The sequence below is a fragment of the Pseudomonas bohemica genome (assembly GCF_002934685.1).
In the GTDB taxonomy this organism is placed as follows: Bacteria; Pseudomonadota; Gammaproteobacteria; order Pseudomonadales; family Pseudomonadaceae; genus Aquipseudomonas; species Aquipseudomonas bohemica.
The window spans coordinates 163,630-221,300 of sequence record NZ_NKHL01000117.1 but is presented as its reverse complement, the minus strand read 5'-3'; the positions used below and the strand labels follow the sequence as shown (position 1 = coordinate 221,300).

Genomic DNA, 57,671 nt, shown 5'->3' with positions numbered 1-57,671 from the left:
CTGGCATGCCGGACAGCTGGATGGCCGCATGGCCCAAGCGCATATAGCGCGGGATCGACAGCCGCGCCCCGGCTTCACCCAGGCGTGCGGCGTCCAGGCCGTATTGATCGAGCAGCGGTTGTGGATCGTGGCCAGCGCAGCGCACGGCGTCGGCGAGGCTATGAACGAAACCCACGGACAGATCGCCCAGCCGTACCCGAGACGCGTTCATCGGTCACAACCAAAGATTGATCAGGCGCGCCCCGTGACCGGGTTTGGCACCTTTGGGGGCCGCGCTGATGGACTGTTCGGCAACGCTTTGTCCGCCACGGCTGGCAAAACTGTGACCGGCGCTGCCCTGATCCCAGAACTGGCCGCGCATGAACACGCTGATGCCTGCCTTGGCCGTGCTGATCGGTGCCAGGGCCAGGCGTCGCCAGGCTTCGCCTTCGGTAAGTGGTTTGGGGCCCAGGTCCAGATGGCTGGACAGCGCCTGATGTTTGTCGCCGCGCCAAGGGCGCGACCAGCTGCCGTTGCCCGCCACGAACGCGGGCACGGCGATCAGCTCCGCGCCCGTCGCGTTCAGTCGCACATAGTTGTCCGGGTACCAACTGTCACTGCCAATCAGCGTGGCGAGCCGGCCGGCAGGGGTTTGGACGACATTCAACGGCGCGTCTTTGCCGGAGCGGATATAACCGCGCTGGTACCAGGACGGGAACAACTGGCGTTGCGGCTGGCCGATGGGCAGCCCGTCGCGACCGAACACCACGCTGCTGTTGTACAGCGCACCTTTGCCGACTTGCATTTGACCGTCCCGCACTTCGGGGGCAGGCAACACGATCGAACCGGCCACCAGCGTCACCCCGAATTCCTTGGCCAGGCCGCCGAACACGTTCTGATAATCCTGCGCCATGCTGCGTGCTTTCATGCGCAGGTGTGCATCGTCCAGCCGGCTTTCGCCTCGGGCATGAAACATCGCATCGACAAACAGCAGCGGGTTGCTGAACGCCAGCCAGTTCATTGCTTCTTCAATGGTCGCTGCCTGATAGAACTGCGATTTTTCGTCCACCGCAAACAGCCAGGTGCCGATGTGTTCAGGCAGGACAACGATGGTCTTGTCGTTGATCAGGCCACGATCGCGAGCCTGTTGCAGATACGCCGCAAGCTTGCGGTGCAGGCGCTTGACGCTTGAGTAATCGGACGGAAACAGCTCCGGTTGAATTCCCAGCAAATTGCCGTGATCACCCGGTTCGCCATCGTTGATAACCAGTTGAATGCGCAGGTCGGTGAGGTAATGACCTACATGGCGCTTGCTTGTCCATAGCCCATAGCTGACGAGAAGAATCGCCAGCACGACCGCGGTGAGTGAGCCAAGAACTTTGCGCATGAGGGGCGACGAGCGAACCTTGATAAGCATGTAGTAGTGCGTGGGTGGATGGCCTCCAAGGCTACGGGAAAACAGCGACTTACCGAAGTGATTTAACTGCGGCGCGAGTATTTTCACGGTCCTCAAGCGGCACGCATTACGGTGCCGATGGCTCTGGCTCGGGTCATATAGCCAGACATATTCCATAACGGTATTTAAAAAAATTCAAGGTGCGCTATTAGAGTATATGACCGGGCAGCTGGACCATTCTAATCAAGGTTGATGACCGCCACCGTCTGCCAAGCGGATCGCTCGTCCGAATCATGGTTCGTGCCATGGATTCAACGTTAAGGAAGCGTTATGGGGAATTACAAAAGGGATCTTCTTTCCAGAGCAATCATCGTGGCCAACGTTACAGGTTTCGCTCTTTGCAGCAGTGGGGCCTTCGCTGAAGAATCGGCCGAGGGTGGCGACTCGCAACTGGATACCGTCATTGTCACCGGCACGCGCGCTCAGGAACGCACGGCCAGTGCTTCACTCTCGCCCATCGATGTCATCTCCGGCGACAGCCTGCGCAGCAGTGGTTCGGATGAACTGGGAACCGTGCTCGCGCGGCTGATTCCGTCGATCAACTTTCCGCGGCCTAGTTTGGTGGATGGGGCCGAACTGACACGTCCGGCACAATTGCGTGGTCTCTCGCCCGATCAGGTGCTGGTGTTGGTCAACGGCAAACGCCGCCACACCTCGGCGTTCGTCAACCTGGGCGGCGCGGTGGGCCGCGGCTCCGCACCTGCCGACCTCAACGCGATTCCGCTGTCGGCGATCGATCACATCGAGGTGCTGCGTGACGGTGCATCGGCGCGTTACGGCTCCGATGCGATTGCGGGGGTGATCAATATCCTCCTCAAGACCGCTGATCACGGCGGGTCGATTTCGACCAAATGGGGTGAGTACAAAAAGGGCGACGGTATTCAACGCCAGGTGTCAGGCAATACCGGCTTCGCGTTGGGTTCCAATGGCTTCATCAACCTGTCGGGCGAGGGCGCCAACAACGATTACACCGACAGGGCAGGGGATGATTACCGCGCATCGAGCATCGGCTCTACCACCTACGGCCAGCACGTGTTTCGCCAAGGCGAGCCAGCCACCGATGAAGGCAAGGTGCAATTCAACTCCGAATACAGCTTCAACGATGCAGCGGAGTTCTACGCCTTCGGCGGCTACAGCAAGCGGCGCGGCGAAACGGCGGCGTTCTACCGGCCGAGCAATGCCTCCAACAACATCGCGGCAATCTACCCCAACGGTTATTTGCCGCTGATTCGCGGCACCCTGGAAGACACCTCGTTCGTCGCCGGGCTTCGCGGGGAGCTGAGCAATGACTGGCACTACGATGTGTCGGCCAACTACGGCAAGAACTCCTACGAGATCCACACTCGCACGCTGAACACCTCGCTGGGCCTGAACACGCCGCTGTCGTTCGACAACGGCACCTTGACCAACGATCAGCGCCAACTCTCGCTGGACCTTTCCCGTGAGTTCAATATCGGCATCCTGCCGTACCCGGTTTCGGTCGCGTTCGGGGCCGAGTATCTGCGTCAGGGGTACCAGATCGAGGCCGGCCAACCGGAGTCCTATTACCAGACTGGCAGCTCCGGGCTGGGCGGCTTCCGCGACTCGGACGCAGGCAGCAGCTCGCGGCACAACTTCGCCCAGTATCTGGACCTGGAAACCAACCTGACCGAAAAGCTCGGCGTATCGGCGGCGGTGCGTCACGAGGACTACAGCGATTTCGGCTCCAATGTGAGTGGCTCGCTGTCGGCCCGTTATGACTTCACGCCGCAAGTAGCATTGCGCGGCAGTGTCTCCACCGGTTTCCGCGCGCCGTCGCTGGCCCAACAGAACTTTGCCTTTACCTCCTCGCAATTGATCGGTAACACGATTCAGGAATCCGGCACCTTCCCGGCCAACAGCAAGGTCGCCAAGCTGCTGGGCGCGGATGATCTGAAAGCCGAGAAGTCGCGCAACTACAGCCTCGGCCTGGTGCTCAAGCCACTGGACCACCTGACGGTCACCGCCGATGTCTATCGCATCGACATTCGGGACCGAGTGTCGCTGTCCTCCAACCTGGTGCTGAACAACGCGGCCATCGACTACCTCAAGGCCAATGGCGTCGGCGATATCAATTACACCAGCGCGCGGTATTTCACCAACGCGACCGATACCAGCACCGACGGCATCGATCTGGTGACCAACTATCGGTATGCGTTCGATAACGGCGTGCACTGGAACAGCACGGTCGGCTACAACTACAACCACACCAAAGTGACTGACGTGAAAGCCAACCCGGCGATTCTCGATCAATTGGGGGTAGACCTGGTGCGGGTGGACCGCCGCGAGCGCATCGGGCTGTTGGGCGATACCACCCCGCAGCACAAACTCAGCCTGGCCAACGACTTCGAATACGGCAACTGGGCGCTGCATTCCAATCTGGTGCGCTATGGCGAATTCACCAGTTACCAGGCCGACAAAATCAACGACCAGACCTTCAGTGCCGCGTGGCTGCTGGACCTGGCTGTCGATTACAAGCTCAAGAACTGGGTCTTTACCCTCGGCGGCGACAACGTGACTGACAAATACCCTGAAAAGCTCAACGCCTACGCCTCCAGCGGCGGCAACCTGGCCTACAGCACGTTCTCGCCTTACGGCTATAGCGGCGCGTTTTACTACGGCAAGGTCACGTACAACTTCTGACAGGGAAACATCATCGGCGTCATTAGCGGCGGCGCCCCTGCAAACGATCCCCTGTAGCCGCGCGGCTTCAGGGGAATTGCTCGCAAATCCTCCTTCACATCGGCGCCCCATCCTGGCGCTGCGCATTGCGATCATTAATTTGTCATATCCGGTCATTGAGCGTGACTGCGAGGCTGTTTACTGTCTGCACCCTGAACAGGGATTAAGCTGTATGTCCTGAATAAATCGACGAGCACCCATAGAGTGCCCGCGCCTACGTGATGATGCTTGATGGAGTTTCATATGGACGCCGCCCACTACCCGCATTTGCTGTCTCCCCTTGACCTGGGTTTCACCACCCTGCGCAATCGCACCCTGATGGGCTCCATGCACACCGGCCTTGAAGAAAAGCCCGGCGGGTTCGAGCGCATGGCGGTCTATTTTGCCGAGCGTGCGCGTGGTGGGGTCGGCCTGATGGTCACCGGCGGCATTGCGCCCAACGTCGAGGGTGGCGTTTATTCCGGCGCGGCCAAGCTGAACACTGCCGAAGAAGCTGACAACCATCGGGTGGTTACCAGGGCTGTGCACGAGGCGGGGGGCAAGATCTGCATGCAGATTCTCCACGCCGGTCGCTATGCCTACAGCCCCAAACAGGTCGCGCCCAGCGCGATTCAGGCGCCGATCAACCCGTTCAAGCCCAGGGAGCTGGACGAGGAGGGCATCGAGAAACAGATTCAGGATTTCGTCACGTGCGCGACCCTGGCCCGGACCGCCGAGTACGACGGCGTGGAAATCATGGGTTCGGAAGGCTATTTCATTAACCAGTTCCTGGTCGCTCACACCAATCACCGCACTGATCGTTGGGGCGGCAGCTACGAAAACCGCATGCGTTTGCCGGTGGAAATCGTGCGCCGGGTGCGTGAAGCGGTGGGCCCGAACTTCATCATCATTTATCGCCTGTCGATGCTCGACCTGATCGAAGGCGGCAGCACCTGGGAAGAAGTGGTGCAACTGGCCAAGGCCATCGAGCAGGCGGGGGCGACGCTGATCAACACCGGTATCGGCTGGCATGAAGCGCGGATTCCGACCATCGCCACCAAGGTGCCGCGCGCGGCGTTCGCCAAGGTCACCGCGAAAATGCGCGGCTCGGTGTCGATTCCGCTGATCACCACCAACCGCATCAACACCCCGGGAGTTGCCGAGCAGGTCTTGGCCGAAGGCGATGCGGACATGGTGTCGATGGCGCGTCCTTTCCTCGCCGACCCTGATTTCGTCAACAAGGCCGCTGCCGGTCGTGGCGACGAGATCAATACCTGCATCGCCTGCAATCAGGCGTGCCTTGACCACACTTTCGGCGGCAAGCTCACCAGCTGTCTGGTCAACCCGCGCGCCTGCCACGAGACCGAACTCAATTATCTGCCGGTCACCCAAGTCAAGAAGGTCGCGGTGATCGGCGCAGGTCCAGCGGGTCTGGCCGCCGCCACCGTTGCCGCCGAGCGCGGCCATGAGGTGACGCTGTTCGATTCGGCCAGCGAGATCGGCGGACAGTTCAACATCGCCAAGCGCATTCCGGGCAAGGAAGAGTTCTTTGAAACGCTGCGCTATTTCGGCCGCAAGTTGCAGACCACGGGCGTGGATGTGCGCCTGAATACCCGTGTCGCGGTGGATGATCTGGTGGGCAAGGGCTATGACGAAGTGATTCTGGCCACCGGCATCGCGCCGCGGATTCCGGCGATTCCGGGCGTCGACAATGCCAAGGTGCTGAGTTATCTGGACGTGATTCTCGAGCGCAAACCGGTTGGCAGGTCAGTCGCCGTGATCGGCGCGGGCGGTATTGGCTTCGATGTTTCTGAGTTTCTGGTGCATCAGGGCGTGGCCACCAGCCTTGATCGGGACGCGTTCTGGGACGAGTGGGGCATCGATGGCGCGCTACAGGCCCGTGGCGGTGTGGCCGGGGTCAAACCGCACCCTCACGCTCCGGCGCGCCAGGTCTTTCTGTTGCAGCGCAAGACCTCCAAGGTCGGCGATGGACTGGGCAAGACCACCGGCTGGATTCACCGCACTGGGCTCAAGAACAAACAGGTGCAGATGCTCAACAGCGTCGAGTACCTGAAGATCGACGACGCGGGGCTGCATATCCGCATTGGCGCGGACGGTGAGGAAAAACTGCTGCCTGTGGACAACGTGGTGATCTGCGCCGGGCAGGACCCGCTGCGCGAACTCTACGACGGCCTGCAAGCGGCGGGGCAGAGCGTGCATCTGATCGGTGGCGCGGACGTGGCGGCGGAGCTGGACGCCAAGCGGGCGATCGACCAAGGGTCGCGGTTGGCGGCGCAGATGTAAGCGCGGATCTCACGGATTGACGAAATACCTGTGGGAGTGACCTTGCTCACGAATACTGAGGTTCATCCACCAGATGCAGTAAATACACTGGCCCTTTCGTGAGCAAGCTCACTCCCACAGGTATCGTGTGAATCATTGAAGCGGCGGTTAGATGCCATATGGTGTGGGGGCCTGCGACGGCGCCGCTGGCGACCGAAGTCGATGCGCTGATCAAGGCAGATGGATTGAACCTGTGGGAGTGAGCTTGCTCACGAAAGCGGTGTTCCAGCTCCTGAAGATGTAATGGCTGCACCTGCCTGTTTCTGAGCAAGCTCACTCCCACAGGGTAAAACGTCGTGATCGGGTACGCGTTAGACTTCAAATCTTTTGTCTCGTACTCGAAATGATGCTCCCCCAAGCCCCCCTGCAACCCCTCAACCTGCACTGGCTCGCCGCTGCGGGCATCGACGTCGCGATTCTGCGTCTGGACCTGATCGACCCGGTGATCAGCGGCAACAAGTGGTTCAAGCTCACCCACCATCTCGCTGCCGCCAAAAACGCAGGCGCGCAGGGCGTGATCAGCCTGGGCGGCGCGCATTCCAATCACCTGCATGCGCTGGCGGCGGCGGGCAAGCGCTTCGGTTTTCCCACCGTCGGGCTGCTGCGTGGCCATCCTGTGCAGACCCCAACGGTGCTCGACCTTGAGGCATTCGGCATGCCGCTGCACTGGCTGGGTTACGCCGGCTATCGCGCTCGGCATGAACCGGGATTCTGGCAGCCATGGCGCGAGCGTTATCCACAGCTGTACCCGATTCCCGAGGGCGGGGGTGGATTGGATGGCGCGTTGGGCTGTGCGGATATCGTGAGTCAAGCCCACGCTCAACTCGCCGATCTGGGTTGGGACGATTTTGACGGCTGGTGGCTGGCGTGTGGCACCGGCACCACATTGGCCGGGCTGGTATTGGCCGAAGCGAGGCAGCGCAAGGTCTATGGTGCGATGGCGGTGCCGGGTGATCATGGGGTTGCGGAGAACGTTACCGATATTGTCGGGCCGGACGCCAGCGCCGGATACGAATTGCTCGACGCCAGCCGTGGCGGTTTCGCCAAAATCGACGCCCAGTTACTGGATTTCATCGCGATGGCTGAAAACGAAAGCGGGGTCCCTCTTGAGCCCCTTTACACCGGCAAGGCGCTGCTGGCGCTGCGACAGGCAGTCGAGGCTGGCCGGATTTCCCAAGGCTCGCGACTGATCTTCGTCCATACCGGGGGCCTGCAGGGCCTGCGGTCTCGCTGCGCAATGGCCGGATGCTGATGGCAGGCGATCAACGTCCTGTGGGAGTGAGCTTGCTCACGAACAGGCAGGTACAGGCGGGACATCTCCTTGGGCTGAAACATTGCTTTGGTGATCAAGCTCACTCCCACTCGGCTCGTTACAAAGCGAAAGTCTGAGGTGGGCTGCCTGATCGCCCATTCTCTGGCATGAATCCTGCGCAGCAGACACCCCGACAGGTCGGTTCTGAGTATGTCGACGACACTTCTGGAGTAAGACGGCTCAGGCGCTGTACCGATAATCGGATCTTTCCTATGCGCGCCGAGGTGCAACATGACCACTCCAGCCATTGAGCAGGTCGATCCTGCCACTTTGAGAAAAGTCATCGTCGCGGCCGGCATCGGCAATTTCGTCGAATGGTTCGATTTCGCGGTCTATGGATTTCTCGCCACGACCATCGCGCAGCAATTCTTCCCCAGCGGCGATGCCAGCGTAGCGTTGCTCAAGACCTTCGCTGTGTTCGCCGTGGCCTTCGCCTTCCGTCCTCTGGGCGGATTGTTCTTCGGCATGCTGGGCGACAGGATCGGACGCAAGCGCACGCTGGCCTTCACCATCCTGTTGATGGCCGGGGCGACCACGATCATTGGTCTGTTGCCCACCTACGCGGCCATCGGCGTGACCGCGCCGATCCTGCTGACCGTCATCCGCTGTGCCCAGGGCTTTTCCGCCGGGGGCGAATACGCCGGAGCCTGCGCTTATCTGATGGAGCACGCGCCACGCGGCAAACGCGCCTGGTATGGCAACTTCGTGCCGGTCTCGACCTTCGCGGCCTTCGCCTCGGCGGCGATTTTCGCCTATGCCCTGGAGGCTTCGCTTTCGGCTGAAGCCATGAGCCGCTGGGGCTGGCGCCTGCCGTTTCTGGTCGCAGCGCCGCTTGGATTGGTCGGCCTGTACCTGCGCTGGAAACTGGACGAAACGCCGGCGTTCCAGGCCGTCGCTGAAGAGCACGCGGTCGCCCACTCGCCACTCAAGGAAACCCTGCGCAATCATGGCGGAGCCATCTGCGCATTGGGGGCGTTCATTTCGCTGACGGCGCTGTCGTTCTACATGTTCACCACCTATTTCGCGACGTACCTGCAGGTGGCGGGCGGCCTGAGTCGTGCAACCGCCTTGCTGGTGTCGCTGGTCGCGCTGTTGTTCGCTTCGGCGCTGTGTCCGGTGGCTGGGGCGTTTTCCGACAAGGTCGGGCGTCGGGCGACCGTGATCACGGCCTGTGTCCTGTTGGCGGTGATGGTGTATCCGTCGTTCCTGATGGCCAGTTCCGGCTCGTTCGTCGGCTCCATTGTCGGCGTGATGCTGCTGGCGACCGGCGCGGTATTGTGCCACGTGGTCACTGCGGCCTTATTGTCCGAGACCTTTCCCACGCGTACCCGTTACACCGCGTCGGCGATTACCTACAACATCGCTTACACGGTCTTCGGCGGTACCGCACCGCTGATGGCGACCTGGCTGATCGGCATGACCGGCAGTAACCTGTCGCCTGCGTTCTATCTGATTGTGGTAGCGGTGCTGGGGCTGGTGGGCGGGTTGGCGCTGCCGGAGACGTCGAAGGTGTCGCTGCATGAGGTGGATGGGTCGTTGGGGCAGCGCACGGTGGCGCAATCGATGGCCTGACGCGATACGCCTGGTGGAGCGCGATTGCCCGCGAAACGGTAGCGCATGCGACCAAAACTGTTCGGATGTACCGACCTCTCACGGGCAAGCACGCGCCTGCACGCTCCTGCGGCGCGGCGCAAATCTGCAACAAAACATGGCACCACCGCCCCAAAAAATGGCACATTGGCGACCCTATTGTGCCGCGGACATTTTTCGCAATGAATTTGCAGGCGGCACATCAATCGTTCGATGGATGAACTCAGATGGCCGTTACCAGCCCTTCGCCCGCGGCTTCCGCGACCCCGCAAGCCAGCCCTTTGGTCATGCGCATTATCGGGGCTGTGGCCCTGGCACATCTGATCAATGACCTGATCCAGTCGGTATTACCGTCGATCTACCCGATGCTCAAGGCCAATTACGGCCTGACGTTCACTCAGGTCGGCCTGATTACCCTGACGTTCCAGATCACCGCTTCGCTTTTGCAGCCCTGGGTCGGCTATTACACCGACCGCCATCCCAATCCGCTGGTGCTGCCGGTGGGCTCGATCTGTACGCTGATCGGCATCCTGATGCTGTCCACAGTGGGCAGCTTTCCGATGATTCTGCTGGCGTCCGCGTTGATCGGCGTCGGTTCCTCGACCTTTCACCCTGAAGCCTCGCGCATCGCACGGCTGGCTTCGGGCGGACGTTTCGGGCTGGCGCAGTCGACGTTTCAGGTGGGTGGCAACACGGGGTCGGCATTCGGGCCGTTGCTCGCGGCGGCGATCATCATTCCGTTCGGCCAGGGCCATGTCGCGTATTTCGGGCTGTTCGCGCTGTTTTCCGTCGGCCTGCTCTACGCCATCAGCCGTTGGTACAAATCGCACTTGAGCCTGTTCAAGCTCAAGGCCGGCCAAGCCGCGACCCACGGCCTGTCCAGGACCCGCGTCACCGCGGCGCTGTCGGTGCTGGCGTTTCTGGTGTTTTCCAAGTTTTTCTACATGACCAGCATCACCAGCTATTTCACCTTTTACCTGATCGAGCGCTTCGACATTTCGGTCGCCAGCTCGCAACTGCACCTGTTCCTGTTCCTTGGCGCAGTCGCGGCGGGGACGTTCTTCGGCGGTCCGATCGGCGATAAGATCGGGCGCAAGGCGGTGATCTGGTTCTCGATCCTCGGCGCAGCGCCATTCACCCTGGCGTTGCCCTACGCGGATCTGTTCTGGACCAGCGTGCTCAGCGTGATCATCGGTTTCATTCTAGCGTCGGCGTTTTCCGCGATCGTGGTCTACGCCCAGGAGCTGGTGCCGGGTAATGTCGGCATGATCGCCGGGATCTTCTTCGGCCTGATGTTCGGCTTCGGTGGCATCGGCGCGGCATTACTGGGCCACCTCGCCGACCTTCATGGCATCGTCTACGTCTACACGCTGTGCTCGTTCCTGCCGCTGTTGGGCATCCTCGCCATTCTGCTCCCGAGAACCCGCCGTTAAATGCTGACAGCCGCGCTGATTTTCCTGCTCACCATCACCCTGGTGATCTGGCAGCCAAAGGGGCTGGGCGTCGGTTGGAGCGCAACACTGGGCGCGGTGCTGGCATTGTTTTTCGGGGTGGTGCACCTGACGGACATCCCGCAGGTCTGGCACATCATCTGGAACGCCACCGGCACCTTCATCGCGTTGATCATCATCAGCCTGCTGCTCGACGAAGCGGGGTTCTTCAACTGGGCGGCGCTGCATGTGGCGCGCTGGGGCAAAGGTCGCGGGCGCAGGTTGTTCGCGTTTATCGTGCTGCTCGGCGCACTGGTGTCGGCGTTGTTCGCCAACGACGGCGCGGCGCTGATTCTCACGCCAATCGTCATGTCTATGCTGCTGGCGCTGCGTTTCTCACCCGCGACCACGCTGGCATTCGTCATGGCCGCCGGCTTCATCGCCGACACCGCGAGCCTGCCGCTGGTGGTGTCGAATCTGGTCAATATCGTATCGGCGGATTATTTCGGCATCGGCTTCAATCGCTACGCCTCGGTGATGATCCCGGTGAGCCTGGTCAGCGTGGCCGCGAGCCTCGCGGTATTGATGCTGTTTTTTTGCCGCGACATCCCGCAGACCTTCGACGCCTCGCAGCTGGATGAGCCGGCCTCGGCCATTCACGACCGCCCGACCTTCATCGCCGGCTGGTGGGTGTTGGGAATTTTGCTGGTCGGCTGCTTCGCCCTCGAGCCACTGGGCATTCCGATCAGCGCGATCTCGGCGGTGTGTGCCGCGATCCTGCTGGGCATCGCTGCCACGGGCCACAAGATTTCCACCCGCAAGGTGATGAAGGGCGCGCCGTGGCAGATCGTGATTTTCTCGCTGGGCATGTACCTGGTGGTCTACGGGCTGCGCAATGAAGGGTTGACCACGTATCTGGCAGGCTGGCTGGATCACTTTGCCGAACATGGGCTGTGGGGCGCGGCGATGGGTACAGGCTTGCTGACGGCGTTGTTGTCGTCGGTGATGAACAATCTGCCGACGGTGCTGATCGGGCTGCTGTCGATCGATGCCAGTCAGGGCCAAGGCCATTTGCAGGAAGCGATGATTTACGCCAACGTCATCGGCAGTGATCTGGGACCCAAAATCACTCCCATCGGCAGCCTTGCGACCTTGCTTTGGCTGCATGTGCTGGCGTGCAAAGGTGTCAGCATCGGCTGGGGGTATTACTTGCGCGTCGGGATCGTGCTGACGCTGCCGGTGCTGTTGATCACGCTGGCGGCGCTGGTGTTGCGATTGAGTGTTTGACCTCGCCGGTTCCCGCGACTGCCGGCCACAGGTCCGATACCAGAAACACGCGTTCGGCTTCCTGCCAATGCCCTTCGGCGCTTGAGGTCAGGCGCACCAGCAACTGCGCCTGTGCCTTGGGGTCGAGCTGCTGCAGCCACGCTTGAAACTCGTCGTTGCTCAACGGCTGCTCATAACGGGCTGGCCCGAGCCAGGCATGGCGCGGCAGGACTTGCCAGCGACCGTCGGGGTGCCGCGCGGCGAAGGCTGGCCACTCTTTCTGATGCAGCCATTGTCCGCGCAGATGATCGTGATGCACGCCTTGCGGGGATGCAGAGGGGGCGGGCCAGGGATAGAGCAGATAGCCGCCCAGCCATAATTCGGCGCTGAACGAGGCGATGCCCAATGCCGCCAGCGCCTGCCGGCTTTCTTCCCGCGCCGAGATCGGCAACTGATGCTGATCGAGGTGGGCCAGTTTCAGGCCCAGCCGGTCGTGGCTGCCGGGGCCCAGCCAGTTTGCCGGGTCCTGGCCGTCAGCCTCCCGCGGGCCAAGATAAAACTTGATTGCCAGTTCCACGTGATGGACGCCGTCCCTGTCACGCAACAGCATATCCAGTTCGCCCAATGTCTGGCCTTCGATGCGGATCGGCAGATTGGCAGCGATCATCTCCACCCCGGGCGCATGCTGGATCGCGAACTGCCAAAGGCGCTCGTAATACAGGCCCAGACGGCGAATCGAGCTGCGGGATAGCCATTGGTCCAGGGCGCTACTGTCCAGGTCCAGCTTGCGTAGAAAGTCTTCCAGCGCCTGGGGATGCCGCACCCAGTCGCTGCCGCTCAAGGGATGGCGTTGCGGCCATGGAGTCACTGCCAGCATCGGCGGCGAAAGGATCGCCCATGCCAAGTCGCGCACCGCAGGCGTGCGCAGTTGACGGGGCAGGGCGGTGAGGGTCGGGAATGGGCTCATTGGGGAAGAATAGCAGGGCGATTTTGCAGGCGCGCACGTGCACGCGATAACGGGATGCCAGGTTCATGGGGGGCGAGTGACCTCGCAATCGCGGGCAAGCGCGCTCCTGCGGATAAACCCTCATTTGCCGCTACCGACCCCTTCGCCCATAATCGCGTTCTTTACATGCATGAACCCTGCGGGAGCCCCATGGAGCAATTTCGTAATATCGGCATCATCGGTCGCCTTGGCAGTTCACAAGTGCTCGAGACCGTTCGCCGACTCAAGAAATTCCTGATGTCGCGGCATTTGCATGTGATCCTCGAAGACACCATCGCCGAAGTGCTGCCTGGCCACGGCATGCAGACCTCTTCGCGCAAGATGCTGGGCGAGGTCTGCGACATGGTGATTGTCGTCGGTGGCGACGGCAGCCTGTTGGGCGCGGCCCGTGCGCTGGCCAAGCACAACGTGCCGGTGCTGGGCATCAACCGTGGCAGCCTGGGCTTTCTGACCGACATCCGCCCCGATGAGTTGGAAGTGAAGGTCGCCGAGGTCCTGGACGGCCACTACCTGGTGGAAAACCGCTTCCTGCTGCAGGCCGAAGTCCGTCGTCACGGCGAAGCCATCGGCCAGGGCGACGCGCTCAACGACGTGGTGCTGCACCCCGGCAAATCCACGCGGATGATCGAATTCGAAATCTACATCGATGGCCAGTTCGTCTGCAGCCAGAAGGCCGACGGACTCATTGTCGCCACACCTACCGGTTCCACAGCCTATGCGCTGTCGGCGGGCGGCCCGATCATGCACCCCAAGCTGGACGCCATCGTTATCGTGCCGATGTACCCGCACACCCTTTCCGGTCGGCCAATTGTCGTCGACGGCAACAGTGAGCTGAAAATCGTTGTCTCAAAGGACATGACGATTTATCCACAGGTCTCCTGCGATGGACAGAACCACTTCACTTGCGCGCCCGGTGACACCGTGACCGTGAAAAAGAAACCGCAAAAGCTGCGTCTGATTCACCCGCTCGATCACAACTATTACGAAGTCTGCCGGACCAAGCTCGGTTGGGGCAGTCGGCTTGGCGGCGGGGGCGACTGATGCTAGATCCCGCGCGTAGCTACGATCTGATCGGTGACGTGCATGGATGTGCCCGCACCCTTGAGCACTTGCTCGACACCCTTGGTTATCGCTTTCAGGCTGGCGTATGGCGCCATCCGGAACGTATTGCCCTGTTCCTGGGCGATATCATCGACCGCGGTCCGCGCATTCGCGAGGCCCTGCATATCGTTCATGACATGGTCGTTGCCGGCCAGGCGTTCTGCATCATGGGCAACCATGAATTCAACGCGCTGGGCTGGAGCACGCCGGCGCCGCCGGAAAGCGGCAAGCAGTTCGTGCGCGAACACACCCCGCGCCATGCCAGGCTGTTGGGCGAAACCCTGGCGCAGTTCGAGCAGCATCCCGGCGACTGGAACGACTTCATCAAGTGGTTCTATGAATTGCCGCTGTTCATCGACGCCGAGCGCTTCCGCCTGGTTCACGCCTGTTGGGACGCCAGCCTGATCGAAGCCCTGCGCAGCGCCCATGGCGATGGCCGGATCGATCAGCATTTTGTCCAGGCTTCGGCGGTGCAGGGTAGTTTCGCCAGCGCCGTGTTCGACAGGCTGCTGCGTGGCACTGACATGCGCCTGCCCCATGGCATGACCCTGACCGGCGGCGACGGCCTGACGCGCGCCTCATTTCGCACCAAGTTCTGGGAAGACGACCCGCAGACCTACGGCGACGTGGTCTTTCAGCCGGACGCCTTGCCGGAGCCGGTGGCCAAGCGGCCGCTGTCGGACAGCGAGAAAAACGCCTTGCTGCGCTACGGCGCCGATGAGCCGCTGTTGTTCGTCGGGCATTACTGGCGCAGCGGTATTCCCGCGGCGATCCGGCCCAACCTGGCGTGCCTGGACTACAGCGCCGTGCTGTACGGCAAGCTGGTGGCGTACCGGCTCGATCAGGAAACCCGAATAGATCCGAACAAGTTCGTCTGGGTCGATGTCACGCGGCCGGAGACAGCCCAATGAACCCGGTTGCCGTATTGCGTCTGCCGTTGAACACCGACCTCAGTGGTTTCGTTGAATTGTTGCGACGCCTCAACGTGCCGCACCGGGTCAGCGAAGAAGCGGGCGAGCAGGTGCTGTGGGTGCCGGATGCCCCGCAGCTGGCCGACGACATTCGCCAGCTTTATCAGCAATACCCCGAAGGCGATCCCACCGTGCAATTGCCCCCGGGCCGTGAGGTGGTGGCCCTGACTCGCCCCAGCCCGTTGGTCCAGGTGCGCAGCAGTCCGGTGACCAGCATCGTCCTGCTGCTGTGTCTGATCGTCGCCGGTGTGACCCTGCTGGGGGACAATTTCGCCGCGTTGAGTTGGCTGACCTTCAACGATTTCCGCGTCAACGGCGATTACGTCACCTTCACCCCGGTCGAGGCGACACTGGCGGCCGGGCAATGGTGGCGGGTAGTCTCGCCGATGCTGATCCACTTTGGGGTGCTGCACCTGGTGATGAACGCCCTGTGGTTCTGGGAGCTGGGGCGACGTATCGAGATGCGCCAGGGCAGTTGGCAGTTGCTGGGGCTGACGCTGGCATTCAGCGCGTTTTCCAACTACGGCCAGTATTTCTGGAGTGGCCCGACCCTGTTCGGCGGCCTGTCCGGAGTGCTGTACGGCTTGCTCGGTCACTGCTGGATCTTCCAGTTGCTGGCGCCCAACCCCATCTATCGCCTGCCTCGCGGCGTACTGGTGATGATGCTGGCCTGGCTGGTGCTGTGCATGTCCGGGCTGATCAGCCTGCTGGGGTTCGGCGAGATCGCCAATGGCGCCCACGTCGGTGGTCTGATCATCGGTTGTGCAACAGGTCTTGTGGGCGGTGCATTAGCGCGCCGTAAACATTAAAATCGCCCGCTCAATTCTGGGAGAACCCAATGTCCTCTTTTGTCGAAATGATCGAAAACATCACGCCGGACATCTACGACAGCCTGAAACTGGCCGTGGAAATCGGCAAGTGGTCCGACGGCCGCAAGCTGACCCAGGAACAACGCGAACTGTCGCTGCAGGCGCTGATCGCCTGGGAAGTGCGCAACGTGCCCGAAGAACAACGCATCGGCTACATGGGCCCGCAGGAGTGCGCCTCCAAGTCGGCGCCGGTGCCTAACATCCTGTTCAAATCGGATGCCATCCATTGATCGAAATTGGTCGAGGCTCCGTCAACAAGATGTCCGCGCGGCTCGATGCAACGCGGGTCGAATATGCGTTTCGTCTGGGTGAGTCGCAAATTCCGGCCAACCCGCTGATCGGCAAGACCGTGCGCCTGGAATACCTGGGCGCGATTCACTGCAGCCATTGCGGCCGCCGTACCAAGACCAGCTTCAGCCAGGGCTATTGCTACCCCTGCATGCAGAAGCTTGCGCAGTGTGATGTCTGCATCATGAGTCCGGAAAAATGCCACCACGAGCATGGCACCTGCCGCGATCCGTCGTGGGGCGAGCAATTCTGCATGACCGACCATGTGGTCTATCTGGCCAATTCGTCGGGCGTGAAGGTTGGCATCACCCGCTCTACGCAGCTACCGACGCGCTGGCTGGATCAGGGTGCAAGCCAGGCGCTGCCGATCGTGCGTGTGGCGACCCGTCAGCAGTCGGGCTTCGTCGAAGACCTGTTCCGCAGCCAGGTTGCGGACCGTACCAATTGGCGGGCGCTGCTCAAGGGTGACGCACCGGCGGTTGACCTGGCGGCGATTCGTCAGCAATTGTTCGAGTCCTGCGCCGAGGGTCTGGCCGCGTTGCAAGCGCGTTTCGGCCTGCAAGCCATTCAGCTGCTTAACGATGTCGAACCGATCGAGATCAAGTATCCGGTCGAGGCCTATCCGACCAAGATCGTCAGCTTCAACCTGGACAAGGACCCTGTCGCCGAAGGCACGTTGCTGGGCATCAAGGGTCAATACCTGATCTTCGACACGGGCGTGATCAACATCCGCAAATACACGGCGTATCAGCTCGCCGTGCATCAGTAGCTCAAAAGCATAAGGACAGAATCATGCGCACCGAACAGCCGAAAATGATCTACCTGAAGGATTATCAGGCGCCTGAGTACCTCATTGACGAGACGCACCTGACCTTCGAATTGTTCGACGATCACACACTGGTCCATGCGCAGCTGGTCATGCGTCGCAATCCTGAACGGGGCGCCGGCTTGCCTGCGCTGGTGCTGGACGGCCAGTTACTGGAACTGCTGTCAGTCAAGCTGGCTGACGTCGATCTGGCGCCCGGCGATTACGAATTGACCCCGGACAACCTGACCGTCCAGCCCAAGTCCGAAAACTTTACCCTCGACACCAGCGTAAGGATCCACCCGGAAACCAACACCGCGCTGGAAGGGCTGTACAAGTCCAGCGGCATGTTCTGCACTCAGTGCGAGGCCGAGGGTTTCCGCAAGATCACCTATTACCTCGACCGCCCGGACGTGATGAGCACCTTCACCACCACGGTCATCGCCAGCAAACAGGACTTCCCTATCCTGCTGTCCAACGGCAACCTGATCGACCTCGGCCCGGAAGGCGATGATCGCCACTGGGTGACCTGGGAAGACCCGTTCAAGAAGCCCGCCTACCTGTTCGCACTGGTGGCCGGCGATCTGTGGTGCGTCGAAGACACCTTCATCACCATGACCGAGCGCAAGGTGACCTTGCGCATCTTCGTCGAGCCGGAAAACATCGATAAATGCCAGCACGCCATGGACAGCCTGAAAAAGTCCATGCGCTGGGACGAAGAGGTCTACGGTCGCGAATACGATCTGGACATCTTCATGATCGTGGCGGTCAACGACTTCAACATGGGCGCCATGGAAAACAAGGGCCTGAACATCTTCAATTCCAGCGCAGTGCTGGCTCGCGCCGAAACCGCGACCGACGCCGCGCACCAGCGGGTTGAGGCCATCGTTGCCCACGAGTACTTCCACAACTGGTCGGGCAACCGCGTGACCTGCCGCGACTGGTTCCAGCTGTCGCTCAAGGAAGGCTTCACCGTGTTCCGCGATTCCGGCTTCTCCGCCGACATGAACTCGGCAACGGTCAAGCGCATCCAGGACGTCGCCTACCTGCGCACCCACCAGTTCGCTGAAGACGCAGGGCCCATGGCCCATGCCGTGCGCCCGGACAGTTTCATCGAGATCTCCAACTTCTACACCCTGACGGTGTACGAAAAAGGCTCGGAAGTCGTCGGCATGATCCACACGCTGCTGGGCGCCGAAGGCTTCCGCAAAGGCAGCGACCTGTATTTCGAACGCCATGACGGCCAGGCCGTGACCTGCGATGATTTCGTCAAGGCGATGGAAGACGCCAATGGCATCGACCTGACCCAGTTCAAACGCTGGTACTCCCAAGCCGGTACACCGCGTCTGGCGGTGACCGAGTCCTACGACGCAGCGGGCAAAACCTACAGCTTGACCTTCCGCCAAAGCGCCCCGACCACCCCAGGTCAGCCGGGGGATGCGAAGAAGCCGTTCGTGATTCCGGTGTCGCTGGGCCTGTTGGACAAGCGGGGTCAGGAAATTGCGTTGCGTCTGCAGGACGAGTCTTCGGCATCGGGTACCTCGCGGGTGATCGCGGTGACCGAAGCCGAGCAGACTTTCACCTTCGTTGATGTTGCCGAACAACCGCTGCCGTCGCTGCTGCGCGGATTCTCGGCGCCGGTGAAACTCAGCTTCCCGTACAACCGTGATCAACTGATGTTCCTGATGCAGCACGACAGCGACGGCTTCAACCGCTGGGATGCCGGTCAGCAGTTGTCGGTTCAGGTGCTGCAGGAACTCATCGCTCAACATCAGAAAGGTGAGCCGCTGGTGCTGGATCAACGCCTGATCACGGCGCTGGGCACCGTGCTGGCCGACGAGAGTCTGGATCAGGCCATGGTCGCTGAAATGCTTTCGCTGCCGGGCGAGGCCTATCTCACCGAGATCAGCGAAGTGGCGGATGTCGATGCCATTCACGCCGCCCGTGAGTTCGCCCGTCTGCAACTGGCCAACAGCCTGAGCGATGCGCTGTGGAAGCGTTATCAGACCAACCGCGAGCTGTCGAAGAAGACCGTGTATGTGGCCGAGTCCGAGCACTTTGCCCGTCGCGCCTTGCAGAACATCGCATTGTCGTACCTGATGCTGACTGGCAAACCGCACGTGCTGGCCGCTGCCATCGAGCAGTTCGACAGCGCCGACAACATGACCGAGCGCCTGACCGCGCTGGCGGTGCTGGTCAATTCGCCGTTCGAAGACGAGAAAGCCAAGGCGCTGGCGGTGTTCGCCGAGAACTTCAAGGACAACGCGCTGGTCATGGATCAGTGGTTCAGCGTCCAGGCCGGCAGCACGTTGCCGGGCGGTCTGGAACGGGTGAAAGCGCTGATGCAACATCCGGCGTTCACTATGAAGAACCCGAACAAGGTGCGTGCCTTGATTGGTGCGTTCGCGGGGCAAAACCTGATCAACTTCCATGCGGCGGACGGTTCGGGCTATCGCTTCCTGGCCGATCTGGTCATCGAGCTGAACGGCTTCAACCCGCAGATCGCCTCGCGCCAACTGGCCCCTTTGACCCGCTGGCGCAAATATGACAGCAAGCGGCAGGAGCTGATGAAAGGCGAACTGGAGCGCATTCGTGCATCCGGCCAGCTGTCCCCGGATGTGTTTGAGGTGGTGAGCAAAAGCCTGGCTTGATCTGAGCAGACCCGGCTTATGGAAGGGCTGTCCGTGCAAACGGGCGGCCCTTTTTTTGGTTATGGCTTGTAGGTAATTTCCTGGGTCTGGCGTTTAGGTTTCACACACATTGATACGAGTCAGCTGGCGGAAATCTCCTTCTTTCCCGTTCATCCTTGCGCCGCTTGCTGTGGCAGCGCGCTGGTAGCAGGCATCTCCTCTATTAAAAGGCGGATGTTTTGATGATAGGACGGAATACGTGGGCGTTGTTGGGGCTGGTCGGGTTCGGGCAGGAGGTGCTGGCGCATGCGCAGGTGGCCGATGAGCAATGGTTTCAGTTGGGCAGTATCGAGATGAGCCTGGGCGTGGGGGTGCTTAATGGTCATGCGCAAGAAAAGATGTATCTCAATGGCGAGAAAATCAGCCAGCTCAAGTGGGACATGAAGCAAGTGCCGACGCTGCATCTGGGGTTGAGCTATCACCCGCTCCAATGGTTGTCGCTCGACGCACAGGGCTGGACCCAGGTGGCCAAGGGTAATGGGCACATGAAAGATTACGACTGGTTTGATGGGGAGGACGAAGACTGGACCGACTTTTCGGACCATCCCGATACCCGAGTGCGCAAGGCTTGGCAGGCAGAATTCGCCGTCACCGCCTGGGCGCTGAAACGGGATGATCTGGCCCTCGGAGCCATGCTTGGCTATCAACGCAGCGAGTTTGGCTGGCAAAGCCGGGGCGGGCGCTTTACCTATTCATCCGACGATGGGTTTCGCGATATCTCCGGGGAGTTTCCGGCAGGGGGCAAGGTCATCACCTATGAGCAGACCTACGACACGCCCTACGTTGGCCTCGTCGGTCTTTACAGCTACGGCGACTGGACCGTGGAAGGCCGTTTCAAACATAGCCAGTGGGTCAAGGCCAGGCACTATGACCAGCATCATCTTCGGGATGTGACCTTTACTGGCAATAACGGCAATCGCGGACGGATGCAGAGTCTGGCGTTGGGGCTTTCCTATCGAATCAACCCGCAGTTTTCAGTCAAGGCGGGTGTCGATTATCAGGTTCATGCCGAAGCCAAGGGCAGTACAGGGGTCAAGGATTCGAAGGGAGGGGAAACGTATCATTTCGGCGGCAAGTCCGGCTCGCAGGCCAGCCGAACGGTTTTGTCCAGCCTGGCGATGAATTACCGGTTCTAAGGAGGTTGCCTGTGGCGGCACGGCTTGTCGGCGGTGGCGATATGAGAACGCCACCGGCAAGCCGTGCTGGCACAGGGATTCATGCATCGCGCAGAAAAGCCTTCGATTGCGCGGCCGATCAATCCCCGCGGTACACGCAGCCGCTGGTGCAGGTCTCATGAATGCGGATGGCCGACAGCTCAGGCAGCAGCGGCTTGAGCTCGTTCCAGATCCACTTCACCAGCACTTCGCTGGTCGGGTTTTCCAGACCGGGAATGTCGTTGAGATAGTTGTGATCCAGGCGCTCGTAGAGCGGCTTGAAGATGGTCTTGATCTCGGAGAAGTCGCGAATCCAGCCGGTATGTGGATCGGGGTCACCCTGCAGATAGATCGCGACACGGAAGGAGTGGCCGTGCAGACGCCCGCACTTGTGGCCTTCCGGGACGTGAGGAAGGCGGTGGGCCGATTCGAATGTAAATTCCTTGAAGATTTCCACGGTATTGAGAGCCTTGAAAGGTGGCGATCGCCTGGGCGAAAAATGCAGGTGGCGAGTTTACCAGCAATGGTTTGCCAAGGCACAGGCAGAACCTGACCGTCTGGTTAAACAAGCCCTGTCAAATCAGCGCTTCGAGCCGCTCGGCCAGGCGCCCGCCGGTGAGTGCTCAAAGGCACCGTCCCTGCCAAATATGATGGCATGTGGCCGCAGTATTTCAGTTTCAATTAAGTTCGGTTGGTTATCGTTGTTTCAGTCAACAAGACGACCATAACGGAGATTCACCATGAAAACCTTTACTGCCCTCATTGCCGCTGCTGCCTTCGCTCTCACCGCTGGTTATGTACAAGCCAAGGATCTGGGCCCGGATGAGGCGCTCAGGCTGCGCGATGCAGGTACTATTCAGTCTTTCGAAAAACTTAACGCCGCCGCGCTGGCCAAACATCCGGGGGCAACGGTGACCGAGACTGAACTGGAGCAGGAATATGGCAAGTACGTCTATCAGGTCGAACTGCGCGATGCCAAAGGCGTCGAGTGGGATGTCGAACTCGATGCCACCAATGGCCAAGTGCTCAAAGATCATCAGGACACCTGATGATTGCCAGTAAACGTCCCTGTGAACGTTTCGTTTACTGCCTGCTTGCGACGTGCGCCGTCATGGCCTGCACTGTGTGTGCGGCGCGGGATCTGGATCAGGATGAAGCCCTAAGGCTGCGCCAACAGGGTGTGATCCTGCCGTTGGAGCAATTCATCGAACAGGCATTGGGACGCTACCCTGGCTCAAAGCTCCTGGAAGCGGAGCTGGAGGAAAAGCACGACGTGCTGATCTACGAGATTGAGCTGCTGACGTCAGATCACGTAGTGCGCGAGTTGAAATTCGATGCCCGCGACAGCCGTCTGCTGGAAGACAAGGAAGATGATTGATGCGTCTGTTACTGGTTGAAGATAACGTCCCCCTGGCGGATGAGTTGGTGAGTGCGCTCAACCGCCAGGGCTACGCCGTTGACTGGCTGGCGGATGGGCGCGACGCCATTCATCAGGGGGCGAGCGAGCCCTACGACCTGATCGTGCTCGACCTTGGCCTGCCCGGTCTGCCGGGGCTCGAGGTGCTGCAGAAATGGCGTGCCGACGGGTTGTCGACGCCGGTGCTGATCCTCACCGCCCGCGGCTCCTGGGCCGAGCGGATCGAAGGGCTCAAGGCCGGCGCCGACGACTACCTGACCAAACCCTTTCACCCCGAAGAGTTGCAACTGCGCATTCAAGCACTGTTGCGTCGGGCTCGCGGTTTGGCCAATCAGCCGAAGCTCGAGGCCGCGGGGTTGCATCTGGATGAAGGGCGTCAATGCGTGAGCCGCGACGGCGATGAGATTCAGCTCACCGCCGCCGAGTTCCGTCTGCTGCGCTATTTCATGCTGCACCCCGAACAGATCCTCTCCAAGAGCCATCTGGCCGAGCATTTGTACGACGGCGAGAACGAGCGCGATTCCAATGTCATCGAAGTGCACGTCAATCACCTGCGTCGAAAACTGGGACGTGCGGTGGTCCAGACCCGACGCGGCCAGGGTTATCGGTTCGGCGGGAGTGGCGGGTGAGGTCGATTCAACGAAGGCTGAGCCTGGGTCTGATCAGTGTGTTGCTGATTGTCGGCTTGGTGCTGGCACAAATCAGCCTGTGGCTGTTCGAAGTCGGCCTGCAGCGCTATCTGGAATCGGGCCTGCGCAACGACGCTGAATTGCTGTTGGTGGCCATCGTTCGGGGGCCCAATGGTTTACAGCTGGACGAGCAGCGATTGTCTCCGGGCTATCAACGGCCGTACTCCGGCCATTACTTTCGTATCGACTTCGATGGCGGGCACTGGCGTTCGCGATCCTTGTGGGACCTCGAGCTCCCCCGACCCGATGACACCGGTCTGCATGCCGACCGGGAGCTGGAGAAGAGCAAGCAGTCGTTGTTGCTGCTGCAATCCGAATACCGCAAGTTCGGGCAGAAGATCTCCATCACCGTCGCGCAGGATTACACCCCCGTGCAGGCCAGTTTCGCCCTCGTCCAGCGGATCGGTCTTGGGCTGGGGCTGGCAGCGCTGATTCTGATCCTGATTTTGCAGCGAATGACCGTCCGCCGCGCCTTGCGGCCGCTGGACAAGGCCCGGGAGCAGATCTTCCAACTGCAGCAGGGCCAGCGCTCGCAGCTCGATGAAGAAGTGCCGCTGGAGCTTGAGCCCTTGGTCGCGCAGATCAACCACCTGCTGGCGCACACCGAAGACAGCCTCAAGCGCTCGCGAAACGCGCTGGGCAATCTCGGCCATGCTCTGAAAACGCCACTGGCCGTGCTGATGAGCCTCACCGAAGGGCAAAAGCTTGAGCAGCATCCACAGCTGCGCGCGACGCTACGCGATCAGTTGCAGCAGATTCAGCAACGTCTGGAGCGTGAGCTCAATCGCGCGCGCCTGTCCGGCGATGCCTTGCCGGGCGTGCGTTTCGACTGTGATACCGAGTTGCCGGGCCTGTTTTCCACATTGCGGACGATCCATGGCGAGCACCTGGAGTTGAGCAACCACGCCACGCCGGGCCTGACTCTGCCCTGGGACCGGGAAGACATTCTGGAGTTGCTGGGCAATCTGTTGGACAACGCCTGCAAATGGGCCGACAGCGCAGTGTGCCTGGCCGTCACTCAGCAAACCGCTGGTTATTGTCTGCTGATCGACGATGACGGCCCCGGGATTCCCGAAGTGCAACGCACCGAAGTGCTGGGGCGCGGCAGCCGGCTTGACGAGCAGATGAGCGGGCACGGGTTGGGCCTGGGCATCGTCAAGGACATCGTCGAGGCCTGGGGCGGGCAGATTCAGCTACTGAGCAGCCCCCTCGGCGGTTTGCAGGTGCGTATCGAACTGCCCGAACGGCAAACCGCGCAGCCGGGCATCCATTAACCGATCGATCGTCGCTGTGACCTCAACTTTTGCTGTGCTGCGCCGTTAACCGATGTGGAGCCCAACGGCGTAACGCACACAATAAAAAAGGTCACGATACCTATGCGGCTAAATCTGAAAGCCAAAGTTCTTTCCCTTGCGGTGCTTCCAGTGGTGCTGTTCGCGCTGATCATCAGCGTCAGTACCGTCTTCATGCTCCGCGAGCAGGCCAAGCGTGAAGTGGAAGAGACCCGCCAGCACCTGCTGGCCGAAGCCAAGGCAACGCTGCAGAGCTACGTCGCGGTGGCGATGGGTACCATCAAGCCGCTGTACGACGCATCGGCCCCCGGTGATATGGAAGCCCGCGCGCAGGTCATCAAGATGCTCTCGCAGGTGAAATACGCCAAAGATGGCTATTTCTTCGGCTACGACTCACAGGCGGTGCGCCTGTTCAAGGGCGATAGCCCGGATGGTATCGGCAAGAGCTTCAAGGACGCCCGCGATCCCAATGGCGTTTACGTCAATAGCGGGTTGGTCGAAGTCGCGAAAGCAGGCACCCATTACCTCGAATACTCCTCGCCGCTGCCGGGCTCCAACGAGTTGGTGCCCAAGCTTGGCTACTGCGAATACCTCGCCAAATGGGACATAGCGGTCGGCTCGTCGGTGAACCTGGACAACATCGATGCCAAGGTCGCCGAAGTGCGGCAGGCCATTGCCGAACGCACGGAACAAATGTTGATCACGATCCTTGGCATCGCCTTGCTGGTGTTGGTGATCATTGCCGCGATCGGTGGCTGGATCGCCAGCAGCATCCTGCGACCGCTACGTCTGATGAAAGCCAATCTGGACGACATCGCCGCAGGAGAGGGCGACCTGACCCGGCGCCTGACGGTGACCTCGCAGGACGAACTCGGCGAACTGGCGGTCTCGTTTAACCGCTTCGTTGACAAGATTCACGGCCTGGTGCGGCAGATCGCGGAAATGACCTCGCAATTGACGGGTCTCGTCGGTGAAGTCACTCATCAGGCCCAACGCTCCGAGCAGGCCATGGAACGTCAGCGTCAGGAGACCGATCAGGTGGCGACCGCGATCAATCAGATGTCGGCTGCGGCGCAGGAAGTCGCCAAAAGTGCCCAGGGCGCCTCGGTGGCCGCGCAACAGACCGATCAAGAGGGTCAGACCGCCAGGCGCGTGGTCGATGGCAGCATTCAGCAGATTCATGCGCTGGTGAACGATATCCGCCAGAGCGGCACGTCACTGGACAGCCTGCAGAACGACGTCACTTCGATCGTTGGCGTGCTGGGCGTGATCCGCTCCATCGCTGAGCAGACCAACCTGTTGGCCCTTAACGCCGCCATCGAAGCGGCGCGGGCGGGGGAGGCTGGACGCGGTTTCGCCGTCGTGGCCGATGAGGTTCGCGCGCTCGCCAGTCGCACGCAGCAGAGCACCCAGGAAATTCAGGGGATGATCGATCGGCTGCAGCAGGGTACGCAGGGCGCCGTTGCTGCAATGCGTCGCTCCAGCGAAGCGGGCGACGGCACCTCGACGCGCGCCAACGAGGCAGGGGCGTCACTGGACACCATCGGTCAGTTGATCGGCACCATCAACTCGATGAACGCGCAGATCGCCAGTGCGGCGGAAGAGCAGACGGCCGTGGCCGAAGAGATCAACCGAAGCGTGCACCAGATTGCTGTCGCGGTGGAAAGCGTCGCCGACGAAACCCGTCACAGCGCCATGACCTCGCGCAATCTGACTGAACTGAACCAGCGCCTGGGTCGACTGGTGGGGCAGTTCCGTATCTGACGATGCCGTTCATTGCTTTCATGGCGACACGCTATGAGCCGGCCATGCAGCGCCTGTCTCTGTTTCGAGCCATGTTTCGCCAATGCTACAGGCGGCACTCCTGTAGCGATTGGCGGACTAATCAATAAGCCGTGCGTTCAGCGCGGTTTATTGACCTGGAAAGAACATGAACGAAACCTCGCTGCAAAACAAAACCCTGATGCTGCTGTTGGTGCTGGTGACGCTCGCGTTCATCTGGATCCTGCTGCCGTTCTATGGCGCAGTGTTCTGGGCGGTGGTGCTGGGCATCATCTTTGCGCCGTTGCAACGCCGCCTGCTGGCGCGTTTTGGCTGGCAGCGCAATCTGGCTTCACTGTGCACGCTGACGATCTGCCTGCTGATCGCGATTTTGCCGGTGATCATCATCAGTATGCTGATGGTTCAGGAAGGTGCGGCGCTCTACAAAAACGTGGAAAGCGGGCAACTGGACATCCCCAGGTACCTGGCCGAGTTCAAGTCCCTGCTGCCGACATCGACACAGCACTGGCTGGACCATTTGGGCATGGGTGATTTCAAGGGGCTGCAGGACAAGATTTCCAAAGCCGCGATGCAAGGCAGCCAGTACCTGGCGACGCAGGCGTTCAGCTTCGGCCAGGGTACCTTCGATTTCGTGGTGAGTTTTTTCATCATGCTGTACCTGCTGTTCTTCTTCCTGCGTGACGGGCAGGACCTGACCCGCAGGATCCGCATCGCCGTTCCACTGGCCGAGCCGCAGAAACGCCGGCTGCAACTGAAGTTCACCCGCGTGGTGCGGGCTACGGTCAAAGGCAACGTGGTGGTGGCGATCACGCAGGGTGCGCTGGGCGGTTTTATCTTTTGGGCGCTGGATATTCCCAGCGCGCTGCTGTGGGCAGTGGCAATGGCGTTTCTGTCGCTGTTGCCAGCGGTAGGGGCGGGGATCGTCTGGGCGCCGGTGGCGGTTTACTTTCTGCTCACCGGGATGATCTGGCAGGGTGTGGTGCTGGGGTTGTTCGGGGTGTTCGTGATCGGGCTGGTCGATAACGTGCTTCGGCCGATTCTGGTGGGTAAGGATACGCGCATGCCGGATTATCTGATTCTGATTTCTACGCTAGGCGGGATGGCGGTGTTTGGGCTGAACGGGTTTGTGATCGGGCCGATGATTGCGGCGTTGTTCATGTCGACGTGGGGTTTGTTTACCAGTGCCAAACAGACGGTGAGATTGCCGGGGTAGAGCTGGGTTCTGTATTCGCGGTGGGTCTGTTTTTCGGTGTTTGGGCATGTGTGCATATCCGTTATTGACGGTGGCTAACAGGATCCGTCCTAAGGTCCGGATTGGTTCGCCTTCGGCGAGTTACATCGGAAACGCCGGAATGCCCGGATCACCCCCACTTAGCCAAGGGTGCCTGCTCCTGGTTTGGCCTCCACTTCGTCGGATTCCCTCACTCCCGCGACACTCCGTACGCCCGCCGCCATCCGCCATTCATGGCGGGGCGCGGCTTTCGCGGCATCGTCATCGCGTTAGAAGAGCAACAGCAGACGCCGATGCTCCAGGCTGACGCAATCCTTGTGGGGAACGCCGGAGGTTACGACTGCAGCGAAAGCGGTGGACAAAGATAAATGGCCTGACACCCCGCTTTCGCCACTGTCGTAACCTCCAGAAGCTCCTACAGGTACAGCGCTGGTCTCCAAATCCCGCTGCCGCTTGCACTCGCTCTTTTGGTCTTCCCCCACGCCAGTTCAGACCCCACGGAGCGTAGCCGGATTGAGGGTATCCCCAGCGCCACAAAAAACTCACCCATAAAAAAGCCCCGCTCAAGAGCAGGGCTTTTCACATCTCATCCAACCATCACAGCCCGGCGTGTTGCACCAAAGTCAGCAGCGGTTGCGGGTAAACACCCAGGAAGAACGCCAGCAGCGTAATCCCCAACAGCACCACACCCCCTGCACGCTGAGCCCAGTTGAACGGCGCATCGTGGCGCTGGATCTTCGAATCTTGCAGGTACAGCGTCACCATCACCCGCAGGTAGTAGAAGACACCAATCGCACTGCCCACGACCAACGAACCCGTCAGCCACCACAGATGCGCTTCAACGCCCGTGGCGATGATGTAGAACTTGCCGATGAAACCGGTGGTCAGCGGGATACCGGCCAGCGACAGCATCATCACCGTCAACACCGCCGTAAGATACGGACGACGCCAGAACAGCCCCCGGTATTCGAACAACGCGTCAGCATCGCGGCCGCTGTACGGCGACGACATCAGCGTGATCACACCAAACGCACCAAGACTGGTGAGGACGTAGGTGACGAGGTAAACACTGATGGCCTCGACCGCCATGCCCTTGCTGGCAACCATCGCGATCATCATGTAACCGAAGTGCGCGATGGATGAATAACCCAGCAGACGCTTGAGGTTGTTCTGGGTCAGGGCCAGCAGGTTACCGATGATGATCGAAGCCACCGCGATGACCGACATCACATCGGTCAACACACCGCTGGTCGCGGCAGGCGAGATCTGAAACAGGCGAACCAGCACACCGAACACCGCGACCTTACTGGCGGTAGCGAGGAACGCCGCCACTGGAGCAGGGGCGCCTTCGTAAACGTCCGGGGTCCACAGGTGGAAGGGCACCAGCGACAACTTGAAGCCCAGGCCAACCAGCATCATGCCCAGACCCAGGCTTGCGATCGGGCTTGGCAGGCCGGTGGCGGCGAGGGCCTTGCCGATTTCGCTGAAGCCCAGGCTGCCGGCGTCGGCATACAGCAGCGCCATGCCGAACAACAGGAACGCGGAACCTGCCGCCGACAGCACCATGTACTTGATACCGGCTTCCAGCGAACGCTTGTTGAAGAAGGCGTAAGCCACCAGACCGTAGACCGGCACCGAGAGCAATTCCAGACCGATAAACAGGCTGGCCAAGTGTTGCGAGGCGACCAGCACCATGCCACCGGCAGCGGCCATCAGGATCAGCAGGTAAAGCTCTTCACGGTTGCCCGGATAGCCAGCCTTGCCTTCACCCAGATAGGCGTGAGCCAGCGTGACGCAAGCCAGGGTCGAGACCAGGATGATCCCCATGTACAGGCAGGAGAAGTTGTCGATCTGCAGCAGGGGAGTGACCGCCAGCGGCGCGACCTTGAGGGCCGGGTAAATCGACAGCAACGCCAGGTTGAGTCCCGCTACGGTCAGCAGGAACGATTGCGAGTGACTGCGACGCCATGCGATGCCCAGCATCACCACCACAACGGTGAGGCTGGTAATCAGCAGCGGCGCCAGCGCAATAAAGTGTTGAATCGTCAGGTCCATAGCGCTCTTACCGGGCCGAAGCGAGTTGAGTGAAGGCGGTGCCGAGCCATTGCTGCACGCCATGCATGGTCGCCGAGGAAGTGTCGAGGACCGGCTGCGGGTAGATACCCAGCAGGACCAGCAGCACAGCCAGGCCCAGCACCATGATCAATTCCCGTCCATCCATGCCCTTGAGGATCTCTTCGGTCTTTGCCGGGCCGAAGTAGACGCGGTGGATCATGATCAGCGAGTACACCGAACCGAACACCAGGCCGGAAGTGGCGATGGCAGTGATCCACGGTGCGTGGACGAAGGTGCCGATCAGGATCAGGAACTCACCGACGAAGTTACCGGTGCCGGGCAGACCCAGCGAGGCGGCCGCGAAGAACAGGCTGATGGCCGGCAGGTACGCGATCTTGTTCCACAGCCCGCCCATCTCACGCATGTCACGGGTGTGAGTGCGCTCGTACAACTGTCCGCTGAGGATAAACAGCGCTGCCGCCGACAGACCGTGTGCCAGCATCTGCACCACCACACCTTGCAGCGCCTGCAGGCTGCCGGAGTAGATACCGATCAGCACGAAGCCCATGTGCGAGACGCTGGAGAAGGCGATCAGGCGCTTGATGTCGGTCTGGGCGAACGCCAGGAAGGCGCCGTAGAAGATACCGATCAGGCCGAGGATCATGGCGATCGGCGCGAACTCCGCCGAAGCGTTCGGGAACAGCGGCAGGGCGAAGCGCAGCAGGCCGTAGGCAGCGGTCTTCAACAGGATACCCGCCAGGTCCACGGAACCTGCGGTCGGTGCCTGGGCGTGAGCGTCAGGCAACCAGGAGTGCAGCGGTACGATCGGCAGCTTCACCGCGAAGGCGATGAAGAAACCCAGCATCAGGACGTATTCGGTACCGTGGGACAGCTTGGTTTTTAGCAGATCCGCGTAAGCGAAGGTGATCACGCCGGTCTGATTGAAGTGCACCAGCACCAGACCGAGGATCGCCACCAGCATGATCAGACCGCTGGCCTGAGTGAAGATGAAGAACTTGGTCGCGGCGTAGATGCGTGTCTTCTTGCCGTCTGCCGAACTGTGACCCCAGAGCGCGATGAGGAAGTACATCGGCACCAGCATCATTTCCCAGAAGAAGAAGAACATGAACAGGTCGATGGCGAGGAACACGCCAACCACGCCGCCCAGGATCCACATCAGGTTCAGGTGGAAGAAGCCGACGTTACGCTGGATCTCTTTCCACGAGCAGAGTACCGAAAGGATACCCAGCAGGCCGGTCAGCAGGATCATCAGCAACGACAGGCCATCGAGCGCCAGATGAACGCTGATGCCGAAGCGTTGAATCCACTGGAGCTTGAATTCAAGCGCCCAGGTCGGGTCGGCGCCCGGAGCAGGGGCATAGGTATAAGTACCGGTGCTCCACAGCCACAGGCCCAGGATCGTCTCGAGAGACATGGTCAACAGCGCAATCCAGCGCGGCAGGGTAGGGCCGAAGCGCTCACCTTGCCAGCACAGCAGGCCGCCGATAAAGGGGATCAGGATTAGCCAAGGCAGAATCATGACGGGCTCAATTCCTTTCGCAAAGTCGCAAGGTTCATGTCAGACCAACACAATCGCGCCGAGTACCAGTACGGCACCTGCGGCGATCGAAGCGGCATACCAGCGCAGCTGACCGGTTTCAGTGCGGCTCATCAAACCGTTACCGGCTTTGGCGAGACGCGGGATCAGGCCGATCGTGTGGTCGAGCGGGTCGCCACGCAGGATGCGGCTGATAGCCAGGTAAGGTTTGACGAACAGCAGGTCGTAAACCCAGTCGAAGCCCCATGCCGCGAACCACCAGGCGGACAGGAAACGACCTGGACCGCTGTTGGCGATGGCCGTGACCAGACGACGCTTGCCGAGGAACAGCAGCGCGGCCAGCAGGATGCCCGCCAGAGCGATGGCGCCCGAGGCGATTTCCAGGCTGTGCTTGGCTTCGCCGCCGGCATGACCGGCGCTTTCCGGCAGTACGCCAGCCAGCGGCGGATGGATCCAGGCGCCGATGAATGTCGACAGCACGATCAGCACGCCCAGCGGCAACCAGTGGGAAATCCCGTGGCCGGCGTGAGCCTCGGTCTTCGCTTCGCCGTGGAAGGCGATGAAGATCAGGCGGAAGGTGTACAGCGAAGTCATGAAGGCACCGACCAGACCTGCGTAGAGCAGATACTCATGGCCGCTGGCGAAGGCTTCCCAGAGAATCTCGTCCTTGGAGTAGAAGCCCGCAGTGACCAGAGGCAGTGCCGACAGGGCCGCGCCGCCGACGATGAAGCTGGCGTAGGCCAGTGGCAGTTTCTTCCACAGGCCGCCCATCTTGAAGATGTTCTGTTCGTGGTGGCAGGCAACGATCACCGCACCGGAGGCAAGGAACAGCAGCGCCTTGAAGAAGGCGTGGGTCATCAGGTGGAAGATCGCGCCGTCCCAGGCTCCCACGCCCAGCGCCAGGAACATGTAGCCGATCTGGCTCATGGTCGAGTACGCGAGGATACGTTTGATGTCGGTTTGCACAAGGGCTGCAAAACCCGCCAGCACCAGGGTGGTACCGCCGACGATGCCGACCAGGTGCAGGATGTCTGGCGCCAGGACGAACAGGCCGTGGGTACGGGCGATCAGGTAGACGCCCGCGGTCACCATGGTCGCGGCGTGGATCAGTGCCGAAACCGGGGTAGGACCGGCCATCGCGTCCGCCAGCCAGGTTTGCAGTGGCAGTTGCGCGGATTTACCGACAGCGCCGCCCAGCAGCATCAGGGTCGCCAGGACGATCCAGAAGTCGCCGACCTTAAAGTGCTGCGGAGCACGAACCAGCAGTTCCTGAATGTTCAGCGTGCCCAGTTGCTGGAACAGGATGAACAGGCCGATGGCCATGAACACGTCGCCGATGCGGGTCACGATGAAGGCTTTGAGTGCCGCGTTGCCGTTGTTGCGGTTGCTGTAATAGAAACCGATCAACAGATACGAGCACAGGCCCACGCCTTCCCAACCGAAGTAGATGAACAACAGGTTGTCACCCAGGATCAGGAACAACATGCTGGCAATGAACAGGTTGGTGTAGGAGAAGAACCGCGAGTAGCCCTCTTCACCGCGCATGTACCAGGAGGCGAACAGGTGAATCAGGAAGCCCACGCCGACCACGACGCCAAGCATGGTGATGGACAGGCCATCGACATACAGGGCCAGGTTCGGCTCGAAGCCATCGACCGCCATCCAGCGCCACAGCACCATGGTCAGATGACCGCCTTGCGGTGGCGCGACGTTGAATTGCCAGATCACATAGGCAGCCACGATGGCCGACAAGCCAATGGAGCCAACGCCGATCAGGGCGGACAGGTTTTCGGACCATTTGCCGCGTGAAAACGACAGCAGCAGGAAGCCGATCAGAGGGAATACGAAAGTCAGAAAGAGTAGGTTCATCCGCGCATCTCGCTGGCAGCGTCGATATCGAGAGTGTGGAAGCGGCGATACAGTTGCAGCAGGATCGCCAGGCCAATACTGGCCTCGGCTGCGGCAAGGCTGATCACCAGGATGAACATGATCTGACCGTCAGGCTGCGCCCAGCGGCTACCCGCCACGACGAAGGCCAGGGCGGCTGCGTTCATCATCACTTCCAGGCTCATCAACACGAACAGAATGTTGCGGCGTACCAACAGGCCCGCCAGGCCGAGGCAGAACAGGACACCGGCGACTGCCAGTCCATGCTCGAGAGGAATTGCTGAGTTCATGGCTTTACTCCTTCGCCTCGTTGCGGCCGACATGGAACGCCGTCACCGCTGCCGCGAGCAGCAGCATCGACGCGAGTTCGACAACCAGCAGGTAAGGGCCGAACAGGCTGATGCCGACGGCCTTGGCGTCCACCGTGGTGTGACCGATACCGGCACCGGTGGAGTTGGCGAACAGCACGTACAGCAATTCGGCCAGCAGCAGGCCGCCCAACAGGATCGGGCCAAGCCAGATTCCGGGTTTGAGCCAGGCGCGTTCTTGCTGAACCGAGGCCGGGCCCAGGTTCAGCATCATCACCACGAACACGAACAGCACCATGATGGCGCCAGCGTAAGCGATCACTTCCAGGGCACCGGCAAACGGTGCACCGAGACTAAAGAAGGTCATGGCCACGGCGATCAGCGAAATGATCAGGTAGAGCAGGGCATGCACCGGGTTCGTGTTGGTAATCACCCGCAGGGTGGCTACAACAGCGATGCCGGATGCGAAATAGAAAGCGAATTCCATCTTTCTTCCTTAAGGCAGCAAGCTCTTGACGTTGATTGGCTCGGCTTCGTTCTGTGCAGCGCCTTTCGGCTTGCCAGCGATCGCCATACCCGCAACGCGGTAGAAGTTGTAGTCAGGGTTCTTGCCGGGACCTGCGATCAGCAGATCCTCCTTCTCGTACACCAGATCCTGACGCTTGAACTCGGCCATCTCGAAGTCCGGCGTGAGCTGGATCGCGGTGGTCGGGCAGGCTTCTTCACAGAGACCGCAGAAGATGCAACGCGAGAAGTTGATGCGGAAGAAGTCCGGGTACCAGCGACCGTCCTCGGTCTCGGCTTTCTGCAGCGAGATACAGCCGACCGGGCAGGCCACGGCGCACAGGTTGCAGGCCACGCAGCGTTCTTCGCCGTCGGGGTCGCGGGTCAGGACGATACGGCCACGGTAACGCGGTGGCAGGTAAACCGCTTCTTCCGGATATTGCAGGGTGTCACGCTTACGGAAGCCATGGCCGAAGACCATGATCAGGCTGCGTAACTGGGTACCGGTACCCTTAACGATGTCGCCAATATATTTGAACATGGGTCAAATCCTCACTGAGCCGCCAAGACGACCGCAGCGGTCACTAGCAAATTGATCAGGGTCAGTGGCAGGCAGAACTTCCAGCTGAAATCCATCACCTGGTCATAACGTGGACGAGGGATCGAAGCACGCAACAGGACGAACAGCATGATGAAGAACGAAGTCTTCAGGGCGAACCACATGAACGACAGTTGCGGCAGGATGTTGAACGGACCGTGCCAGCCACCGAAGAACAGCGTCACCAGCAGTGCCGAAATCAGGATGATGCCAATGTACTCACCGACGAAGAACATCCCCCATTTCATGCCGGCGTATTCAATGTGGTAACCGTCGGCCAGTTCCTGTTCCGCTTCCGGCTGGTCGAAGGGGTGACGGTGAGTCACGGCCACGCCCGCGATGAAGAACGTACAGAAACCGAAGAACTGCGGAATGATGAACCACAGATGTTCGGACTGGTAGTTGACGATGTCGCCCATGTTGAACGAACCGACCTGCACCACGATGCCCATCAGTGACAGGCCCAGGAACACTTCATACGACACGGTCTGCGCCGAAGCACGCAAGCTGCCCAGCAGGGCGTACTTGTTGTTCGACGACCAGCCGGCGAACAGCACCGCATAGACCGAAAGACCGGCCATGGCAAAGAAGAACAGCAGGCCAATGTTCAGGTCCGCGATGATCCAGGTCTGGGTAATCGGGATGATCGAGAACGAGATCAGCAGCGCGCTCATGGCCACCACCGGCGCCAGGGTGAAGATCACCTTGTCGACGAAGGGCGGATTCCAGTCTTCCTTGAAGAACATCTTGAGCATGTCGGCAGCGATCTGGAACATCCCGAACGGGCCAACGCGGTTAGGGCCATAACGGTCCTGCCACCAGCCCAGCAGGCGACGTTCGATGAAGCTGAGCAACGCGCCGCAGATCACCACGGCCAGCAGCACCACGATGGCCTTGAGGACAGCGATGATCGAGTCGATAACTTCAGGGGTAAACCACGTCATTGTGCTGCCTCCTGCAGACCCTCAACGGTTTTCCCGGCCAGCGCCGGAGGAATGCCGGCCAGACCTGATGGCAGTGCCACCAGACCAGCACCCAGCTCTTCGTTGATGCGCAGTGGCAGACGCAAGGTCTGACCGGCAACATTCAGGCTGAGCAAGGCACCGTCGTTGACGCCCAGGCGGTCCGCTTCGGACTTGGCCAGTGCGACGTAGGCCTCTGGAATGCGCTCTTGCACCGGCGCAGCCTTCGAGGAGTTTTCCTCGCTGCCGAACAGGTGGAAGAACGGCACGACCTGCCAGGTTCCCTGGGCAGGGGAGAAGGCACGAGGTACGTTGGCGAACCAGTTGAGTTTGTCACCGGCGCTTTCGATCAGGCGTACGCCCGGATCGCCTGCACGCAAGTGGCCGCCGACTTCGTCCTGGAACTTGTTCCACGCTTGCGGCGAGTTCCAGCCCGGAGACCAGGCGAATGGAACCTGGGAGCGAGGTTCGGCAGAGCCCGAGTAACCTTCCATCGAGAACGAGAACGCAGTGTCCTTGTCCTGCGAGGTGCGCGGTTCGTGCACGCTGATGTTGGCACGCATGGCGGTACGGCCGCTGTAGCGCAGCGGTTCGCGCGCCAGTTTCAAACCCTTGATACGGAAGCTGGCCGACGGCGCGGCACCGACGATACCGGCCAGTTGCGCATTGCTTGCGGCACAGGCTTCGGTGACGTGGTCCAGTTGCGTCCAGTCCACCGGCTTGTTCAGCAGGGTGGCGCGCAGGGCATGCAGCCAGCGCCAGCCTTCGTGGATCTTGATGCTGGCGTCCAGGTAGGTCGGATCGTAGACCTGGAAGAAGCGCTGGGCGCGGCCTTCCTGGCTGACCAGCGTACCGTCGCCTTCGGCGAAGCTGGCGGCGGGCAGAACAAGGTCGGCGCGATCGGTCGTGGCGGTCTTCTGATGGTCGGCGACGATCACCACTTTCGCGGCTTTCAGCGCGGCATCGACGGTAGCTGCATCAACGCGGGTGAACAGATCGTTTTCCAGCACGACGATAGCGTCGGCCTTGCCCGAGATCACTTCCTGCAGCGCGGCATCGACCGAATCGCCACCGAACAGGGTCAGACCCATGCTGTTGGCTTCCGGCACGATCAGGCTCAACGAGCCATTCTTGTCGCGCAGTTTCAGGGCTTTGGCGATGTTCGCCGCGGCTTCGATCAGCGCGTTGGAGCCCAGCGAAGCACCGGAAACAATCAACGGACGCTTGGCTTCCAGCAGGGCAGTGGCGATGCGCTGAGCCAGTTCCAGCGCCTCGCTGTCCAGGCCGGCTACGGCTGGTGCGCTTGGGTCGATGGCGTTTGCCACGGCGAAACCGATGCGGGCCAGATCGTCGGGAGCGGCGTGTACACACTCTTCGGCGATGTCGTCCAGGCGGGTTTCAGCCAGGCTTGCGATGAACAGCGGGTTCAGTTCGTGCTGACCGATGTTTTTCACCGCGGCATCGAGCCATGGCTGGACCTTCATCGCAGCGGCCATGTCTTCGGCCTTGTTCTTCACCGACTGACGCAGGCCCAGGGCCATGCGCGCGGCCGTCTGTGTGACGTCTTCGCCGAGAATGAACACCGCGTCGTGCTCTTCGACTTCGCGCAGGGTCGGAATCGGCAGCGGGCTGTCTTTGAGTACCTGGGCAACCAGACGCAGACGCTCCAGTTCACCGGCCTCGATACCCGAGTAGAAGTGCTCGGCACCCACCAGTTCGCGCAAAGCGAAGTTGCTTTCCAGGCTGGCGCGTGGCGAACCGATACCAACGATGTTGCGGCCGCGCAGCAGGTCGGCAGCCTTGTCCAGTGCCTGGTCCAGACTCAGCTTGACGTTGCCTTGCGTCAGCAGTGGCTGACGCGGCCGGTCGGTGCGGTTGACGTAGCCATAGCCGAAACGGCCACGGTCGCACAGGAAGTACTGGTTCACCGAACCGTTGTAGCGGTTTTCGATACGACGGATTTCGCCATAACGCTCACCGGGGCTGATGTTGCAACCGCTGGAACAGCCGTGGCAGATGCTCGGGGAGAACTGCATGTCCCATTTGCGGTTATAGCGCTCGGAGTGCGTCTTGTCGGTGAACACACCGGTCGGGCAGACCTCGGTGAGGTTGCCGGAGAACTCGCTTTCCAGCGTGCCGTTTTCAACGCGACCGAAGTAAACGTTGTCGTGGGCGCCGAATACGCCCAGGTCAGTGCCGCCAGCGTAGTCTTTATAGAAGCGCACACAGCGATAGCAGGCGATGCAGCGGTTCATCTCGTGAGCAATGAAAGGCCCCAGCTCCTGGTTCTGGTGAGTGCGTTTGGTGAAGCGATACCGGCGCTCGTTGTGGCCGGTCATCACGGTCATGTCCTGCAGATGGCAGTGGCCGCCTTCCTCGCAGACCGGGCAGTCGTGCGGGTGGTTGGTCATCAGCCATTCGACGACGCTGGCGCGGAACGCCTTTGATTCTTCGTCGTCGATGGAAATCCAGGTGTTGTCAGTGGCGGGCGTCATGCAGGACATGACGATACGACCACGGGTGTCGTTCTCGTCGGTGTACTGCTTGACCGCGCATTGGCGACAGGCGCCAACACTGCCAAGCGCTGGATGCCAGCAGAAATAAGGAATGTCGAGGCCCAGCGACAGACATGCCTGTAACAGGTTGTCTGCGCCATCGACTTCGAGCGCTTTGCCGTCTACGTGGATAGTAGCCATGGTTCAAAGTTCTTCGTTGGCCCGGTGTCAGCGGGCGTGGCTAATGGAATCTCGGTGCTACCCCGATTCAGACAGCCTTACAGGCGCAATCGGGATAGGCGGAAGGCGGGCCTTCTGACCCGTCAACCGTTGTGTCTTTGTTATGCGCCGACCATGGTCGGCGTCACGACCTGGTTGAGGTCGCCCGCACGTGTGGGCGCGATGCCTGCCTCGAACTCGTGCCGGAAGTATTTGATTGCGCTGCCCAGAGGTTCCACTGCGCCCGGTGCATGGGCACAGAAGGTCTTGCCTGGGCCGAGGAAGTTGACCAGCCCCAGCAGTGTCTCGATATCGCCTGCTTGACCCTGACCTTTCTCAATGGCGCGCAGGATTTTCACGCTCCATGGCAAGCCATCACGGCAAGGGGTGCAGAAGCCACAGGACTCTTGGGAGAAAAACTCCTCGAGGTTGCGCATCATCGACACCATGTTGACCTTGTCGTCGACCGCCATCGCCAGACCGGTACCCATCCGGGTGCCGACCTTGGCCACGCCGCCGGCGTAGAACTGGCAATCGAGGTGCTCGGGCAGCAGGAAACCTGTGCCAGCGCCGCCGGGTTGCCAGCACTTGAGCTTGTATCCGTCGCGCATGCCGCCAGCATAGTCCTCGAACAACTCACGGGCGGGCAGGCCGAACGGCAGCTCCCACAGGCCAGGGTTTTTCACCTTGCCGGAGAACCCCATGAGCTTGGTGCCCATGTCTTCACTGCCCTCGCGGGCCAGCGACTTGTACCAGTCGTTGCCGTTGTTGACGATCGCCGGGACGTTGCACAGGGTCTCTACGTTGTTCACGCAGGTCGGCTTGCCCCAGACGCCGACGGCGGCGGGGAAGGGTGGCTTGGAACGCGGGTTGGCGCGACGTCCTTCAAGGGAGTTGATCAATGCGGTTTCTTCACCGCAGATGTAACGCCCGGCGCCGGTGTGGACAAACAGCTCGAAGTCGAAGCCGGTGCCCAGAATGTTCTTGCCCAACAGACCGGCAGCCTTGGCTTCGGCCACGGCGCGGTTCAAGTGTTTGGCAGCAGTGACGTACTCGCCACGCAGGAAGATGTAGCCGCGGTAGGCTTTCAGGGCGCGAGCACTGATCAGCATGCCTTCTACCAGCAGATGGGGCAGCTGCTCCATCAGCATGCGGTCTTTCCAGGTGTTGGGTTCCATTTCGTCCGCGTTGCACAGCAGGTAGCGGATGTTCATGGATTCGTCTTTGGGCATCAGGCCCCACTTCACCCCAGTGGGGAAGCCTGCACCGCCGCGACCCTTGAGGCCGGAGTCCTTGACCGCCTGAACGATTTCGTCAGGCGATTGCTGGGCGAAGGCCTTGCGTGCTGCGGCATAGCCGTCTTTGGCCACGTATTCGTCGAACCAGATAGGCTCGCCGTCGTCGCGCAGACGCCAGGTCAGCGGGTGGGTCTCCGGCGTGCGCTGGATCAGGTTGGCCGGGCCGAAGGAAGTGATGGTCATACGTAACCCTCCAGCAGCTGGGCAACGCCAGCGGGCTGTAGATTGCCGAAAGTATCGTCGTCGATCATGACTGCCGGCGCCTTGTCGCAGTTGCCCAGGCAGCAGGCCGGCAGCAGCGTGAAGCGGCCATCGGCAGTGGTCTGGCCCAGGCCGATGCCCAGCTTGCTCTGGATTTCACCGACGATGTCTTCGTGACCGGCGATAAAGCAGACCATGCTGTTGCAGACACGGATGATGTGGCGGCCGACCGGCTGACGGAAGATCTGGCTATAGAACGTGGCCACGCCTTCAACGTCGCTGGCAGGGATGCCCAGCACTTCGCCGATTGCGTAGATGGCGCCGTCCGGCACCCAGCCGCGCTCCTTCTGAACGATCTTCAGGGCTTCGATGGACGCCGCGCGCGGGTCCTCGTAGTGATGCATTTCGTGCTCGATGGCCGAGCGCTCGGATTCGCTCAGGGCGAAACGGTCTGTCTGGATAAGCGTGCTGTTCATGCTTAGCGGTCCACGTCGGCCATAACGAAGTCGATACTACCCAGGTACGCGATCAAGTCCGCGACCATGCTGCCTTTGATCACCGAAGGGATCTGCTGCAGGTGCGGATAGCTTGGGGTGCGAATCCGGGTACGGTAGCTCATGGTGCCGCCGTCGCTCGTCAGGTAATAACTGTTGATGCCCTTGGTCGCTTCGATCATCTGGAAGGATTCGTTGGCCGGCATCACCGGGCCCCACGAAACCTGCAGGAAGTGCGTGATCAAGGTTTCGATGTGCTGCAGGGTGCGCTCTTTCGGTGGCGGCGTGGTCAGCGGGTGATCCGCCTTGTACGGACCTTCCGGCATGTTGCGCAGGCACTGGTCGATGATTTTGATGCTCTGGCGCATCTCTTCGACGCGGACCATGCAGCGATCATACGCATCGCCGTTGTGCGCCAACGGCACTTCGAACTCGAAGTTCTCATAGCCCGAGTACGGGCGAGCCTTGCGCAGGTCGAAATCGCAGCCCGTGCAACGCAGGCCGGAGCCGGTGACGCCCCACTCCAGCGCTTCCTTGGTGTTGTACGCGGCAACGCCGACGGTACGACCCTTGAGAATGCTGTTCTGCAGGGCGGCCTTGGTGTATTCGTCCAGGCGCTTTGGCAGCCATTCGACGAAGTCCTTGACCAGCTTGTCCCAGCCGCGAGGCAGATCATGGGCGACACCGCCGATGCGGTACCAGGCCGGGTGCATACGGAAACCGGTAATCGCTTCGATCACGGTGTAGGCTTTTTGCCGGTCGGTGAAGGTGAAAAATACCGGGGTCATTGCACCGACGTCCTGGATATACGTACCCAGGAACAACAGGTGGCTAGTGATACGGAAGAACTCGGCCATCATGATGCGGATGACGTCGACCTTCTCCGGCACCTTGATGCCGGCCAGCTTCTCGACCGAGAGCACGTACGGCAGGTTGTTCATCACCCCGCCGAGGTAGTCGATGCGGTCGGTGTACGGAATGAAGCTGTGCCAGGACTGACGCTCGGCCATCTTCTCGGCACCACGGTGGTGGTAACCGATGTCCGGTACGCAGTCGACGATCTCTTCGCCGTCCAGCTGCAACACGATCCGGAACGCACCGTGAGCGGAGGGGTGGTTCGGACCCAGGTTGAGGAACATGTAGTCCTCGTTGGTGCCGGAACGCTTCATACCCCAGTCCTCTGGACGGAAGCGCGCGGCTTCTTCTTCCAGTTGTTGCTTGGCCAGCGTCAGGCTGTAGGGGTCGAATTCGGTGGCGCGGGCAGGGTAATCCTTGCGCAGCGGGTGACCTTCCCAGGTCGGCGGCATCATGATGCGGCTCAGGTGCGGGTGGCCTGGGAAGTCGATCCCGAACATGTCCCACACTTCACGCTCGTACCAGTTGGCGTTCGGCCAGATGCTGGTGATGGTCGGCACGCTGAGGTCGCCCTCGGACAAGGCCACCTTGATCATGACGTCACTGTTACGCTCTACCGACAGCAAGTGGTAGAAGACGGTGAAATCGGCGTCCGGCAAGCCACGGCGCTTGGTGCGCAGACGTTCGTCCACGCCGTGCAGGTCGTACAGCATCGAGTACGGCTTGGGCACATTGCGCAGGAAGCTGAGGATTTCGAACAGCTTGGCACGGGCAACCCAGAGCACAGGCATGCCTGTAACAGTGGATTGGGCGGTGAACGCTTCTGCGCCAAAACGGTTGTGTAGTTCAACGACGACATCTTGGTCGTCAGCCTTGTAAGGCGGGATGTACAGAGCGGTGTCTGCAGTCATAGGTCTCGATCGCTATCGGTCAACGTACAGAATGAACCCAGGTTCAGGCTTCTTTTTGTAAAAGAAAACTGGATCAGACTTCGTCGGGGCTGCGCAGGTTTGTGACCTGAATACGCTGTTCGCGGCGCTGTTCCTTCTGCGAAGGCATCTCGGCGCGATACACGCCTTGGTCGCCGACGACCCAGGAAAGAGGGCGACGCTCCTGGCCAATGGATTCCTGCAACAGCATCAGGCCTTGCAGAAATGCCTCTGGGCGGGGTGGGCAGCCGGGCACATAAACATCTACAGGCAGGAACTTGTCCACGCCTTGCACAACGGAGTAGATGTCATACATGCCACCGGAGTTGGCGCACGAACCCATGGAAATGACCCATTTAGGCTCAAGCATTTGCTCGTAGAGGCGCTGGATGATCGGCGCCATCTTGATGAAGCAGGTACCGGCGATAACCATGAAATCCGCCTGACGCGGCGATGCCCGAATCACTTCGGCGCCGAAGCGCGCGATGTCGTGGGGCGCTGTGAAGGCGGTAGTCATTTCCACGTAGCAGCAGGACAAACCGAAGTTGTACGGCCAAAGGGAATTCTTGCGACCCCAGTTGACGGCACCGCTCAGTACGTCCTCGAGCTTGCCCATGAATATGTTTTTGTGGACTTGATCCTCTAACGGATCGGAAACGGTTTCCCGTTCGCCGATGGGGTACTGCTCGTTAGGAGCATCCGGGTCGATCCTGGTGAGATTGTATTGCATTGCCAAAGCCTCATTGTTTTAGCTTCGCCTGCCGATTACGACGACCTACGGGAGCCCAATCGAGCGCCCCTACACGCCATAGGTAGACAAGACCTGCCAACAGAATTGCTATGAAAACGAGAGCTTCGGCGAAGCCGGTCCAGCCGCTTTCGCGGACGGACACAGACCAGGCGTACAGAAAGAGGGCTTCAATATCGAAAATCACGAAGAGCATCGCGACCAGATAGAATTTTGCGGAGAGCCGCAGACGCGCGCCGCCGGTGGGCAGCATGCCGGATTCGAAAGGTTCGTTCTTGCTGCGGCCCCAGGCTTTGGAACCCAGCAGGCTTGAGAGGCCGAGCATGAAGGCGCAGAGGCCAATGACGCCCAAAAGGAAAATGGCGAAGCCCCAATTGTGGGCAATCAGACCTGTCGATTCGGGCATGCTGGCAGTCCTTAACAGAGAGCAAGGGTCTCTGAGCTTGAAAAGAAGTAAAAGCAGTGACGATATGTCGCAGTGCGATCAATTCCGGGATTTTATGTGCAAAAGGAGGGCAAGTAAATTTTCTACATCAAATTTATTCACAGGATTAATGAGGCAGGTCACGGTTTCGGTACGCGGGGCCTTGCCGGGCGGCCATTACAGCGTTTTTCGTTAATTATGTTTCCCGTAAACGGTAATGAAAAACGCGCAGGAGAAATGATAATTAATATCATTTGGAACTTCATTTTGCGTTTGTCACTGGAAAGTGACGAAGTTGGCGTTACAGCATCTGTCAAATGAAGGTTTATTAAGCGGCGACGTTAATTAACTTTTGCCAGTCGATTCGGGATGTCTATCGACTAATGACCTACTACTTGGGTAGGGCATTAATGCTCCGATATGACAAAAGCCGCCCGAAGGCGGCTTTTGAGAGGCGCGCAGACTCAGTGGAACTGTTCTTCTTCGGTAGAACCGGTCAGCGCGGTCACCGAAGACTGGCCACCCTGGATCACAGTGGTCATGTCGTCGAAGTAGCCGGTGCCTACTTCCTGCTGGTGCGCCACGAAGGTGTAGCCCTTGGCCGCGTCAGCGAATTCCTGCTCCTGCAGCTTCACGTAGGCGGTCATGTCGTTGCGGGCGTAGTCGTGCGCCAGGTTGAACATGCTGTGCCACATGTTGTGAATGCCCGCCAGGGTGATGAACTGGTGCTTGTAGCCCATTGCCGACAGTTCGCGCTGGAATTTGGCGATGGTCGCGTCGTCCAGGTTCTTCTTCCAGTTGAAGGAGGGCGAGCAGTTGTACGACAGCAGTTGGTCCGGGTATTCCTTCTTGATCGCTTCGGCGAAACGACGGGCTTCGTCCAGATCCGGCTTGGCGGTTTCGCACCAGATCAGATCGGCATACGGCGCATACGCCAGGCCGCGAGCGATGGCCTGATCCAGGCCGGCGCGTACTTTATAGAAGCCTTCCGGTGTGCGAGTGCCGGTGACGAACGGTTTGTCGTACGGGTCGCAGTCGGACGTCAGCAAGTCAGCCGCGTTGGCATCGGTGCGCGCCAGGATGATGGTCGGAACGCCCGCGACGTCAGCCGCAAGACGCGCTGCCACCAGCTTCTGTACAGCTTCCTGAGTCGGTACCAGTACTTTGCCGCCCATGTGGCCGCACTTTTTCACCGAGGCCAACTGATCTTCGAAGTGCACGCCGGCAGCGCCTGCCTCGATCATGCTCTTCATCAGTTCATAGGCATTCAGCACGCCACCGAAACCGGCTTCGGCGTCGGCAACGATCGGTGCGAAGTAATCGATATAGCCTTCGTCGCCTGGGTTCTTGCCAGCTTTCCACTGGATCTGGTCAGCACGGCGGAACGAGTTGTTGATGCGCTTGACTACGGTCGGAACCGAATCCACCGGGTACAGCGACTGGTCGGGGTACATCGACTCTGCCGAGTTGTTGTCCGCCGCCACCTGCCAGCCGGACAGGTAGATCGCCTGGATGCCCGCCTTGACTTGCTGTACCGCCTGGCCGCCAGTCAGGGCGCCCATGCAGTTGACGAAATCCTTGTCGGGACGGAAGGACGGCTTGGCGCCCTGGGTGACCAGGTTCCAGAGCTTTTCAGCGCCCAGCTTGGCGAAGGTGTGTTCAGGCTGAACCGAGCCACGCAGGCGGACGACGTCAGCAGCGGAGTAGGTGCGGGTCACGCCTTTCCAGCGTGGATTCTCGGCCCAGTCTTTCTCGATGGCTGCAATTTGTTGTTCGCGTGTCAGTGCCATGGGGTAAACCTCGTCGCTTAGTCTTGTGGGTCTTGAGGTGAAGCTGTTCGCTGTACCTGCGCCTGGGTTTTTCCAGGGCGCACTTAAGGCTGCTCACTGAATCGGAAAGCATTGCGTTTCATCGGGATTTTTTACGCCTCACGATAAGGAGACGCTGAAACTGCCTTTTGGGCTGAAAAGTCGCGATCCTGCTCAACTTGGTGGGGTATGAGCACAATCATGAGGCTTTCTGCAAAGCCTCTTATCAGTGGGAGCGAGGCCATCATGCCTCGGCTTTTTTGCGTCGTCAAACATTTTGTAGTGCCTTTTTATGCCCACTACATATTTTATCCAATACGACTCATCAGTCAGATTCAGGCCTTTAGGTGCTGGGAAGGGCAAGTCAGCTGCGGTACTGGTCGGTCATGAGGCGCGTGGGATATGTAGTGGTGTAGATGAGCACTACATTTTGGAGAGGAACAACAACCTGTGGGAGTGAGCTCGCTCACGAATAGGCCAGGACGCCGATTCGTGAGCAAGCTCACGCCCACAGGTAAAGCATGTCTTTCAGGTGGTCTCAATCGAGGCTGTCGACCTTCACCCGCAACGTCATGTCATCGCGACCCTGAGTCGAATAACGCCGCGCCGCGGCCTGTTCGTCTGCGCGAGACTGGTCGCTGACGCCCGCCAGCGTGATCCATTCCCCCAGCCGCCCGCTGACTTGGGTATCCGTGCTCTGCACCTTGATCGCATCGGCCTGTTGCTGGCTCATGCGATCGTTGTTAGTGCTGATGCTCAGGTGCACGATATCGCCGGTAACGCTCGCCGTGACATAGAAATCACGGGTTACGTTGCGGTATTGGGTGTTGGTCTGCGCGTAGCCGTAGGAGTCGGTCTGCACGTTGGTGATCGGAATGCTCTGACCCACCTGGATCAACGCCGGCGTGCCTTCGTTGGCCTGAACCTGCTGCACGCCGCCGTCACGGCTGGCGGTGCCGTAGTTGATGATTCGGGTCTTGCCGTCGGCGCTCAACCGGCCATCCTGCGAGCGTACGCTGCTGTTGACCGAATAACCCTGGTCGCTCTGGATGGTGCTATCGCTGGTATCGACGCTGATCAGCAGACGCTTGGGCGCTGTATCGAGTTGCGAAAGCAGACCGCGAAGTTCGCTGATCTTGTTCGGTTCGGCATTGACGATGAGTTTGTTGCCGTAGGCGTTGACGCTGCCTTCGTTGCCCAAGAACGATTTGGCGGCGGGCATCAGGTCATCGCTGGTACGGTAATTCAGCGGGATGACTTCGGTGGCGGCGACGGCCGTGAAGCTGCAAGCCAACAGCACAGAAGCGAGCAGGGTGCGTAACGACATCGGTGTGTTCTCCGCGAGGGGCGCATCAAAGCGTTGAGTGTGACAGTTTGTCGGCCTGGTGATGACCAAATTGAATCGCAGACAGCAGAACGCCCCGGAATTCTCGTTTCAGCATAGTCAGCTGAGGCGGGAACGACGGGGCGTTCTATTGCACGATGGCTGCTCGCTTAGCGCGAGTTGCGCACCATGTCCACGTGGGGCAGGCCGGCTTCGAGGAACTCATCGCTGACCACGGTGAAGCCAAAGCGCTCGTAAAACGCAGTGGCGTACACCTGGGCGCTGAGCTTTTGCTCCGTGAGGTCACGGCTTTCCGCTTCGGCGATCACGAACTGCAGCAAAGTGTCACCGACCTTCAGGCCGCGCCAGTCCTTGAGCACCGAAAGCCTGCCGATTTCACCGTCCGACAGCAGGCGCGCCGTGCCGATCGGATAATCGCCTTCCAGCGCCAGGAAATGCAGCGCGCCGGCATCTTCGGCGTCCCACTCCAGTTCAGGCGGTACCGATTGCTCGGCAATGAACACCGCTTCGCGAATACGCCGGATATCGGCGTTGTCTTTCTGCCAGTCGGCTACCCGTACGTGGATCTTATTCATCAGCAAACCCCAGACTTCCTTGTTTGACCAGCTCGCAGAGCAGGTTACGACCATCGTCATCTGCCAGCCATTGGCCCAGATTGTCGATATGCAGTGCATCGGCCGCGCAGATCAATTTCAACAGCTCGCGCAGACGGCCAGGCAGCAGACGGCTCTGGCCGCTGGCGAAGAGCAGCAGGTCTTCGTCGACTTCGGACCAAGCCAGTCGTGCGCTCGGGTTGCGAATCAGGATCGCACCCTGTTCCAGACTATCGAGCAGTTCGGCGTCGTCCAGTTCCGGGCCGGTAACCATTTCCGGGTAGCGCGGCTCGGTCATGAACTGGCCGAACCAGGTCAGCAGCAGGCGCTCGTCACCCATGTGCTCGGCCAGCAGCGCCTTGAGGCGATCGAGGGCGTCACGCTGGATCTGGTGCGGATCACTGACCGGCTGCGCGTCGGCGTCGGTGTAGCGCTCTTCGTCAGACATGAACTGGCTGAGGAAGTCGGTGAAGTGAGTCAACACTTCGGCAGCGCTCGGGGCACGGAAGCCCACTGAATAAGTCAGGCAGTCATCCACGGCAACGCCCCAATGCGCCAGTCGCGGCGGCAGGTAAAGCATGTCGCCCGGTTCCAGCGTCCACTCGTCGCTGCCCTGGAAGTCGGCGAGGATGCGCAGGTCCGCGTGCTCCAGCAGCGGGCTGTCGGTGTCGCACATCTGGCCAATCTTCCAGTGACGCTTGCCGTGGCCTTGCAGCAAGAACACGTCGTAGTTGTCGAAGTGCGGACCCACGCTGCCGCCAGGTGCGGCGTAGCTGATCATCACGTCGTCGATGCGCCAGCTTGGCAGGAAGCGGAAGTTGTCCAGCAACTCGCCGACTTCCGGCACGAACTGGTCAACGGCCTGAACCAGCAGCGTCCATTCGGTCTCGGGCAGCTTGCTGAACTCGTCTTCGGCGAACGGGCCACGGCGCAGTTCCCACGGACGCGCGCCGTTCTCGATGATCAGGCGCGATTCGATCTCTTCTTCCAGCGCCAGACCAGCCAGTTCGTCTGGGTCGATCGGGCTTTCGAAATCCGGGATTGCCTGGCGGATGAGCAGCGGTTTTTTCTGCCAGTAATCACGCAGGAATTCGCGCGCCGTGATGCCACCAAGCAACTGCAGAGGAATATCAGGATTCATGTGTAACCTATTGAAAAAACGTATTTTTCAGACTGGAATAAAAACGCCCGGCTCAGCCGGGCGTTCAGAGCGTAGGGCGTTCGATCAGATGCGCTTGGCTTGGGCCACGGCGCTGCCGATGTAGTTGGCTGGCGTGAGCTTTTTCAGCTCGGCGCGGGCTTGGGCAGGCATGTCCAGGCCATCGATGAAAGTCTGCAGCGCTTCAGGGCTGATGCCCTTGCCGCGTGTCAGCTCTTTCAGCTTCTCGTACGGGTTTTCGATGTCGTAGCGACGCATGACGGTCTGGATCGGCTCGGCGAGCACTTCCCAGCAAGCGTCCAGGTCGGCCGCGATCTTCTGCTCGTTCAGCTCCAGCTTGCCGATGCCTTTGAGGCTCGCTTCGTAGGCAATCACGCTGTGTGCGAAGCCCACGCCGAGGTTGCGCAGCACGGTGGAGTCGGTCAGGTCGCGCTGCCAGCGGGAGATCGGCAGTTTGCTTGCCAGGTGCTGGAACAGCGCGTTGGCGATACCCAGGTTGCCTTCGGAGTTTTCGAAGTCGATCGGGTTGACCTTGTGCGGCATGGTCGAGGAGCCGATTTCGCCGGCGACGGTCTTCTGCTTGAAGTAGCCCAGGGAAATGTAACCCCAGATGTCGCGATCGAAGTCGATCAGGATCGTGTTGTAGCGGGCGATCGCATCGAACAGCTCGGCGATGTAGTCGTGCGGCTCGATCTGCGTGGTGTACGGGTTGAAACCCAGACCCAGCTCGTCTTCGATGAAGGCGCGGGCGTTGGCTTCCCAGTCGATGTCCGGGTAGGCGGACAGGTGTGCGTTGTAGTTGCCCACGGCACCGTTGATCTTGCCCAGCAGCGGCACGGCGGCGACTTGAGCGATCTGGCGCTCCAGGCGGTAGACGACGTTGGCCAGTTCCTTGCCCAGAGTGGTCGGCGAAGCAGGCTGGCCGTGGGTGCGCGACAGCATTGGCACGGCGGCGAAACGGATTGCCAGCTCGCGGATCGATTCGGCGATCTGGCGCATCAGCGGCAGCAGCACGGTGTCGCGGCCTTCACGCAGCATCAGCGCGTGGGACAGGTTGTTGATGTCTTCACTGGTGCAGGCGAAGTGGATGAATTCGCTGACCTTGGCCAATTCCGGCAATTTGGCCGCCTGTTCTTTGAGCAGGTACTCGATCGCCTTGACGTCGTGGTTGGTGGTGCGTTCGATCTCTTTCACGCGCTCGGCGTGCTCGAGGGCGAAGTCATCGGCCAGCGCGTCGAGAATCGCTTTGGCTTCGGCGGAAAATGCCGGGACTTCCGGGATTTGCGGGTGAGCCGCCAGGCGCTGCAGCCAACGGACTTCTACCAGGGCGCGGAAACGGATCAGGCCGTATTCGCTGAAAATTGGGCGCAGGGCCTGGGTTTTGCCGGCGTAGCGGCCGTCTACAGGGGAAACCGCAGTGAGCGAAGAAAGCTGCATGGGGTGTTCTCGGACAGTCGGGCAACGAAAAGGGGCGCGTATCATACATGAAAATTCGGATCAGCCGAGGCCGACTGACCGAGATGGATACGCGTCGTATGGGGTAAATCCGCTGTTTCCCGGCGCTCGGCAATCAGCCGTGCATCAAGGGATACAGTTCTTTCAATAGCTTGCGACGGCTGACGACCAGTTGCCAGCGGTGACCGCCCACTTGTCGCCAAAGTCGCGCGCAACGAATCCCGGCCAACAGCAGGGCACGGATTTTCGAGGCGTTGTTGGGTTGTTGCAGGTTGCGCATGTCGCCGTGGACCTGAATCCGCTGGCGCAGGGTGCTTAGAGTTTCCTGATACAGCGCACCGCTGGCGGCGATTACGTTTTCATGAACGATGCCGAAATGTTCGACCTGGGACTTGATCTGCGGCAGGCGCCTGCCGATGGTGTCGAGCATGTCGTCGCGCTTGGACAGCTGACGCTCCAGGCCCAGCATCGCCAGGGCATAACGCAAAGGCTCGCGCTGCAGCGTGCCAGGGTCGCGCTCAAGAGCGCTGGCGAGGGCGCGATAGCCTTCGCGCAGGTTGAGGTCGTCGCCGCCGAACACGTCCAGGGTGTCCTTGGGGTCCATCACCAACAACCCTCCGAGCAGGCAGCCGACAGTCGCTTCACTGGCCTGGCCGGTCTTGGCGATGCGGTCGACCAGCACCGCGGCTTGAAATACGCCGCCCAGTGCGGTGAGTTGCTCTTGGATCGGACTCATCAACGAGGATCCTTGCTGTGCCAGGGTTCGGCGATTTCGATGACGCCGCCGCCCAGGCAGATTTCGCCGTCGTAGAACACCACGGACTGGCCGGGAGTCACGGCCCGTTGCGGCTCATCGAAGATGGCACGATAGCCAGTGGCGGTGCGTTCCAGCGTGCAGCCCTGGTCGCCCTGGCGGTAACGGACTTTGGCGGTCAGCTTGCGCGGCGTGCCCAGGTCGATCGGATTGACCCAGTAGATCTCCGAGGCCAGCAGGGCGCGGGAGAACAGCCACGGATGTTCGTTGCCCTGGCCGACGATCAGTTCGTTGCGCTCCAGATCCTTCTCCAGCACGTACCAGGGCTCGTCGCCCGCGTCTTTCAGGCCCCCGATGCCCAGGCCCTGACGCTGGCCGATGGTGTGGTACATCAGGCCGGCGTGGCGGCCGATGACTTCGCCTTCGGTGGTCTTGATCTCGCCCGGTTGCGCAGGCAGGTACTGTTTCAGGAAGTCGGTGAAACGACGCTCGCCGATGAAGCAGATCCCGGTGGAGTCCTTTTTCTTGGCGGTGGCCAGCTCATATTTCTCCGCAATCGCTCGCACTGCCGGCTTCTCCAGCTCGCCGACCGGAAACAGCGTCTTGGCAATCTGTTCGCCCGCGACGGCGTGCAGGAAATAGCTCTGGTCTTTGTTCGGATCCAGGCCCTTGAGCAGTTCGGTACGACCATCGATGTCGCGCCGGCGCACATAGTGACCGGTGGCGATCAGGTCGGCGCCAAGCATGAATGCGTAATCGAGGAAGGCTTTGAACTTGATCTCCCGGTTACAGAGGATGTCCGGGTTCGGCGTGCGACCGGCCTTGTACTCCTCGAGGAAGTGCTCGAAGACGTTATCCCAATACTCGGCGGCGAAGTTCACCGTATGCAGCTTGATACCGATTCGGTCGCACACGGCCTGAGCGTCCGCGAGGTCGTCCATGGCGGTGCAGTATTCCGTTCCGTCATCTTCTTCCCAGTTCTTCATGAAGAGGCCTTCGACCTGATAACCCTGCTCCATGAGCAGAAGGGCGGAGACCGAAGAATCCACGCCGCCGGACATGCCGACAATGACGCGCTTGTTCTCTGGAGTGGAAAAGGCTGAATCAGACATAGGTATTCGATGGGTAGTCTGGAAAAGGACGCGATTCTAGCAGGGAGTCGGCCTCAAGGCTAAAAGCTATTCAATTGCGCACGACATCCAGGCTGTGCACGGGGCCTGCGAGGTAGTCGTCGATGCACTCCAGGACCAGATGACTGCGCCAGCGTGCCGGCTGGCTGGCCAGTTCGTCGCGGGTGAACCACGGCGCGCCGACGATACCGGTATCCAATGCGCGGTCGGGATGGTGTTTGACGGCCTTGGCAGAGAAGCACACCCGCTGATAGGTCACGCCATTGCTCGGGGCGGTGTACAGGTAAATCCCGACCACGCCAGTCAGCTCGACGTCCCAGCCGGTTTCTTCCAGCGTTTCGCGGATGGCCGCTTCGCGCAGGGTTTCGTTGGCTTCAAGGTGCCCGGCGGGTTGGTTGAGCACGAGTTTGTCGTTCTTGGACTCTTCGACGAACAGGAAGCGACCATTGTCTTCGATGATGGTGGCGACGGTGATGTGAGGTTGCCAAGGCATGAGAAAGTCCCGATAGGGTGGCAAATGAAGATCATTGTGAGCCAGCTTGCTCGCGAAAGCGGTGGGTCAGTTAGCAATCATGTTGAGGCCGATGACCCCTTCGCGAGCAAGCTCGCTCCGCCATTGGATTTAAGGTCACGCTGCTCCTTCACGGGATTGTGTGGACCCAAGCACAAAAGAAAAACCCCGGCACAGGGCCGGGGCTTTCGCATTGCGTTCGGCTCGGTGACGCCGATCCGGCAAGGCTTACTTGAGCGCGTTGATCGCGTCGTTCAGGGTCTTGCTAGGACGCATGGCTTTGCTGGCCAGTTCCGGCGTGGCGAAATAGTAGCCGCCGATGTCGAGAGGCTTGCCCTGTACGCTGTTCAGCTCGGCGACGATGGTCGCTTCATTGTCGGTCAGGGTTTTCGCCAGCTCGGTGAACTTGGCTTGCAGCGCAGTATCTTCGGTCTGGGCAGCCAAAGCCTGGGCCCAGTAGGTGGCCAGGTAGAAATGGCTGCCACGGTTGTCGATACCGCCAACCTTGCGCGATGGCGACTTGTTGTTGTCCAGGAACTGGCCGGTGGCCTTGTCCAGGGCAGTGGCAAGTACCAGTGCTTTCGGGTTGTTGTAGGTGTTGCCCAGGTGCTCCAGCGAGGCGGCCAGCGCCAGGAACTCACCCAGCGAGTCCCAACGCAGGAAGTTCTCTTCATTGAGCTGCTGAACGTGCTTCGGAGCCGAACCGCCAGCGCCGGTTTCGAACAGACCGCCGCCATTCATCAGCGGAACGATCGACAGCATCTTGGCGCTCGTGCCCAGTTCCATGATCGGGAACAGGTCGGTCAGGTAGTCACGCAGCACGTTGCCGGTTACCGAGATGGTGTCCTTGCCAGCGCGGATGCGCTCCAGGGAAACCTTCATCGCTTCAACTGGCGACTTGATGCTGATGTCCAGGCCGGTGATGTCGTGATCCTTCAGGTATTTCTCGACCTTCTTGATCATCACGGCGTCGTGGGCGCGCTGTGGGTCCAGCCAGAAGATTGCCGGAGTGTTGCTCAGGCGCGAGCGGTTGACGGCCAGTTTGACCCAGTCCTGGATCGGCGCGTCTTTGGTCTGGCACATGCGCCAGATGTCGCCGGCTTCGACGTTCTGCTCCATCAACACCTGACCTTTGTCATCGGTAACGCGGACAACGCCGTCAGTCTCGATCTGGAAGGTCTTGTTATGGGAGCCATATTCTTCGGCTTTCTGCGCCATCAGGCCAACGTTCGGCACGCTGCCCATGGTGGTCGGATCGAAGGCGCCGTGTTTCTTGCAGTCTTCGATGACAGCCTGGTAGATGGTGGCATAGCAGCGATCCGGGATCACGGCCTTGGTGTCCTGCAGGACGCCTTCGTTGTTCCACATCTTGCCGGAATCACGAATCATCGCAGGCATCGAGGCATCCACGATGACGTCGCTCGGTACGTGAAGGTTAGTGATGCCCTTGTCGGAATTGACCATCGCCAGAGGAGGGCGGGTCGCGTAAACGGCTTTGACGTCCGCTTCGATCTGCGCCTGCTGGTCGGCTGGCAGTGTCTTGATGCGGGCGTACAGGTCGCCGATACCGTTGTTCAAGCTGAAGCCGATTTCCTTGAGGACATCTGCGTGCTTGCTCAGCGCGTCCTGATAGTACTCGGCAACGAATTCGCCGAACATGATCGGGTCGGAGACCTTCATCATGGTAGCTTTCAGGTGAACGGAGAACAGGACGCCCAGTTTCTTGGCGTCTTCGATTTCCTTGGCCACGAACGCGCGCAGAGCTTTCTTGCTCATCACTGCGCTGTCGATGATTTCACCAGCGAGAACCGAGGTCTTGTCTTTCAGCACGGTGGTGCTGCCATCTTTGCCGATCAGTTCGATCTTCACCGAGCCTGCGGCTTCGATCAGCGAGGATTTTTCGCTGCCGTAGAAGTCACCGCTGTCCATGTGGGCAACGTGGGACTTGGAGTCTGCAGCCCAGGCGCCCATCTTGTGCGGGTGCTTGCGCGCATAGTTCTTGACCGAAAGCGGTGCGCGACGATCAGAATTACCTTCACGCAGAACCGGGTTCACGGCACTGCCTTTTACCTTGTCGTAGCCAGCACGAGCCACCTTGTCGGCTTCGGTCACGACTTCATCCGGGTAGTCCGGGATGTCGTAGCCCTTGGCCTGCAGTTCCTTGATCGCCGCTTTCAGTTGCGGGACCGAGGCGCTGATGTTCGGCAGCTTGATGATGTTCGCTTCTGGAGTGGTCGCCAGTTCGCCCAGCTCGGCCAGATCGTCGGAAACCTTCTTGTCACCCAGGCGCTCGGGGAAGCTGGCCAGGATACGGGCTGCAAGAGAGATGTCGCGGGTTTCGACGGTAATATCGGCGGAGGCGGTGAATGCTTCGATGATTGGAAGCAACGAGTAGGTGGCGAGGGCAGGAGCTTCGTCGGTGAAGGTATAGATGATCTTCGAGCGGTTGGACATTTTCGGGATAACTCTCTTCTTTGCTGAGCGTACACAAAATTTCGAGATGCGCAGGGTAGGCACTTTCGCCCAAGGTATCGATGAGCCGAAAGTCGAGAATTTCGTCGCGTGATATGGGGTACATCAGTCGAGCGTCAAGCGGCTGTACTCTGGTTGAGAGTGCGGCCTGTCGAGGGCTGAAAGTCTCGTTTCAGATGGCTCGGCCCCCGATGACCCTATGGTCACCGGCGGCAAGTATACCACCGGTCCCGGCCATTAATACGATAGTAGTGTGAACGCTTGACAGGCGCATTGATCGATTCAGCCTCCCGGTTCCCGTCGCGAAATTTCCGCAAAACCTCGAAGCCCGCGTCTTACGGGGGCTGCGGCAGACTGTCGCAGTCGTAAACGGGTAGCGAAGGGCCGATGAATCGCAAGTCGGATTGCGACTAAAGGAGCATTCGAGCCGTGGTTGCAGTCGTCGGAGGGGTGAATTGGCCCGCGGAGGTCGTCGAATGCCTGGATTCTGGCTGGAGCCAGAGTACTGTCTTTGTCGACCTCGGCATCATGGCCCCATTCGTCTATATAAGAAGAAGCAGCAGTTGGTGCGCAAAAAAAAACCGGTCAGCTCACTGGGTGAGCTGCCCGGTTTTCATGAGTCTCGCGCTTGAACGGTCCGGCTCAGGCGTGATCCTTGCTGTGCTCATGTTGCGTGGCGTTTGCGTTGACGTGATCTTTGGTTGCCGCGGCATGTGCTGTGATATCCACAGCATGCAAGCCTTTGGGGCCCTGGATGATCTCGAAGTTGACCGGTTGGCCGGCCTTGAGCGTCTTGTATCCGTCCATTTTGATCGCCGAGTAATGAGCAAACAGGTCCTCGGACTTGCCATCTTCAACGATGAAGCCATACCCCTTGGCGTTGTTAAACCACTTGACCTTACCGCTTAGCATAGTCACATCCCTCTGCAAAGGACTCCGATGGGAGTATCATCACCTCTCATCCGCCGGACCTAAAAAATTTTGGTTGACTGCGCGGACCCTTTTTACCCAATGTGGGTTCTATTGTTTGTAACACCGATTAGCCGATAGTCAAGGTCAAGCGGCAGTCCAGTTGAAAACCTGCATGATCGTGACTACTTATTTCAATTTCGTCCCCTACGAACCTTCTTTACCATGCATGCAATCAGCAAGATTCGACTAACATTCAATCAGGATGATCCGCAATCCCATGAGGACGAAGCGGCGGGCATCGCTGTACAGGAAGCCAAGCCGACATTGCAGGTACCACCGATGTACAAGGTGGTTTTATTCAACGATGACTACACCCCGATGGATTTCGTTGTCGAAGTGCTCGAGGTGTTCTTCAACCTGAATCGTGAGCTGGCGACCAAGGTCATGCTGGCCGTCCATACAGAGGGACGGGCAGTGTGCGGATTGTTTACCCGCGACATCGCCGAGACCAAGGCAATGCAGGTCAACCAATACGCCAGGGAAAGCCAGCATCCGCTACTCTGTGAGATCGAGAAGGACGGTTAACGCCGGACACTTGGGTATGAGGTGAAGCTATGTTAAACCGTGAGCTCGAAGTCACCCTCAATTTGGCTTTCAAGGAGGCCCGCTCCAAACGTCATGAATTCATGACCGTGGAGCACCTTCTTTTGGCCCTATTGGACAATGAGGCTGCCGCCACTGTTCTGCGTGCCTGCGGCGCGAACCTCGACAAACTCAAACACGACCTTCAGGAGTTCATCGACTCCACCACGCCGCTGATCCCCGTACATGACGAGGATCGCGAGACCCAACCCACCCTGGGCTTCCAGCGCGTGCTCCAGCGTGCCGTGTTCCATGTGCAGAGTTCCGGTAAGCGTGAAGTCACCGGCGCAAACGTTCTGGTGGCGATTTTCAGTGAGCAGGAAAGTCAGGCAGTGTTTCTGCTGAAACAGCAGAGCGTTGCCCGAATCGATGTCGTCAACTATATCGCTCACGGTATTTCCAAGGTGCCTGGGCATGGCGATCACTCTGAAGGTGAGCAAGATATGCAGGATGATGAGGGCGGTGAGTCTTCTTCTTCGGGCAATCCTCTGGATGCCTATGCCAGCAACCTGAATGAACTGGCCCGTCAGGGCCGCATCGATCCGTTGGTGGGCCGTGAGCTGGAAGTCGAGCGTGTCGCTCAGATTCTCGCGCGCCGTCGCAAGAACAACCCGTTGCTGGTCGGTGAGGCCGGCGTCGGTAAAACCGCCATCGCCGAAGGCCTGGCCAAGCGTATCGTCGACAATCAGGTGCCGGACCTGCTGGCTAACAGCGTGGTCTACTCGCTGGATCTTGGTGCACTGCTGGCCGGTACCAAATACCGCGGCGACTTCGAGAAGCGCTTCAAGGCGCTGCTTGGTGAACTGAAGAAACGTCCGCATGCCATCCTGTTCATCGACGAAATCCACACCATCATTGGTGCCGGTGCTGCGTCGGGCGGGGTGATGGATGCCTCCAACCTGCTCAAACCGCTGCTGTCGTCGGGTGACATCCGCTGCATCGGTTCGACCACATTCCAGGAATTCCGCGGCATTTTCGAGAAAGATCGCGCGCTGGCTCGTCGCTTCCAGAAAGTCGATGTGTCCGAACCATCTGTCGAAGACACCATCGGCATTCTGCGTGGCCTGAAAGGTCGTTTTGAACAGCATCACAACATCGAATACAGCGATGAAGCCCTGCGTGCCGCTGCTGAACTGGCGTCGCGCTACATCAATGATCGTCACATGCCTGACAAGGCAATTGACGTGATTGACGAGGCAGGCGCCTATCAGCGTCTGCAGCCGGTCGAGTTGCGCGTCAAACGTATCGATGTGCCACAAGTTGAAGACATCGTCGCGAAAATCGCGCGGATTCCACCTAAGCACGTCAACAGTTCCGACAAGGAACTGCTGCGTAACCTCGAGCGCGATCTCAAGCTGACTGTGTTCGGTCAGGATGCGGCGATCGACTCGCTGTCCACTGCGATCAAGCTGTCTCGTGCCGGTCTGAAATCCCCGGATAAACCCGTAGGGTCATTCCTGTTCGCAGGTCCGACCGGGGTGGGTAAAACCGAGGCTGCACGCCAGTTGGCCAAGGCCCTGGGGATCGAGTTGGTCCGTTTCGACATGTCCGAGTACATGGAGCGTCACACCGTATCGCGTCTGATCGGTGCGCCTCCGGGTTATGTCGGGTTCGATCAGGGTGGTCTGTTGACGGAAGCTATCACCAAGCAGCCGCATTGCGTGTTGTTACTCGATGAAATCGAAAAGGCCCATCCGGAAGTCTTCAACCTGCTGCTGCAGGTGATGGACCACGGCACCTTGACCGACAATAACGGCCGCAAAGCGGACTTCCGCAATGTGATCGTGATCATGACCACCAACGCCGGTGCGGAAACCGCGGCGCGTGCTTCGATCGGCTTCACTCATCAGGACCATTCGTCCGATGCGATGGAAGTCATCAAGAAGAGCTTCACGCCGGAATTCCGCAATCGTCTGGACACCATCATTCAGTTTGGTCGCCTGAGTCACGAGGTCATCAAGAGTGTGGTGGACAAGTTCCTCACCGAACTTCAGGCGCAGCTGGA

The 57,671-nt window shown here is 60.1% G+C and carries 48 protein-coding genes and 1 pseudogene (2 of these 49 only partly in view); 22 read left to right on the top strand and 27 right to left on the bottom strand.

Translation table 11 applies throughout. The features are described from left to right. Positions 1-211 carry the 5' portion of an AraC family transcriptional regulator gene (locus tag CE491_RS22805; protein WP_110950595.1) on the bottom strand. Its footprint begins 830 nt before the window's first position, so 211 of the gene's 1,041 nt are visible here — the first part of the coding sequence; its start codon is at positions 209-211; the stop codon falls past the left edge of the window. A 3-nt stretch (positions 212-214) separates the two neighbouring features. Continuing rightward, complete coding sequence (locus tag CE491_RS22800) at positions 215-1,366, bottom strand: carbon-nitrogen hydrolase family protein (protein ID WP_110950639.1); 1,152 nt, start codon at positions 1,364-1,366, stop codon at positions 215-217. Positions 1,367-1,705: 339 nt separating this feature from the next. Here CE491_RS22800 and CE491_RS22795 point away from each other — a divergent pair, with 339 nt between their 5' ends. From CE491_RS22795 to CE491_RS22770, 6 genes are all read left to right on the top strand, one after another. Further along, positions 1,706-4,096: a TonB-dependent receptor plug domain-containing protein gene (locus CE491_RS22795; RefSeq protein WP_110950594.1), complete on the top strand. Its 2,391-nt coding sequence runs from the start codon at positions 1,706-1,708 to the stop codon at positions 4,094-4,096. 282 nt (positions 4,097-4,378) lie between these two features. Next, positions 4,379-6,418, top strand: coding sequence for an NADPH-dependent 2,4-dienoyl-CoA reductase (locus CE491_RS22790; RefSeq protein WP_110950593.1), 2,040 nt, complete (start codon positions 4,379-4,381; stop codon positions 6,416-6,418). 382 nt (positions 6,419-6,800) lie between these two features. Next, complete coding sequence (locus CE491_RS22785; protein ID WP_110950592.1) at positions 6,801-7,709, top strand: 1-aminocyclopropane-1-carboxylate deaminase/D-cysteine desulfhydrase; 909 nt, start codon at positions 6,801-6,803, stop codon at positions 7,707-7,709. 291 nt (positions 7,710-8,000) lie between these two features. Beyond that, complete coding sequence (locus CE491_RS22780) at positions 8,001-9,341, top strand: MFS transporter (protein ID WP_110950591.1); 1,341 nt, start codon at positions 8,001-8,003, stop codon at positions 9,339-9,341. A 245-nt stretch (positions 9,342-9,586) separates the two neighbouring features. Next, complete coding sequence (locus CE491_RS22775; RefSeq protein WP_110950590.1) at positions 9,587-10,792, top strand: MFS transporter; 1,206 nt, start codon at positions 9,587-9,589, stop codon at positions 10,790-10,792. Further along, positions 10,793-12,076 carry an arsenic transporter gene (locus tag CE491_RS22770; RefSeq protein ID WP_110950589.1) on the top strand — a complete coding sequence of 428 codons (1,284 nt, stop codon included), beginning with the start codon at positions 10,793-10,795 and terminating at the stop codon, positions 12,074-12,076. Here the strand turns inward: CE491_RS22770 and CE491_RS22765 are convergent. Then, on the bottom strand, positions 12,039-13,022 hold the full coding sequence (locus tag CE491_RS22765; RefSeq protein ID WP_110950588.1) for a DUF1853 family protein: 984 nt from the start codon (positions 13,020-13,022) through the stop codon (positions 12,039-12,041). The two genes, CE491_RS22770 and CE491_RS22765, sit on opposite strands and share 38 nt — an antisense overlap. A 189-nt stretch (positions 13,023-13,211) precedes the next feature. Here CE491_RS22765 and CE491_RS22760 point away from each other — a divergent pair, with 189 nt between their 5' ends. From CE491_RS22760 to CE491_RS22730, 7 genes are all read left to right on the top strand, one after another. After that, positions 13,212-14,102 carry an NAD(+) kinase gene (locus tag CE491_RS22760; RefSeq protein ID WP_110950587.1) on the top strand — a complete coding sequence of 297 codons (891 nt, stop codon included), beginning with the start codon at positions 13,212-13,214 and terminating at the stop codon, positions 14,100-14,102. After that, positions 14,102-15,073 carry a metallophosphoesterase gene (locus CE491_RS22755; RefSeq protein ID WP_110950586.1) on the top strand — a complete coding sequence of 324 codons (972 nt, stop codon included), beginning with the start codon at positions 14,102-14,104 and terminating at the stop codon, positions 15,071-15,073. The genes CE491_RS22760 and CE491_RS22755 overlap by 1 nt, the downstream gene beginning before the upstream one ends. Further along, a complete protein-coding gene (locus CE491_RS22750) occupies positions 15,070-15,942 on the top strand; it encodes a rhomboid family intramembrane serine protease (protein ID WP_110950585.1) in 873 nt (290 codons plus the stop codon). The genes CE491_RS22755 and CE491_RS22750 overlap by 4 nt, the downstream gene beginning before the upstream one ends. Positions 15,943-15,971: 29 nt before the next feature. Continuing rightward, positions 15,972-16,232 carry a YeaC family protein gene (locus tag CE491_RS22745; RefSeq protein ID WP_110950584.1) on the top strand — a complete coding sequence of 87 codons (261 nt, stop codon included), beginning with the start codon at positions 15,972-15,974 and terminating at the stop codon, positions 16,230-16,232. Next, on the top strand, positions 16,229-17,059 hold the full coding sequence (locus tag CE491_RS22740) for a DUF2797 domain-containing protein (RefSeq protein ID WP_199885218.1): 831 nt from the start codon (positions 16,229-16,231) through the stop codon (positions 17,057-17,059). Before CE491_RS22745 ends, CE491_RS22740 begins: the two co-directional genes overlap by 4 nt. Positions 17,060-17,082: 23 nt before the next feature. Next, complete coding sequence (gene pepN / locus CE491_RS22735) at positions 17,083-19,746, top strand: aminopeptidase N (RefSeq protein WP_110950583.1); 2,664 nt, start codon at positions 17,083-17,085, stop codon at positions 19,744-19,746. A gap of 221 nt (positions 19,747-19,967) precedes the next feature. After that, positions 19,968-20,921 carry an omptin family outer membrane protease gene (locus tag CE491_RS22730; protein ID WP_110950582.1) on the top strand — a complete coding sequence of 318 codons (954 nt, stop codon included), beginning with the start codon at positions 19,968-19,970 and terminating at the stop codon, positions 20,919-20,921. A 118-nt stretch (positions 20,922-21,039) separates the two neighbouring features. On the opposite strand, the gene queD is transcribed toward CE491_RS22730, so the two are convergent. Beyond that, positions 21,040-21,396, bottom strand: coding sequence for a 6-carboxytetrahydropterin synthase QueD (queD, locus tag CE491_RS22725; RefSeq protein ID WP_110950581.1), 357 nt, complete (start codon positions 21,394-21,396; stop codon positions 21,040-21,042). Between the two features lie 283 nt (positions 21,397-21,679). Here queD and CE491_RS22720 point away from each other — a divergent pair, with 283 nt between their 5' ends. From CE491_RS22720 to CE491_RS22695, 7 genes and pseudogenes are all read left to right on the top strand, one after another. After that, positions 21,680-21,988 carry a PepSY domain-containing protein gene (locus tag CE491_RS22720; protein ID WP_110950580.1) on the top strand — a complete coding sequence of 103 codons (309 nt, stop codon included), beginning with the start codon at positions 21,680-21,682 and terminating at the stop codon, positions 21,986-21,988. Between the two features lie 62 nt (positions 21,989-22,050). Then, a complete protein-coding gene (locus tag CE491_RS22715; RefSeq protein WP_110950637.1) occupies positions 22,051-22,317 on the top strand; it encodes a PepSY domain-containing protein in 267 nt (88 codons plus the stop codon). Further along, positions 22,317-22,985 carry a response regulator transcription factor gene (locus tag CE491_RS22710; protein WP_110950579.1) on the top strand — a complete coding sequence of 223 codons (669 nt, stop codon included), beginning with the start codon at positions 22,317-22,319 and terminating at the stop codon, positions 22,983-22,985. The genes CE491_RS22715 and CE491_RS22710 overlap by 1 nt, the downstream gene beginning before the upstream one ends. Then, positions 22,982-24,319 carry a sensor histidine kinase gene (locus CE491_RS22705; RefSeq protein ID WP_110950578.1) on the top strand — a complete coding sequence of 446 codons (1,338 nt, stop codon included), beginning with the start codon at positions 22,982-22,984 and terminating at the stop codon, positions 24,317-24,319. Before CE491_RS22710 ends, CE491_RS22705 begins: the two co-directional genes overlap by 4 nt. A 102-nt stretch (positions 24,320-24,421) precedes the next feature. Beyond that, positions 24,422-25,243, top strand: a pseudogene (locus CE491_RS31330) (cache domain-containing protein); the annotation flags it as partial. A 36-nt stretch (positions 25,244-25,279) separates the two neighbouring features. Continuing rightward, on the top strand, positions 25,280-26,101 hold the full coding sequence (locus CE491_RS31325) for a methyl-accepting chemotaxis protein (protein WP_407681362.1): 822 nt from the start codon (positions 25,280-25,282) through the stop codon (positions 26,099-26,101). A gap of 166 nt (positions 26,102-26,267) precedes the next feature. Further along, positions 26,268-27,332: an AI-2E family transporter gene (locus CE491_RS22695; RefSeq protein ID WP_110950576.1), complete on the top strand. Its 1,065-nt coding sequence runs from the start codon at positions 26,268-26,270 to the stop codon at positions 27,330-27,332. A gap of 615 nt (positions 27,333-27,947) precedes the next feature. Here the strand turns inward: CE491_RS22695 and nuoN are convergent. The 23 genes from nuoN to cspD form a co-directional block, all read right to left on the bottom strand. Next, entirely contained in the window at positions 27,948-29,405 is a 1,458-nt protein-coding gene (nuoN, locus tag CE491_RS22690) for an NADH-quinone oxidoreductase subunit NuoN (RefSeq protein ID WP_110950575.1), read from the bottom strand. Positions 29,406-29,412: 7 nt separating this feature from the next. Further along, positions 29,413-30,945, bottom strand: coding sequence for an NADH-quinone oxidoreductase subunit M (gene nuoM / locus CE491_RS22685; protein ID WP_110950574.1), 1,533 nt, complete (start codon positions 30,943-30,945; stop codon positions 29,413-29,415). A gap of 39 nt (positions 30,946-30,984) precedes the next feature. Continuing rightward, positions 30,985-32,832, bottom strand: a complete 1,848-nt coding sequence (nuoL, locus tag CE491_RS22680; RefSeq protein WP_110950573.1) for an NADH-quinone oxidoreductase subunit L — start codon at positions 32,830-32,832, stop codon at positions 30,985-30,987. Then, complete coding sequence (gene nuoK, locus CE491_RS22675; protein WP_110950572.1) at positions 32,829-33,140, bottom strand: NADH-quinone oxidoreductase subunit NuoK; 312 nt, start codon at positions 33,138-33,140, stop codon at positions 32,829-32,831. Before nuoK ends, nuoL begins: the two co-directional genes overlap by 4 nt. Before the next feature lie 4 nt (positions 33,141-33,144). Next, positions 33,145-33,645: an NADH-quinone oxidoreductase subunit J gene (nuoJ, locus tag CE491_RS22670; protein WP_062380728.1), complete on the bottom strand. Its 501-nt coding sequence runs from the start codon at positions 33,643-33,645 to the stop codon at positions 33,145-33,147. Between the two features lie 9 nt (positions 33,646-33,654). Continuing rightward, positions 33,655-34,203: an NADH-quinone oxidoreductase subunit NuoI gene (gene nuoI, locus CE491_RS22665; protein WP_110950571.1), complete on the bottom strand. Its 549-nt coding sequence runs from the start codon at positions 34,201-34,203 to the stop codon at positions 33,655-33,657. An 11-nt stretch (positions 34,204-34,214) separates the two neighbouring features. After that, on the bottom strand, positions 34,215-35,204 hold the full coding sequence (gene nuoH / locus CE491_RS22660; protein WP_110950570.1) for an NADH-quinone oxidoreductase subunit NuoH: 990 nt from the start codon (positions 35,202-35,204) through the stop codon (positions 34,215-34,217). Continuing rightward, positions 35,201-37,918: an NADH-quinone oxidoreductase subunit NuoG gene (gene nuoG, locus CE491_RS22655; RefSeq protein WP_110950569.1), complete on the bottom strand. Its 2,718-nt coding sequence runs from the start codon at positions 37,916-37,918 to the stop codon at positions 35,201-35,203. Before nuoG ends, nuoH begins: the two co-directional genes overlap by 4 nt. A 140-nt stretch (positions 37,919-38,058) precedes the next feature. Further along, positions 38,059-39,417, bottom strand: coding sequence for an NADH-quinone oxidoreductase subunit NuoF (nuoF, locus tag CE491_RS22650; protein WP_110950568.1), 1,359 nt, complete (start codon positions 39,415-39,417; stop codon positions 38,059-38,061). Then, positions 39,414-39,911, bottom strand: coding sequence for an NADH-quinone oxidoreductase subunit NuoE (nuoE, locus tag CE491_RS22645; protein ID WP_093466804.1), 498 nt, complete (start codon positions 39,909-39,911; stop codon positions 39,414-39,416). Before nuoE ends, nuoF begins: the two co-directional genes overlap by 4 nt. Positions 39,912-39,913: 2 nt before the next feature. Further along, positions 39,914-41,695 (bottom strand): NADH-quinone oxidoreductase subunit C/D, encoded by a 1,782-nt coding sequence (nuoC, locus tag CE491_RS22640; protein ID WP_110950567.1) that lies wholly within the window; start codon positions 41,693-41,695, stop codon positions 39,914-39,916. 73 nt (positions 41,696-41,768) lie between these two features. Beyond that, positions 41,769-42,443: a NuoB/complex I 20 kDa subunit family protein gene (locus tag CE491_RS22635; RefSeq protein WP_007929186.1), complete on the bottom strand. Its 675-nt coding sequence runs from the start codon at positions 42,441-42,443 to the stop codon at positions 41,769-41,771. Positions 42,444-42,453: 10 nt separating this feature from the next. Next, entirely contained in the window at positions 42,454-42,867 is a 414-nt protein-coding gene (locus tag CE491_RS22630) for an NADH-quinone oxidoreductase subunit A (RefSeq protein WP_062380742.1), read from the bottom strand. Positions 42,868-43,349: 482 nt separating this feature from the next. After that, positions 43,350-44,675: an isocitrate lyase gene (gene aceA, locus CE491_RS22625; protein WP_110950566.1), complete on the bottom strand. Its 1,326-nt coding sequence runs from the start codon at positions 44,673-44,675 to the stop codon at positions 43,350-43,352. A gap of 556 nt (positions 44,676-45,231) precedes the next feature. After that, a complete protein-coding gene (locus CE491_RS22615; RefSeq protein WP_110950564.1) occupies positions 45,232-46,020 on the bottom strand; it encodes a secretin N-terminal domain-containing protein in 789 nt (262 codons plus the stop codon). A 167-nt stretch (positions 46,021-46,187) separates the two neighbouring features. Further along, positions 46,188-46,613 carry a GNAT family N-acetyltransferase gene (locus CE491_RS22610; RefSeq protein ID WP_110950563.1) on the bottom strand — a complete coding sequence of 142 codons (426 nt, stop codon included), beginning with the start codon at positions 46,611-46,613 and terminating at the stop codon, positions 46,188-46,190. Continuing rightward, positions 46,606-47,772: a ribosomal protein uL16 3-hydroxylase gene (locus CE491_RS22605; RefSeq protein ID WP_110950562.1), complete on the bottom strand. Its 1,167-nt coding sequence runs from the start codon at positions 47,770-47,772 to the stop codon at positions 46,606-46,608. The genes CE491_RS22610 and CE491_RS22605 overlap by 8 nt, the downstream gene beginning before the upstream one ends. Positions 47,773-47,856: 84 nt before the next feature. Beyond that, entirely contained in the window at positions 47,857-49,227 is a 1,371-nt protein-coding gene (gene purB, locus CE491_RS22600) for an adenylosuccinate lyase (protein WP_110950561.1), read from the bottom strand. Between the two features lie 133 nt (positions 49,228-49,360). Continuing rightward, complete coding sequence (gene hflD, locus CE491_RS22595; RefSeq protein WP_110950560.1) at positions 49,361-49,981, bottom strand: high frequency lysogenization protein HflD; 621 nt, start codon at positions 49,979-49,981, stop codon at positions 49,361-49,363. Next, positions 49,981-51,111, bottom strand: a complete 1,131-nt coding sequence (mnmA, locus tag CE491_RS22590) for a tRNA 2-thiouridine(34) synthase MnmA (protein WP_110950559.1) — start codon at positions 51,109-51,111, stop codon at positions 49,981-49,983. Before mnmA ends, hflD begins: the two co-directional genes overlap by 1 nt. Positions 51,112-51,181: 70 nt before the next feature. Then, positions 51,182-51,622, bottom strand: a complete 441-nt coding sequence (locus CE491_RS22585) for an NUDIX hydrolase (RefSeq protein ID WP_110950558.1) — start codon at positions 51,620-51,622, stop codon at positions 51,182-51,184. A gap of 246 nt (positions 51,623-51,868) precedes the next feature. Next, on the bottom strand, positions 51,869-54,094 hold the full coding sequence (locus CE491_RS22580) for an NADP-dependent isocitrate dehydrogenase (RefSeq protein ID WP_110950557.1): 2,226 nt from the start codon (positions 54,092-54,094) through the stop codon (positions 51,869-51,871). A 660-nt stretch (positions 54,095-54,754) separates the two neighbouring features. After that, the gene (gene cspD / locus CE491_RS22575; protein WP_110950556.1) at positions 54,755-55,024 is read right to left on the bottom strand and encodes a cold shock domain-containing protein CspD; all 270 of its coding nucleotides are present in this window, start codon (positions 55,022-55,024) and stop codon (positions 54,755-54,757) included. 222 nt (positions 55,025-55,246) lie between these two features. Between cspD and clpS the strand changes: the two genes are divergently transcribed. Together clpS and clpA are read left to right on the top strand one after the other, a co-directional pair. Then, a complete protein-coding gene (clpS, locus tag CE491_RS22570) occupies positions 55,247-55,609 on the top strand; it encodes an ATP-dependent Clp protease adapter ClpS (protein ID WP_110950555.1) in 363 nt (120 codons plus the stop codon). Positions 55,610-55,638: 29 nt separating this feature from the next. Further along, positions 55,639-57,671 carry the 5' portion of an ATP-dependent Clp protease ATP-binding subunit ClpA gene (gene clpA / locus CE491_RS22565; RefSeq protein ID WP_110950554.1) on the top strand. The gene runs 238 nt beyond the window's last position, so the window shows 2,033 of its 2,271 coding nt (coding positions 1-2,033); its start codon is at positions 55,639-55,641; its stop codon lies beyond the right edge, outside the window.

Coding starts and splice junctions, on each gene's coding strand:
- CE491_RS22800 (WP_110950639.1), bottom strand. CDS start 1,366: ATGCGCAAAGTTCTTGGCTCACTCACCGCGGTCGTGCTGGCGATTCTT.
- CE491_RS22795 (WP_110950594.1), top strand. CDS start 1,706: ATGGGGAATTACAAAAGGGATCTTCTTTCCAGAGCAATCATCGTGGCC.
- CE491_RS22790 (WP_110950593.1), top strand. CDS start 4,379: ATGGACGCCGCCCACTACCCGCATTTGCTGTCTCCCCTTGACCTGGGT.
- CE491_RS22785 (WP_110950592.1), top strand. CDS start 6,801: ATGATGCTCCCCCAAGCCCCCCTGCAACCCCTCAACCTGCACTGGCTC.
- CE491_RS22780 (WP_110950591.1), top strand. CDS start 8,001: ATGACCACTCCAGCCATTGAGCAGGTCGATCCTGCCACTTTGAGAAAA.
- CE491_RS22775 (WP_110950590.1), top strand. CDS start 9,587: ATGGCCGTTACCAGCCCTTCGCCCGCGGCTTCCGCGACCCCGCAAGCC.
- CE491_RS22770 (WP_110950589.1), top strand. CDS start 10,793: ATGCTGACAGCCGCGCTGATTTTCCTGCTCACCATCACCCTGGTGATC.
- CE491_RS22765 (WP_110950588.1), bottom strand. CDS start 13,022: ATGAGCCCATTCCCGACCCTCACCGCCCTGCCCCGTCAACTGCGCACG.
- CE491_RS22760 (WP_110950587.1), top strand. CDS start 13,212: ATGGAGCAATTTCGTAATATCGGCATCATCGGTCGCCTTGGCAGTTCA.
- CE491_RS22755 (WP_110950586.1), top strand. CDS start 14,102: ATGCTAGATCCCGCGCGTAGCTACGATCTGATCGGTGACGTGCATGGA.
- CE491_RS22750 (WP_110950585.1), top strand. CDS start 15,070: ATGAACCCGGTTGCCGTATTGCGTCTGCCGTTGAACACCGACCTCAGT.
- CE491_RS22745 (WP_110950584.1), top strand. CDS start 15,972: ATGTCCTCTTTTGTCGAAATGATCGAAAACATCACGCCGGACATCTAC.
- pepN (WP_110950583.1), top strand. CDS start 17,083: ATGCGCACCGAACAGCCGAAAATGATCTACCTGAAGGATTATCAGGCG.
- CE491_RS22730 (WP_110950582.1), top strand. CDS start 19,968: ATGATAGGACGGAATACGTGGGCGTTGTTGGGGCTGGTCGGGTTCGGG.
- CE491_RS22720 (WP_110950580.1), top strand. CDS start 21,680: ATGAAAACCTTTACTGCCCTCATTGCCGCTGCTGCCTTCGCTCTCACC.
- CE491_RS22715 (WP_110950637.1), top strand. CDS start 22,051: ATGGCCTGCACTGTGTGTGCGGCGCGGGATCTGGATCAGGATGAAGCC.
- CE491_RS22710 (WP_110950579.1), top strand. CDS start 22,317: ATGCGTCTGTTACTGGTTGAAGATAACGTCCCCCTGGCGGATGAGTTG.
- CE491_RS31325 (WP_407681362.1), top strand. CDS start 25,280: ATGACCTCGCAATTGACGGGTCTCGTCGGTGAAGTCACTCATCAGGCC.
- CE491_RS22695 (WP_110950576.1), top strand. CDS start 26,268: ATGAACGAAACCTCGCTGCAAAACAAAACCCTGATGCTGCTGTTGGTG.
- nuoN (WP_110950575.1), bottom strand. CDS start 29,405: ATGGACCTGACGATTCAACACTTTATTGCGCTGGCGCCGCTGCTGATT.
- nuoM (WP_110950574.1), bottom strand. CDS start 30,945: ATGATTCTGCCTTGGCTAATCCTGATCCCCTTTATCGGCGGCCTGCTG.
- nuoL (WP_110950573.1), bottom strand. CDS start 32,832: ATGAACCTACTCTTTCTGACTTTCGTATTCCCTCTGATCGGCTTCCTG.
- nuoK (WP_110950572.1), bottom strand. CDS start 33,140: ATGAACTCAGCAATTCCTCTCGAGCATGGACTGGCAGTCGCCGGTGTC.
- nuoJ (WP_062380728.1), bottom strand. CDS start 33,645: ATGGAATTCGCTTTCTATTTCGCATCCGGCATCGCTGTTGTAGCCACC.
- nuoI (WP_110950571.1), bottom strand. CDS start 34,203: ATGTTCAAATATATTGGCGACATCGTTAAGGGTACCGGTACCCAGTTA.
- nuoH (WP_110950570.1), bottom strand. CDS start 35,204: ATGACGTGGTTTACCCCTGAAGTTATCGACTCGATCATCGCTGTCCTC.
- nuoG (WP_110950569.1), bottom strand. CDS start 37,918: ATGGCTACTATCCACGTAGACGGCAAAGCGCTCGAAGTCGATGGCGCA.
- nuoF (WP_110950568.1), bottom strand. CDS start 39,417: ATGACCATCACTTCCTTCGGCCCGGCCAACCTGATCCAGCGCACGCCG.
- nuoE (WP_093466804.1), bottom strand. CDS start 39,911: ATGAACAGCACGCTTATCCAGACAGACCGTTTCGCCCTGAGCGAATCC.
- nuoC (WP_110950567.1), bottom strand. CDS start 41,695: ATGACTGCAGACACCGCTCTGTACATCCCGCCTTACAAGGCTGACGAC.
- CE491_RS22635 (WP_007929186.1), bottom strand. CDS start 42,443: ATGCAATACAATCTCACCAGGATCGACCCGGATGCTCCTAACGAGCAG.
- CE491_RS22630 (WP_062380742.1), bottom strand. CDS start 42,867: ATGCCCGAATCGACAGGTCTGATTGCCCACAATTGGGGCTTCGCCATT.
- aceA (WP_110950566.1), bottom strand. CDS start 44,675: ATGGCACTGACACGCGAACAACAAATTGCAGCCATCGAGAAAGACTGG.
- CE491_RS22615 (WP_110950564.1), bottom strand. CDS start 46,020: ATGTCGTTACGCACCCTGCTCGCTTCTGTGCTGTTGGCTTGCAGCTTC.
- CE491_RS22610 (WP_110950563.1), bottom strand. CDS start 46,613: ATGAATAAGATCCACGTACGGGTAGCCGACTGGCAGAAAGACAACGCC.
- CE491_RS22605 (WP_110950562.1), bottom strand. CDS start 47,772: ATGAATCCTGATATTCCTCTGCAGTTGCTTGGTGGCATCACGGCGCGC.
- purB (WP_110950561.1), bottom strand. CDS start 49,227: ATGCAGCTTTCTTCGCTCACTGCGGTTTCCCCTGTAGACGGCCGCTAC.
- hflD (WP_110950560.1), bottom strand. CDS start 49,981: ATGAGTCCGATCCAAGAGCAACTCACCGCACTGGGCGGCGTATTTCAA.
- mnmA (WP_110950559.1), bottom strand. CDS start 51,111: ATGTCTGATTCAGCCTTTTCCACTCCAGAGAACAAGCGCGTCATTGTC.
- CE491_RS22585 (WP_110950558.1), bottom strand. CDS start 51,622: ATGCCTTGGCAACCTCACATCACCGTCGCCACCATCATCGAAGACAAT.
- CE491_RS22580 (WP_110950557.1), bottom strand. CDS start 54,094: ATGTCCAACCGCTCGAAGATCATCTATACCTTCACCGACGAAGCTCCT.
- cspD (WP_110950556.1), bottom strand. CDS start 55,024: ATGCTAAGCGGTAAGGTCAAGTGGTTTAACAACGCCAAGGGGTATGGC.
- clpS (WP_110950555.1), top strand. CDS start 55,247: ATGCATGCAATCAGCAAGATTCGACTAACATTCAATCAGGATGATCCG.